Annotated in this window: 33 protein-coding genes; 12 read left to right on the plus strand and 21 right to left on the minus strand. The window is 63.4% G+C overall.

Going from position 1 to position 41,336, the window contains the following annotated elements; all coding sequences use genetic code 11:
* Positions 1 to 84: 84 nt before the first annotated feature.
* Positions 85 to 540 (plus strand): REP-associated tyrosine transposase, encoded by a 456-nt coding sequence (locus AC5PZ0_RS27520; RefSeq protein ID WP_493856160.1) that lies wholly within the window; start codon positions 85 to 87, stop codon positions 538 to 540.
* A gap of 147 nt (positions 541 to 687) precedes the next feature.
* On the opposite strand, the gene rpsA is transcribed toward AC5PZ0_RS27520, so the two are convergent.
* The 7 genes from rpsA to mtnA form a co-directional block, all read right to left on the minus strand.
* Positions 688 to 2,364, minus strand: coding sequence for a 30S ribosomal protein S1 (gene rpsA / locus AC5PZ0_RS27525; protein WP_003252673.1), 1,677 nt, complete (start codon positions 2,362 to 2,364; stop codon positions 688 to 690).
* A 123-nt stretch (positions 2,365 to 2,487) separates the two neighbouring features.
* Positions 2,488 to 3,174 carry a (d)CMP kinase gene (gene cmk / locus AC5PZ0_RS27530; protein WP_027595952.1) on the minus strand — a complete coding sequence of 229 codons (687 nt, stop codon included), beginning with the start codon at positions 3,172 to 3,174 and terminating at the stop codon, positions 2,488 to 2,490.
* The gene (locus tag AC5PZ0_RS27535) at positions 3,171 to 5,411 is read right to left on the minus strand and encodes a bifunctional prephenate dehydrogenase/3-phosphoshikimate 1-carboxyvinyltransferase (RefSeq protein WP_493856152.1); all 2,241 of its coding nucleotides are present in this window, start codon (positions 5,409 to 5,411) and stop codon (positions 3,171 to 3,173) included. Before AC5PZ0_RS27535 ends, cmk begins: the two co-directional genes overlap by 4 nt.
* A 188-nt stretch (positions 5,412 to 5,599) precedes the next feature.
* Entirely contained in the window at positions 5,600 to 6,694 is a 1,095-nt protein-coding gene (gene pheA / locus AC5PZ0_RS27540; protein WP_027595950.1) for a prephenate dehydratase, read from the minus strand.
* Positions 6,694 to 7,779, minus strand: coding sequence for a 3-phosphoserine/phosphohydroxythreonine transaminase (serC, locus tag AC5PZ0_RS27545; RefSeq protein ID WP_493856153.1), 1,086 nt, complete (start codon positions 7,777 to 7,779; stop codon positions 6,694 to 6,696). The genes pheA and serC overlap by 1 nt, the downstream gene beginning before the upstream one ends.
* Before the next feature lie 262 nt (positions 7,780 to 8,041).
* Positions 8,042 to 10,804 (minus strand): DNA gyrase subunit A, encoded by a 2,763-nt coding sequence (gyrA, locus tag AC5PZ0_RS27550; RefSeq protein ID WP_027595948.1) that lies wholly within the window; start codon positions 10,802 to 10,804, stop codon positions 8,042 to 8,044.
* Between the two features lie 356 nt (positions 10,805 to 11,160).
* Positions 11,161 to 12,237 carry an S-methyl-5-thioribose-1-phosphate isomerase gene (gene mtnA, locus AC5PZ0_RS27555; protein WP_493856154.1) on the minus strand — a complete coding sequence of 359 codons (1,077 nt, stop codon included), beginning with the start codon at positions 12,235 to 12,237 and terminating at the stop codon, positions 11,161 to 11,163.
* A 110-nt stretch (positions 12,238 to 12,347) separates the two neighbouring features.
* Between mtnA and ubiG the strand changes: the two genes are divergently transcribed.
* The 3 genes from ubiG (at position 12,348) to AC5PZ0_RS27570 (ending at position 14,609) form a co-directional block, all read left to right on the plus strand.
* Positions 12,348 to 13,046 (plus strand): bifunctional 2-polyprenyl-6-hydroxyphenol methylase/3-demethylubiquinol 3-O-methyltransferase UbiG, encoded by a 699-nt coding sequence (gene ubiG / locus AC5PZ0_RS27560; RefSeq protein WP_027595946.1) that lies wholly within the window; start codon positions 12,348 to 12,350, stop codon positions 13,044 to 13,046.
* 2 nt (positions 13,047 to 13,048) lie between these two features.
* A complete protein-coding gene (mupP, locus tag AC5PZ0_RS27565; protein WP_027595945.1) occupies positions 13,049 to 13,720 on the plus strand; it encodes an N-acetylmuramic acid 6-phosphate phosphatase MupP in 672 nt (223 codons plus the stop codon).
* 148 nt (positions 13,721 to 13,868) lie between these two features.
* Positions 13,869 to 14,609 carry a YciK family oxidoreductase gene (locus AC5PZ0_RS27570; RefSeq protein ID WP_027595944.1) on the plus strand — a complete coding sequence of 247 codons (741 nt, stop codon included), beginning with the start codon at positions 13,869 to 13,871 and terminating at the stop codon, positions 14,607 to 14,609.
* A 125-nt stretch (positions 14,610 to 14,734) separates the two neighbouring features.
* Here AC5PZ0_RS27570 and AC5PZ0_RS27575 read toward each other — a convergent pair whose 3' ends face one another.
* The 7 genes from AC5PZ0_RS27575 to AC5PZ0_RS27605 form a co-directional block, all read right to left on the minus strand.
* Complete coding sequence (locus AC5PZ0_RS27575) at positions 14,735 to 15,520, minus strand: iron-containing redox enzyme family protein (RefSeq protein ID WP_027595943.1); 786 nt, start codon at positions 15,518 to 15,520, stop codon at positions 14,735 to 14,737.
* Between the two features lie 62 nt (positions 15,521 to 15,582).
* Positions 15,583 to 18,039, minus strand: coding sequence for an EAL domain-containing protein (locus AC5PZ0_RS27580; protein WP_252827011.1), 2,457 nt, complete (start codon positions 18,037 to 18,039; stop codon positions 15,583 to 15,585).
* 131 nt (positions 18,040 to 18,170) lie between these two features.
* Entirely contained in the window at positions 18,171 to 20,003 is a 1,833-nt protein-coding gene (locus AC5PZ0_RS27585; RefSeq protein WP_085272799.1) for an ABC transporter ATP-binding protein, read from the minus strand.
* Positions 19,996 to 20,628, minus strand: coding sequence for a DsbA family protein (locus AC5PZ0_RS27590; protein WP_099428551.1), 633 nt, complete (start codon positions 20,626 to 20,628; stop codon positions 19,996 to 19,998). The genes AC5PZ0_RS27585 and AC5PZ0_RS27590 overlap by 8 nt, the downstream gene beginning before the upstream one ends.
* A gap of 3 nt (positions 20,629 to 20,631) precedes the next feature.
* On the minus strand, positions 20,632 to 21,564 hold the full coding sequence (gene trhO / locus AC5PZ0_RS27595) for an oxygen-dependent tRNA uridine(34) hydroxylase TrhO (RefSeq protein ID WP_238215166.1): 933 nt from the start codon (positions 21,562 to 21,564) through the stop codon (positions 20,632 to 20,634).
* 193 nt (positions 21,565 to 21,757) lie between these two features.
* Complete coding sequence (locus AC5PZ0_RS27600; RefSeq protein WP_085272798.1) at positions 21,758 to 22,054, minus strand: BolA family protein; 297 nt, start codon at positions 22,052 to 22,054, stop codon at positions 21,758 to 21,760.
* Positions 22,055 to 22,064: 10 nt separating this feature from the next.
* Positions 22,065 to 22,589 carry a DUF2059 domain-containing protein gene (locus AC5PZ0_RS27605; protein WP_027595937.1) on the minus strand — a complete coding sequence of 175 codons (525 nt, stop codon included), beginning with the start codon at positions 22,587 to 22,589 and terminating at the stop codon, positions 22,065 to 22,067.
* A gap of 154 nt (positions 22,590 to 22,743) precedes the next feature.
* Between AC5PZ0_RS27605 and AC5PZ0_RS27610 the strand changes: the two genes are divergently transcribed.
* Complete coding sequence (locus AC5PZ0_RS27610) at positions 22,744 to 24,138, plus strand: class II fumarate hydratase (protein WP_027595936.1); 1,395 nt, start codon at positions 22,744 to 22,746, stop codon at positions 24,136 to 24,138.
* A 149-nt stretch (positions 24,139 to 24,287) separates the two neighbouring features.
* On the opposite strand, the gene AC5PZ0_RS27615 is transcribed toward AC5PZ0_RS27610, so the two are convergent.
* Both AC5PZ0_RS27615 and pap read right to left on the minus strand, forming a co-directional pair.
* The gene (locus AC5PZ0_RS27615) at positions 24,288 to 25,253 is read right to left on the minus strand and encodes a DMT family transporter (protein WP_493856155.1); all 966 of its coding nucleotides are present in this window, start codon (positions 25,251 to 25,253) and stop codon (positions 24,288 to 24,290) included.
* Between the two features lie 268 nt (positions 25,254 to 25,521).
* Positions 25,522 to 27,015, minus strand: a complete 1,494-nt coding sequence (gene pap, locus AC5PZ0_RS27620) for a polyphosphate:AMP phosphotransferase (protein ID WP_099428548.1) — start codon at positions 27,013 to 27,015, stop codon at positions 25,522 to 25,524.
* Between the two features lie 121 nt (positions 27,016 to 27,136).
* Between pap and mnmC the strand changes: the two genes are divergently transcribed.
* The 5 genes from mnmC to AC5PZ0_RS27645 all read left to right on the plus strand — a co-directional run bounded on the left by mnmC (position 27,137) and on the right by AC5PZ0_RS27645 (position 34,720).
* Positions 27,137 to 29,104: a bifunctional tRNA (5-methylaminomethyl-2-thiouridine)(34)-methyltransferase MnmC2/FAD-dependent 5-carboxymethylaminomethyl-2-thiouridine(34) oxidoreductase MnmC1 gene (gene mnmC / locus AC5PZ0_RS27625; protein ID WP_493856156.1), complete on the plus strand. Its 1,968-nt coding sequence runs from the start codon at positions 27,137 to 27,139 to the stop codon at positions 29,102 to 29,104.
* 367 nt (positions 29,105 to 29,471) lie between these two features.
* The gene (locus AC5PZ0_RS27630) at positions 29,472 to 31,259 is read left to right on the plus strand and encodes an N-acetylglutaminylglutamine amidotransferase (RefSeq protein WP_099453212.1); all 1,788 of its coding nucleotides are present in this window, start codon (positions 29,472 to 29,474) and stop codon (positions 31,257 to 31,259) included.
* A 3-nt stretch (positions 31,260 to 31,262) separates the two neighbouring features.
* A complete protein-coding gene (gene ngg, locus AC5PZ0_RS27635; RefSeq protein WP_493856157.1) occupies positions 31,263 to 33,008 on the plus strand; it encodes an N-acetylglutaminylglutamine synthetase in 1,746 nt (581 codons plus the stop codon).
* 117 nt (positions 33,009 to 33,125) lie between these two features.
* Positions 33,126 to 34,310, plus strand: a complete 1,185-nt coding sequence (locus tag AC5PZ0_RS27640) for an osmoprotectant NAGGN system M42 family peptidase (RefSeq protein ID WP_085272792.1) — start codon at positions 33,126 to 33,128, stop codon at positions 34,308 to 34,310.
* A 182-nt stretch (positions 34,311 to 34,492) separates the two neighbouring features.
* On the plus strand, positions 34,493 to 34,720 hold the full coding sequence (locus tag AC5PZ0_RS27645) for a YheU family protein (RefSeq protein WP_027595929.1): 228 nt from the start codon (positions 34,493 to 34,495) through the stop codon (positions 34,718 to 34,720).
* Between the two features lie 5 nt (positions 34,721 to 34,725).
* On the opposite strand, the gene csrA is transcribed toward AC5PZ0_RS27645, so the two are convergent.
* Together csrA and AC5PZ0_RS27655 are read right to left on the minus strand one after the other, a co-directional pair.
* Positions 34,726 to 34,914: a carbon storage regulator CsrA gene (csrA, locus tag AC5PZ0_RS27650; protein WP_027595928.1), complete on the minus strand. Its 189-nt coding sequence runs from the start codon at positions 34,912 to 34,914 to the stop codon at positions 34,726 to 34,728.
* Positions 34,915 to 35,034: 120 nt separating this feature from the next.
* Complete coding sequence (locus tag AC5PZ0_RS27655; protein WP_493856158.1) at positions 35,035 to 35,844, minus strand: SDR family oxidoreductase; 810 nt, start codon at positions 35,842 to 35,844, stop codon at positions 35,035 to 35,037.
* A gap of 206 nt (positions 35,845 to 36,050) precedes the next feature.
* Between AC5PZ0_RS27655 and AC5PZ0_RS27660 the strand changes: the two genes are divergently transcribed.
* Positions 36,051 to 36,203, plus strand: a complete 153-nt coding sequence (locus AC5PZ0_RS27660; protein ID WP_003252624.1) for a DUF3309 family protein — start codon at positions 36,051 to 36,053, stop codon at positions 36,201 to 36,203.
* A gap of 67 nt (positions 36,204 to 36,270) precedes the next feature.
* Here the strand turns inward: AC5PZ0_RS27660 and AC5PZ0_RS27665 are convergent, their stop codons facing one another.
* From AC5PZ0_RS27665 to AC5PZ0_RS27675, 3 genes are all read right to left on the minus strand, one after another.
* Positions 36,271 to 37,935 (minus strand): cation acetate symporter, encoded by a 1,665-nt coding sequence (locus AC5PZ0_RS27665; protein WP_027595926.1) that lies wholly within the window; start codon positions 37,933 to 37,935, stop codon positions 36,271 to 36,273.
* Entirely contained in the window at positions 37,932 to 38,243 is a 312-nt protein-coding gene (locus tag AC5PZ0_RS27670) for a DUF485 domain-containing protein (protein WP_027595925.1), read from the minus strand. Before AC5PZ0_RS27670 ends, AC5PZ0_RS27665 begins: the two co-directional genes overlap by 4 nt.
* Positions 38,244 to 38,689: 446 nt before the next feature.
* Positions 38,690 to 39,550, minus strand: a complete 861-nt coding sequence (locus AC5PZ0_RS27675) for a glycine betaine ABC transporter substrate-binding protein (protein ID WP_099428543.1) — start codon at positions 39,548 to 39,550, stop codon at positions 38,690 to 38,692.
* Between the two features lie 196 nt (positions 39,551 to 39,746).
* Here AC5PZ0_RS27675 and AC5PZ0_RS27680 point away from each other — a divergent pair, with 196 nt between their 5' ends.
* Positions 39,747 to 41,312 (plus strand): glycoside hydrolase family 17 protein, encoded by a 1,566-nt coding sequence (locus AC5PZ0_RS27680; protein WP_493856159.1) that lies wholly within the window; start codon positions 39,747 to 39,749, stop codon positions 41,310 to 41,312.
* Positions 41,313 to 41,336 lie beyond the last annotated feature (24 nt).

Raw genomic sequence — 41,336 nt, forward strand, 5'->3', positions numbered from 1 at the left:
TACATGCTGACAATCTTCCATCGCCCAGCCCCACAGGTCGGCAACTACGCTGATTGGACACACCATAGTTCACGGAAGAACACGATGCCCAAACCTCATGGCTGCATGCTTCGCCGCGCAAGATACTCTGAGCCAGGCAGGCTTTATATGTTGACCACAGCCACACACCAACGTCGGCCACTGTTTCAGGACTTTCATTTAGCGCGCATGATTATCCAGAACCTTCGCCATGCCGAAGAAAAAAACCACTGCCGGTCATTAGCCTGGGTTGTGATGCCTGACCATGTGCATTGGTTGCTTGAATTAGGGGAAGTGACGCTTAGTGCACTCATGCAACGCGTAAAGTGCCGATCCAGTCATGCACTGCGCAAGGCAGGGATAAAGGTTTCACCGGTCTGGCAGGCGGGTTATCACGACCGGGCTTTGCGGCAAGATGAAGATGCTCTGAGGGCTGCCCGATACATCATAGCCAATCCGGTCAGGGCGGGATTGGTCGCCAGGATTGGCGATTATCCGCACTGGGATGCAGTGTGGGTTTGAGATCGATCACCGCCCGCGCGGCGCATCGCGAGCAACGCTCGCTCCTACGTTTGTTTCGGACCGCTCGATTTAGGCACCACCACAAAAATCACAGATAAAAAAAGGGCGACCCGAGGGTCGCCCTTTTTCTTACCGATCCAACAGAACTTAGTTCTGTTTGGCCATTGCTTCGCGCAGCAGCGCAGCCATGGTGGTGTCGGCAGCAGCTTCCGGAGCGTTTTTCAGGCTCTGGATAGCTTCGCGCTCTTCAGCGTCGTCTTTCGATTTGATCGACAGGCTGATAACGCGGGACTTACGGTCAACGCTGATGATCTTAGCTTCGATCTCTTCGCCTTCCTTCAGAACGTTACGCGCGTCTTCAACGCGGTCACGGCTGATTTCGGAAGCTTTCAGAGTGGCTTCGATGTCGTCGGCCAGGGTGACGATGGCGCCTTTGGCGTCAACTTCTTTCACGATGCCCTTGACGATAGCGCCCTTGTCATTGACAGCAACGAAGTTGGAGAACGGATCGTCTTCCAGCTGCTTGATGCCCAGGGAGATGCGCTCGCGCTCTGGGTCGACCGACAGGATGACGGTTTCCAGCTCGTCGCCCTTCTTGAAACGACGTACGGCTTCTTCGCCGGTTTCGTTCCAGGAGATGTCGGACAGGTGAACCAGGCCGTCGATGCCGCCGTCCAGACCAATGAAGATACCGAAGTCGGTGATCGACTTGATGGTACCGGTGATCTTGTCACCCTTGTTGAACTGGCCGGAGAAGTCTTCCCATGGGTTGGACTTGCACTGCTTGATGCCCAGAGAGATACGACGACGCTCTTCGTCGATGTCCAGAACCATAACTTCCACTTCGTCGCCAACCTGAACGACTTTCGACGGGTGGATGTTCTTGTTGGTCCAGTCCATTTCGGAAACGTGTACCAGACCTTCAACGCCTTCTTCCAGCTCAGCGAAGCAGCCGTAGTCGGTCAGGTTGGTAACGCGAGCTTGTACGCGAGTACCTTCTGGGTAGCGGGCAGTGATAGCAACCCACGGATCTTCGCCCATCTGCTTCAGACCCAGCGAAACGCGGTTGCGCTCACGGTCGAACTTCAGAACGCGAACGTCGACTTCGTCGCCAACGTTAACGATTTCGGAAGGATGCTTGATGCGCTTCCAGGCCATGTCGGTGATGTGCAGCAGGCCGTCGATACCGCCCAGGTCCACGAATGCGCCGTAGTCGGTGAGGTTCTTGACGATACCTTTGACTTGCTGGCCTTCCTGCAGGGTTTCCAGCAGGGCTTCGCGCTCGGCGGAGTTCTCGGCTTCCAGCACGCTGCGACGGGAAACGACAACGTTGTTGCGCTTCTGGTCGAGCTTGATGACCTTGAATTCCAGCTCTTTGCCTTCCAGGTGGGTGGTGTCGCGCACTGGGCGGACATCAACCAGGGAGCCCGGCAGGAACGCACGGATGCCGTTAACGTCGACAGTGAAGCCGCCCTTAACCTTACCGTTGATAACGCCCTTGACCACTTCTTCGGCGGCGAAAGCTGCTTCCAGAACAATCCAGCACTCGGCGCGCTTGGCTTTTTCACGGGACAGTTTGGTTTCGCCAAAGCCGTCTTCGACCGCGTCCAGCGCAACGTGAACTTCGTCACCGACCTTGATGGTCAGCTCGCCAGCTTCGTTGTAGAACTGCTCGAGCGGGATGACGCCCTCGGACTTCAGGCCAGCGTGTACGGTAACCCAGTCGCCGTCGATGTCGACAACGATACCGGTGATGATCGCACCCGGCTGAAGATTGAGGGTTTTCAGGCTTTCTTCAAAGAGTTCTGCAAAGCTTTCGCTCATTTTAATTCCTGTAGATTCGGGCGAAACAGACGCCCATCGCCACATTCCAGACAATGTGGGTTTCGTTATTTAAAGGAAAGCCGACAGGACGTTGACTGGTGCACCTGCCTGCTCTCCTGGCTATCAGTGAAGGTCGCGAAGCGCGATCTCACTCCTGATACGTTGCAACACCTGCTCGATGGACAACTCGGTAGAGTCCAACTGAATGGCATCGGCCGCTGGTTTCAGCGGGGCCACTGCACGTTGTGTGTCACGCTCATCACGTGCACGAATCTCATCCAGCAGACTCGACAGACTAACATCTTCGCCTTTGCCCTTCAACTGCAGGTAACGACGACGTGCCCGTTCCTCCGCGCTGGCGGTCAGGAAAATCTTCAAGGGCGCGTCCGGGAACACCACGGTACCCATGTCGCGACCATCGGCGATCAAGCCCGGAGCCTCGCGGAATGCACGCTGACGCAACAGCAACGCGTCCCGCACGGCAGGCAGCGAGGCTACCATCGAGGCACCTGCGCCGACGGTTTCGGTGCGGATGACACTGCTGACGTCCTCACCCTCGAGGATGATCTGTTGCAGCTTACCGGGCTCGGCCGCGATGAACTGCACATCCAGATGGGCGGCAAGCTGCTTGAGCAGCTCTTCGTTGGTCAGGTCGACGCCGTGATTGTTGGCATTGAACGCCAGCAAACGGTACAGCGCGCCGGAGTCCAGCAGGCGCCAGCCCAGCTCGCGAGCCAGCAGACCGGCGACCGTGCCCTTGCCCGAGCCGCTTGGCCCGTCGATGGTGATGACTGTTGCTTGCGAATTCACGACTTGCCCTCTTCAGCCACGCGGATACCGACTTCGGCACACAGCGCCAGGAAGTTGGGGAACGAGGTGGCGACGTTAGCGCAATCATGGATGCGAATCGGCGCAGTGGCACGCAGCGAGGCAACGCTGAAGGCCATGGCGATACGGTGGTCACCGTGGCCGTGCACTTCGCCGCCGCCGATCGGGCCGCCGTCGATGATGATGCCGTCCGGGGTCGGTTCGCACTTCACGCCCAGGCTGATCAGGCCATCGGCCATGACCTGGATGCGGTCGGATTCCTTGACCCGCAGCTCTTCGGCGCCACGCAGCACGGTGCGCCCTTCTGCACAGGCGGCGGCAACGAACAGCACCGGGAACTCGTCGATGGCCAGCGGCACCAGGTTCTCAGGGATGTCGATACCCTTGAGCTGAGCACCGCGCACACGCAGGTCGGCCACCGGCTCGCCACCCACTTCACGCTGGTTTTCCAGGGTGATGTCGCCGCCCATCAGGCGCAGAATGTCGATCACGCCGGTACGGGTCGGGTTGATGCCGACATGCTCGAGCACCAGCTCCGAGCCTTGAGCGATCGAGGCTGCCACCAGGAAGAACGCCGCCGACGAAATATCGGCAGGCACTTCGATGCGGGTAGCCGTCAGCTTGCCGCCAGACTGCAGCGAAGCCACCGGGCCATTGGACTCGACTGCGTAACCAAAGCCGCGCAGCATGCGCTCGGTGTGGTCACGGGTCGGTGCAGGTTCGGTGACAGTGGTCTTGCCTTCGGCATACAGACCGGCGAGCAGCAGGCACGATTTGACCTGGGCACTGGCCATCGGCAGCGTGTAGGTCAGCGCCTTGAGCTTGCTGCCACCACGGATGGTCAGTGGCGGACGGCCTTCAGGGCCAGTCTCGACCACTGCGCCCATTTCGCGCAGCGGGTTGGCCACACGGTTCATCGGGCGCTTGGACAGCGAGGCATCACCGGTCATGGTCACGTCGAACGGCTGACCGGCCAACAAGCCAGAGAGCAGGCGCATCGAGGTGCCGGAGTTGCCCACGTAGATCGGCCCAGGTGGCGGCTTGAGGCCGTGCAGGCCGACCCCATGGATGGTTACGCGACCCTGGTTCGGGCCTTCGATGACCACCCCCATGTCACGGAAGGCTTGCAAGGTCGCCAGCGCATCCTCACCTTCGAGGAACCCTTCGACCTCGGTCGTGCCTTCGGCCAGCGAGCCGAGCATGATCGAGCGGTGAGAAATCGACTTGTCGCCCGGTACGCGGATTCGCCCGGTCAGGCGGCCACCCGGTTGGGCCAGGAAAATCAGATCGTTGGCGTTCATAGCGTCCACATAGGCCCGGCGGGCCAGGATTTTACTGAAATGCTCGCGGGCAACGCGTGCGCGGGTGAATACACCCAGCAGCTGGTGCCCGTCCCCTGCATCGATCGCGTCGCGCAAGGCGTCGAGATCGCTGCGATATGTATCAAGCGTGCGCAGGACGGCTTCGCGGTTGGCGAGAAAGATGTCGTGCCACATGGTCGGGTCGCTGCCGGCGATTCTCGTGAAATCGCGGAAGCCTCCCGCAGCGTACCGGAAGATCTCGAGGTTTTCATTGCGCTTGGCCAGCGAATCGACCAGGCCGAAGGCCAGCAAGTGCGGCAGATGGCTGGTGGCGGCCAGGACTTCGTCATGGCGCTCGACCGGCATGTGCTCGACATCGGCATCCAATGCGCGCCACAGGCGGTCGACCGTGGCCAGGGCGGCGGGGTCGGTGTCCGGCAGCGGCGTGAGGATGACCTTGTGGCGACGGAACAGGGCGGCGTTGGAGGCCTCTACCCCGCTCTGCTCGGAACCGGCAATCGGGTGGCCGGGGACAAAGCGCGACAGGCGCTCACCCAGGACTTCACGGGCGGCGCGCACCACATTGCCCTTGGCGCTGCCGACATCGGTGATCACGGCATCGCCCAGGTCGAGCTGTGCCAGTCGTGCCAGCAGCTTTTCCATGGCCAGGATCGGCACAGCCAGCTGGATGACATCGGCACCGACACAGGCGGCGGCGAGGTCTTCTTCACAGCGGTCGACCACACCCAGGGCCACGGCCTGCTTGCGCGAGGGGGCATCCAGGTCGACGCCGACCACTTCGCGGCACAGGCCGCTTTCGCGCAAGCCCTTGGCGAAGGAGCCGCCGATCAGGCCCAGGCCTACGACGACAAGGCGACCGATGAGCGGTGCGGGTTTGATTGTTACTGCATTTACCACGAGTGCGAACCCTGTTCAGAAATCAAGACAGTCTGTGAGACCGCAGGGGGCCGCTTCGCGCCCCATCGCAGCGGTTCGGCGCCCCGACAAGCCAGCTCCTACAGGTACAGCGCCGATCCTTGTAGGAGCTGGCTTGTCGGGGCGCTGAACCGCTGCGATGGGCTGCAAAGCGGCCCCGACAAGCTCATTTACAGCACCGCCTTCGGATAAGACCCCAGCACCTTCAGCCCCACAGCCTCTTGGCTGATCGCTTCCAGCACTGCCTTGATCAACGGGTCGCGGTGGTGGCCGACGAAGTCGATGAAGAACACGTACGTCCACTTGCCGCTGCGCGACGGGCGGGTCTCGATGCGGGTCAGGTCGATACCGTTCTCGTGGAACGGCACCAGCAGCTCGTGCAAGGCCCCCGGCTTGTTGCTCATCGAGACGATGATCGAGGTCTTGTCGTCGCCGGTCGGCGGTACTTCCTGGTTACCGATCATCAGGAAGCGCGTCGAGTTGTCTGGACGGTCTTCGATCTTTTCAGCCAGACGGGTCAGGCCGTACAGGTTCGCCGCCATATCACCGGCGATCGCTGCCGAATTCCACTCACCCTTGACCCGCTTGGCCGCTTCGGCGTTGCTCGAAACTGCCACGCGCTCCACGTTCGGGTAGTGCGCGTCCAGCCACTTGCGGCACTGGGCCAGCGACTGGGCGTGGGAGTAGATGCGGGTGATGCTGTCGGTCTTGGTGCTCTCGCCCACCAGCAGGTGGTGGTGGATGCGCAGCTCGACTTCACCGCAAATCACCATGTCGTGCTCAAGGAAGCTGTCCAGGGTGTGGCTGACCGCGCCCTCGGTGGAGTTTTCCACCGGCACCACGCCGAAGTTGACGGCACCGGCCGCCACTTCGCGGAACACTTCGTCGATGGCCGCCATCGGGCGGCTGATCACGGCATGGCCGAAGTGCTTCATCGCCGCTGCCTGGGTGAAGGTACCTTCAGGGCCCAGGTAGGCGATTTTCAGCGGCTCTTCCAGGGCCAGGCAGGACGACATGATTTCGCGGAACAGCCGCGCCATCTCTTCGTTGCCCAGCGGCCCCTTGTTGCGCTCCATGACCCGCTTCAGTACCGCAGCCTCACGCTCGGGGCGGTAGAACACCGGCTTTTCACCTTCGGCGAGCGAGGCGGTCTTGACCCGCGCCACTTCCTGGGCGCAACGGGCGCGCTCGCTGATCAGCTCGAGGATCTTCTCGTCGAGGCTGTCGATGCGCACGCGCAGCGCCTTGAGCTCGTGTTCGGACATCAGCCGTGCTCCTTCTCGAATTCAGCCAGGTAGCCAACCAGCGCTTCAACCGCTTCCAGGCCCAGGGCGTTGTAGATCGAGGCACGCATGCCGCCGACCGAGCGATGGCCCTTGAGGTTGAGCAGGCCACGGGCGTCGGCGCCGGCCAGGAAGGCCTTGTCCAGGCGCTCGTCGGCCAGGCGGAACGGCACGTTCATCCACGAACGGGCGTTGACGCTGATCGGGTTGGTGTAGAAGTCGCTGGCGTCGATGAAGCCGTACAGGCGGTCTTTTTTGGCGCGGTTGCGCTGCTCCATGGCCTCGACGCCACCCTGCTCCTTGAGCCACTCGAACACCAGGCCCGAGAGGTACCAGGAATAGGTGGCCGGGGTGTTGTACATCGAGCCGTTGTCGGCTGACACCTTGTAGTCGAGCATGGTCGGGCAGCTGCTGCGGGCGTGGCCCAGCAGGTCTTCGCGCACGATCACCACCACCAGGCCGCTCGGGCCGATGTTTTTCTGCGCGCCGGCGTAGATCAGGCCGTATTGCGAGACGTCGATCGGGCGAGAGAGGATATCGGACGACATGTCGACCACCAGCGGAACGTCACCGGTCTCTGGCACCCAGTCGAACTGCAGGCCACCGATGGTCTCGTTGGACGCATAGTGGACATAGGCAGCGTTCTTGGTCAGGTTCCAGTCGTTCTGGCCTGGGATGGCGAGGTAGTCGTAAGGCTTGGCGCTGGCGGCGACATTGATGTTGCCGAAACGGCGCCCTTCCTCGATGGCCTTCTTCGACCAGATACCGGTTTCGACGTAGTCGGCAGTACCGTTTTCCGGCAGCAGGTTCAGCGGGATCTCGGCGAACTGCTGGCTGGCACCGCCCTGCAGGAACAGGACCTTGTAGTTCGAGGGGACGGACAGCAGGTCACGCAGGTCCTGCTCGGCCTTCTCGGCGATGGCGACGTAATCGTCGCTGCGATGGCTCATTTCCATCACCGACAAGCCCTTGCCGCGCCAGTCCAGCATTTCGGCCTGGGCGCGCTGCAGGACAGCGTCAGGAAGCGCAGCAGGGCCTGCGCAGAAGTTAAAGGCTCGTTTGCTCACATCCACTCTCGCTCTGCCAAAATAGAACAAATCGTAACTTGCAGGCCCGTACCCCCTACGGGGACAGGCTGGCTGTAATGGGGCTGCTGTGCAGCCCATCGCCGGCAAGCCAGCTCCCACAGGCATGTCGAAAGGCTCACGACATGCGCTTCACTTGTGGGAGCCGGCTTGCCGGCGATGGGCCGCATAGCGGCCCCATTGACTGCCTCTAATCAGTCAAACGGGGCGACCTTGGTCGCCCCGCTCGGGTTGTTGCGCTTGCTTACTCTTGCGGTGCCTCTTCGGCGCCCGCGCTGTCGTCATCGACAGCCTCCGGCGCTTCGCCTTGCGCATCCGCCTCGACCAGTTCGTCGAGCTCTTCTTCGGAAGGCTCCTGAATCCGCTCCAGGCCCACCAGCGTTTCGTCAGCCGCCAGCTTGATCAGCGTCACACCCTGGGTGTTACGGCTCAGGCTGGACACTTCGCCAACCCGTGTGCGCACCAAGGTGCCCTGGTCGGAGATGAGCATGATCTCTTCGCCTTCCTGAACCTGGATAGCGCCGATCAACAGACCGTTGCGCCCCTTGGTACCCATGGCGATCACGCCCTGGCCACCACGGCCGCGACGCGGGAACTTGGACAGCGGCGTACGCTTGCCGTAGCCACGCTCGGACGCGGTGAGGATCTGCGCACCGGACTCAGGGATCAGCATCGAAATGATCTGCTGCCCTTTGCCCAGCTTCATGCCGCGCACACCACGGGCGGTACGGCCCATTTCGCGCACCACGCTCTCAGCGAAGCGGATCACCTTGCCGGCGTCGGAGAACATCATGACTTCCTTGGCACCGTCGGTGATGGCCGCGGCAATCAAGGTGTCGCCTTCTTTCAGCTTCAGGGCGATCAGGCCGCTGGTGCGTGGGCGGGCAAACTGGGCCAGCGGGGTCTTCTTGACGGTACCGGAAGCGGTGGCCATGAAGATATAGGCACCGGTCGGCTCAGCAGACCATTCCGGGGTGTCGCCGTCTTCTTCGTCGACTTCCTCGGCCTCTACCAGCTCACCTTCGAGCACGGTGTCATCGGCCTCGTCCAGCTCTTCGTCCAGGTCGGCGCTTTGCTGCAGGGCCTCGAGGTCGATCTGCAGCATCGCAGTGATGCGCTCACCCTCTTCCAGCGGCAGCAGGTTGACCAGCGGACGGCCACGGGCAGCGCGGGACGCTTCAGGGATCTCGTAGGTCTTCTTCCAGTACACCTTGCCCTTGCTGGAGAACAGCAACAGGGTGGCGTGGCTGTTGGCGACCAACAGGTGCTCGATGTAGTCCTCGTCCTTCACGCCGGTCGCCGACTTGCCCTTGCCGCCACGGCGCTGGGCCTGGTAGGCGGACAGTGGCTGGGTCTTGGCATAGCCACCGTGGGAGATGGTCACCACGCGCTCTTCTTCCGGGATCATGTCGCCGTAGTTGAGGTCGTGGCTGGCGTTGAGAATCTCGGTGCGGCGCGCATCGCCGTATTCGGCGCGGATGGCTTCGAGCTCTTCGCGGATCACTTCCATCAGGCGCTCGGCGCTGCTGAGGATGCGGATCAGTTCGCCGATCTGCTCGAGGATTTCCTGGTACTCGGCCAGCAGCTTCTCGTGCTCCAGGCCGGTCAGGCGGTGCAGACGCAGGTCAAGAATCGCCTGGGCCTGTTCCGGCGACAGGTAGTACTTGCCCTCGCGCAGGCCGAACTGCTCCGGGAGGTCTTCAGGGCGGCAGGAATCGGCGCCGGCGCGCTCGACCATGACCTGCACGGCGCTGGATTCCCAGGCAGTGGAAATCAACGCTTCCTTGGCTTCCGACGGCGTCGGCGAGGCCTTGATCAGGGCGATGACCGGGTCGATGTTGGACAGCGCGACCGCCTGGCCTTCAAGGATGTGGCCACGCTCACGGGCCTTGCGCAGCTCGAACACGGTACGGCGCGTCACCACTTCACGGCGGTGGCGGACGAACGCTTCGAGCAGGTCCTTGAGGTTGAGCAGACGCGGGCGGCCGTCGATCAGGGCCACGACGTTGATGCCGAACACGCTCTGCAGCTGGGTCTGCTGGTAGAGGTTGTTGAGCACCACCTCCGGCACCTCGCCGCGACGCAGCTCGATGACGATGCGCATGCCGTCCTTGTCGGACTCGTCACGCAGCTCGGTAATGCCTTCGATCTTCTTCTCTTTGACCAGCTCGGCGATCTTCTCGATCAGACGCGCCTTGTTCAGCTGGTACGGCAGCTCGGTGACGACGATCTGCTGGCGGCCACCGACCTTGTCGATGTCTTCGACTTCGGAACGGGCACGCATGTAGATGCGGCCACGGCCGGTGCGGTAGGCCTCGATGATGCCCTGGCGGCCATTGATGATGCCGGCAGTCGGGAAGTCTGGGCCAGGGATGAACTGCATCAGCTCATCGATGGTGACATCCGGGTTGTCGATCAGCGCCAGGCAGCCGTCGATGACCTCGCCGAGGTTGTGCGGCGGGATGTTGGTCGCCATGCCCACGGCGATACCGCTGGAACCGTTGACCAGCAGGTTGGGAATACGGGTCGGCATGACTGCCGGGATCTGCTCAGTGCCGTCGTAGTTGGGCACCCAGTCGACGGTTTCTTTGTGCAGGTCGGCCAGCAGCTCGTGCGCCAGCTTGGCCATGCGCACTTCGGTGTATCGCATGGCCGCGGCGTTGTCGCCGTCGACCGAACCGAAGTTGCCCTGGCCGTCGACCAGCAGGTAACGCAGCGAGAACGGCTGGGCCATACGCACGATGGTGTCGTAGACCGCAGTGTCGCCGTGCGGGTGGTACTTACCGATCACGTCACCGACCACACGGGCGGACTTCTTGTACGGTTTGTTCCAGTCGTTGCCCAGTTCGCTCATCGCAAAGAGAACGCGACGATGCACGGGCTTCAAGCCGTCACGCGCATCGGGCAGCGCTCGCCCGACAATCACGCTCATCGCGTAGTCGAGGTAAGACTGTCTCAGTTCGTCTTCGATATTGACCGGGAGGATTTCTTTGGCCAGTTCGCCCATGAGAAGCCTGATTCCTTTTTCTGGTGAAACTTCGCAGCGCCATCAAGGGCCGAACGAAGCTCGCCGTCGCGACGCGCAGTGCTGCGACGACTTACGACAAATCAATGAGTTGTGCCATGGATCTGCGCAAATTTGGCCGCCGTGATGGGCGGTCTTGGAAACTGCCGGATGTTATCACAAAGGCAGTGCGGGTGGGGAGATGTGGCAGGCCCTGACACTACAGGTTGTGCAAGGTCCATGTAGGAGCAGCCTTGCGCTGCGAAGAGGCCGATGCAAGCAGTAGAAATACCCGGCGCCGGTACTGGCCTCTTCGCAGCACAAGGCTGCTCCTACAGAGAAATGTGCAGCCACACCCCTCAGTGCAAACGCTTGCGGCACATCAACTGAGCCAGCTTGGCGGTATCCGGGCGTTCGACGATGCCCTTCTCGGTCACGATCACGTCGATCAGGTCGGCCGGGGTCACGTCGAACACAGGGTTGAACACCTCCACCTGCGGCGCCACGCGGGTGCCGGCGTAATCCAGCAGCTCGTCTGCATCGCGCTCTTCAAGCGGGATGTCCTCGCCGGTGGCCAGGTTCAGGTCGATGCTGGTGCTCGGCGCCACCACCATGAAGCGCACGCCGTGGTGCATGGCACTGACCGCGAGCTGGTAGGTGCCGATCTTGCTCGCCACATCGCCATTGGCCGCGATGCAGTCGGCACCGACCACAACCCAGGTGATGCCCTTGCTCTTCATCAGGTGGGCCAGGGCCGAATCGGCGCACAACGTCACCGGAATGCCCTCGTTGGCCAACTCCCAGGCGGTCAGGCGCGAGCCTTGCAGCCAGGGGCGGGTTTCGCCGGCATACACCCGCTCGACCATGCCCTCCAGGTAACCCGCGCGAATCACCCCCAGCGCGGTGCCAAAACCGCCACTGGCCAGGGCGCCGGCATTGCCGTAGGTGAGCAGGGTCTGGGCGTTGCCCTGATGGCGGCGAATCAGTTCAATGCCGTACTGGGCCATGGTCAGGTTGGCTTCACGGTCGCTTTCATGAATCGCTACCGCCTCAGCATGCAGCGCGGCCAGCACGTCTTCTTCCGGGCGCAAGCGCTGCAGGCGCTCGCGCATGCGGTTCAGCGCCCAGAACAGGTTAGCGGCGGTGGGGCGCGCCTCGGCCAGGCTGAGGAAGTCTTCTTCCAGGTCCTGCTCCCAGTCGCCGCCCTCGGCCAGGCGCTCTTCCAGGGCGAGGACCAGGCCGTAGGCCGCGGCAATGCCGATGGCCGACGCACCGCGCACCGCCATGTCACGGATCGCGTTCACCACCTGCGCGACATTGTCGCAGGCCAGCCAGACCTCCTGCGCGGGCAGCTGGCGCTGGTCGAGCAGATGCAGAACGCCGCCTTCCCAGCGGATCGCGGTCACCTTCTCCGCCGCCAAAAGTCGCTCGCGCATCGCCTCTCCCCGTCGTTCGGATGTCAAAAGCCGGCGATTATAGCGACCCTCGGCCTTGAGCGCTCGGGTATACTCCGGCCCAATTTAGCGAAGTTTCAGAGGACTCTTAAATGAGCAACGTCGACCACGCCGAAATTGCCAAGTTCGAAGCCTTGGCCCACCGCTGGTGGGACCGTGAAAGCGAGTTCAAGCCGCTGCATGAAATCAACCCGTTGCGCGTCAACTGGATCGACGAGCGGGTCGGCCTGGCTGGCAAGAAAGTGCTGGACGTGGGCTGCGGCGGCGGCATTCTCAGCGAATCCATGGCCCTGCGTGGCGCATCGGTAACCGGCATCGACATGGGCGAGGCCCCGCTGGCGGTGGCCCAGTTGCACCAACTGGAGTCCGGCGTCGAGGTTGAATACCGGCAGATCACCGCCGAAGCACTGGCCGAAGAGATGCCTGGGCAGTTCGACGTGGTCACCTGCCTGGAAATGCTCGAGCACGTCCCCGACCCGTCGTCGGTGATTCGCGCCTGCTACCGCATGGTCAAGCCTGGCGGCCAGGTGTTCTTCTCCACCATCAATCGCAACCCCAAGGCCTACCTGCTGGCCATCGTCGGCGCCGAGTACATCCTGAAGATGCTGCCGCGCGGCACCCACGACTTCAAGAAGTTCATCCGCCCGTCCGAGCTGGGCGCCTGGAGCCGTGTTGCCGGCCTTGAAGTCAAGGACATCATCGGCCTGACCTACAACCCGTTGACCAAGCACTACAAGCTTTGCAACGACGTGGACGTCAACTACATGATCCAGACCCTGCGCGAGGAATGAGCATGCGTTTGCGAGCAGTACTCTTCGACATGGACGGCACCCTGCTCGACACGGCGCCGGACTTCATCGCCATCTGCCAGGCCATGCTCGCCGAGCGCGGCTTGCCGGCCGTGGACGACAACCTGATTCGCGGGGTGATTTCCGGCGGTGCCCGTGCCATGGTCGCCACCACCTTCGCCATGGACCCGGAAGCTGAAGGCTTCGAGGCCCTGCGCCTGGAGTTTCTCGAGCGCTACCAGCGCGACTGTGCGGTGCACAGCAAGCTGTTCGACGGCATGGCCGAGCTGCTGGCCGACATCGAGAAAGGCAACCTGCTGTGGGGCGTGGTCACCAACAAGCCGGTACGTTTTGCCGAGCCGATCATGCAACGCCTGGGCCTGGCCGAGCGCTCGGCGCTGCTGATCTGCCCGGACCACGTGAAAAACAGCAAGCCCGACCCCGAGCCGCTGATCCTGGCCTGCAAAACCTTGAACCTGGACCCGGCCAGCGTGCTGTTCGTCGGCGACGACCTGCGCGACATCGAGTCTGGCCGCGATGCCGGCACCCGCACCGCGGCGGTGCGCTACGGCTATATTCATCCAGAGGACAACCCGAACAACTGGGGTGCCGACGTGGTGGTGGACCACCCGCTGGAACTGCGCAAGGTGATCGACAGCGCGCTGTGCGGCTGCTGATCAAGACCTGAAGTCAGCAGGGCCTGTGGGAGCGGGCTTGCCCCGCGAACGCGGGCGAAGCCCGTGCCATCCTCCGTGCCGCCTGCTTCGCGGGGCAAGCCCGCTCCCACAGTGATCGGCGCTGCCCAATGAACAAGGGAAAAATCTGATGTTCGACTACACCGCCCGCCCCGACCTGCTGCAAGGCCGGGTCATCCTGGTCACCGGAGCCGGCCGCGGCATCGGTGCCGCCGCCGCCAAGGCCTACGCCGCGCTCGGTGCCACCGTGCTGCTGCTGGGCAAGACCGAGGCCAACCTCAACGAGGTCTACGACCAGATCGAGGCCGCCGGGCACCCACAACCGGTGGTGATCCCGTTCAACCTGGAAACCGCCCTGCCCCACCAGTACGACGAGCTGGCGGTCATGATCGAAGACCAGTTCGGGCGCCTGGATGGCCTGCTCAACAACGCCTCGATCATCGGCCCGCGCACGCCACTGGAGCAGTTGTCGGGTGACAACTTCATGCGCGTGATGCACATCAACGTCGATGCCACCTTCATGCTCACCAGCACCCTGCTGCCGCTGCTCAAGCTGTCGGAGGACGCCTCGGTGGTGTTCACCTCCAGCAGCGTCGGGCGCAAAGGCCGGGCCTACTGGGGCGCCTACGGGGTGTCGAAGTTCGCCACCGAAGGCCTGATGCAGACCTTGGCCGACGAACTGGAAGGCGTTGCGCCGGTGCGTTCCAACAGCATCAACCCGGGCGCCACGCGCACGGCGATGCGGGCCCAGGCTTACCCGAGCGAGAACCCGCAGAACAACCCGCTGCCTGAAGAGATCATGCCGGTGTACCTGTACCTGATGGGGCCAGACAGCACTGGGGTGAATGGGCAGGCGTTCAACGCCCAGTGATTTTGGGTGGCCTCTACTGGCCCTATCGCCGGCAAGCCGGCTCCCACAGGGGTTTCATTGCCTTCTGGCTTGGTGAAATTCTGTGGGAGCCGGCTTGCCGGCGATAGGGCCAGTACAGGGGGCCATCAACCCGCCGCCAACGCCGGCCGCACCCGCCCCTGCTGACGCCCTTCCAGCTGCATGCAGCGCTCCAGGAACAGGTACATGCAGTCGTAACTCTTGCAGATCGCCCGGCGCAATTCGGTACGCAACCCCAGCGTCGGGTTCTCCCCCGCCAAGGTACAGATGATTTCCAGCGCCTCCCACGGGTGCGCATCGTCGTACTGCGCATGCATCTTCAGCCACTTCATGGCGCGCTTGCGCTGCTCCTCCGGGAAGCCTTGGGCGTAGGTGTCATTGGCGCACACCACCGCCGACCATTCCCCCGTCGCGCCTTCGATGGCGTAGTTGGTCGCCGCCATGGAAATCGCCAGGTTTTCAGTAGCACACACCCGCCAGCACCAGTCATTGAGCCCATTCAACTCGGGCGGCACCTCCTGTGCCTGCAGGTCATGCAGGTGAACGCCATGGGCATGGCACCAGTGCACCCAGTAGTCGGCATGGTTGAGCTCGACGCGGATGTTGCGCATCAACCAGCGCCGCGCCATGTCTTCGCCGGGGTGGCGGCCATAGCGGGTCTTGGTCAGGTTATGGGCCATGTACAGGGAGAACTGCTCGACCACTGGCCAGCCGCCGATCAGGTACTGGCGGATGGTCGAAGGCTTCAGCTGGCCATCACGCAGGCGCTGGTAAAACTCATGCTCGACCACCCGGCGCTTGCTTTCGCGGCACTCTTCAATCAGTTGCTGGGCCCATTGAGGGTAACTGGCGGGGTCCATCAATGGCCCGATACGAACGAATGCATCAATCACTTTCAGCTCCTTGTTCCTTGTGATTTTTCGGACGTGTTGTGTCAGCGAAAGCCGCTGTCTAGCTAACGAAACGTGCCAGGTGCCCGCTGCAACAGAGGCCGTGCGGCGATCCGTTGGCGCTGCAGGCTGTCACAGGTGAACACCTGGGGCCGTTCGATCAGGTAGCCCTGGGCGTAATCCACGCCAATTTCCTGCAGGGCCTGTTCGATCAAGGGGGTTTCGACAAACTCGGCGATGGTCCGCTTACCCATGACATGGCCGATGTGGTTGATGACCTCGACCATGGCCCGATTGACCGGGTCGTCGAGCATATCCTTGACGAAACTGCCGTCGATCTTGAGGAAATCCACAGGCAGATGCTTCAAATAGGCGAACGACGACATGCCGGCACAGAAGTCGTCGAGCGAGAACCGGCACCCCAGCCCTTTCAGTTCGTTGATGAAACGAATGGCACTGCCGAGGTTGGCAATGGCGCTGGTTTCGGTGATCTCGAAGCAGATCATGCGTGGCGGGATGGCGTACTCGACGAACAAGCGCTGCAAGTACTCGAGGAAGTTGTCGTCGCCAATGCTCGACCCCGACAGGTTGATCGCGCACATGGACAGCGGCCCTTCGCGCCCTTCGTCCAGGCACTGGCGAATCACCTGGAACACATTGCGCACCACCCAGCGGTCAAGGGCGGTCATCAGGCCATAGCGCTCGGCGGCGGGGATGAAGCTGCTGGGCAAGATGGTGCGGCCGCTCTCGTCGTGCAGGCGCAGCAGAATCTCGATATGGCCAGGGCCTTCGATGGTCTTCAGCGCGGCGATTTCCTGGGCATACAGGCAGAAACGGTTTTCTTCCAGGGCCACATGCAAACGCTGGATCCAGGCCATCTCGCCAAAGCGCATGGACAGCTCGCTGTCGTCGGCGTGGTACACCTGCACCCGGTTGCGGCCCTTTTCCTTGGCCATGTAGCAGGCCATGTCGGCGGCGCGCAGCGAGGCCTCCAGGGTACCGGGGGCCTGCGCCATGTTCACCAGGCCAATGCTCACGGTGGTGACGAACGGGCGCCCCTTCCACACAAAGTGCAGGCTCTGGACCATCTGGCGCAGTTGCTCGGCAATACGCTCGGCCTGGTCCGGCGGGCAGTTTTCCAGCAGCACGCCAAACTCATCGCCACCCAGCCTGGCCAGGGTGTCACCTTCGCGCAGCCCCGACTGCAACACGGCGCAAATATGGCGCAGCAACTCGTCGCCCGCCGCATGGCCACAGGTGTCGTTGACCAGCTTGAACTGGTCGAGGTCGAGGAACATCAGTGAATGCCGCCCAGCCTGGCGTGCCAGGCCGTTGAGCGCCTGCTCCAGGCGGTATTCGAACTCGCGGCGGTTGGCCAGGCCGGTCAAGGCGTCATGGGTTGCCTGCCAGGACAGGTTGGCGATGTACTGGCGCTCCTGGGTCATGTCGTGCAGCACCAGCACGATGCCGCTGACCTGCCCATCATTGACGATGGGCGAGCCCACCAGGTTGATCGACACGGTGCTGCCGTCCAGGCGCTGGATCAGCCGGGCATGCTCGGCGCCGCCCTTCAGGCTGCCACTGAGCACCTGCTCGACCAGGCTGCGGCCGTCCTCTTCGGCCTGCTCGTCCACCAGGCTGAACAGCGCCGAAAGTGGCAGCCCCTGGGCTTGGCCGGCCTGCCAGTGGGTGAGTTGCTCGGCCGCCGGGTTCATGTAGCCGATATAGCCATCGACGTCGGTGGTGATGACCGCATCGCCAATCGCCTGCAGGGTGATCTGCGCCCGCTCCTTTTCGGCCTGCAGGGCACTGGCAAACGCCTGGCGCTGGGCCAGCAACTTGCTGGAGCGGCGCCAGGCAATGGTAATGAGGAACAAGGCAGTCAGCAGGTTGGTGATCAGCAGCACCTGCAGCAGCATGCGCGAACCCTCGCCCAGCGCATCGCTGAAGGCCCTGGCGGCCGGCGTCACACCTTCGTTGATGGCGACGATGCGGGCCTTCCAGTCGCTGATCGTGCCGGCATCGACCTGGCCACCGGCAAAGCCTGTGCGCATCTCGCCCGCCAGCACATCCAGCTGGCCCAAGTAGCGGTCGCCGATGTCCCAGTAGTCGATGGCCGTCTGCATGTAGCTGATGCTGCGGAAGTTGCGATAGAACCAGATGATGCGTTCGACGTCGTTGGGGTGGTTGCCACCCTGCAACACGGCATCGCGCGCGGCGTTCAAGTCCGGATTGGGCTGGTCGAGCACTTCACGCAACTGGTGATCGCCGTGGGGCACGGTGATGGCCTGGCGGTAGCGCTGGTAAGTGCCTTCGTCGCGGTTATCGGCGTACAGGTTGAGGTAGTAGATGGCGTCTTTCTGAGCCTTGGACCACAAGCTCTCGCCCGCGACATAGGCGCGTACCGCCGATAGCGTATAGAGGCTGAGACCGGCCAATGCCGCCTGGAAGATCACGACGGCAATGAAGGGCCAGATGATACCCAGCAGCTTCGGCGCTTCTAGAGTGCGATGTCCCTTCATGGAGTCCCTGTCACAGAGCAGATAAGGCTCGAATCAACCCAGACAAGCACAGCGTAGGCCATTTGCCATCTGCGTGGAGGGGTTTTTTATGACAAGGAATCGGGCGATTCGCACCGCCCGTAACAAGAGGCTCAGGTCTGCTGCAGATGCCCGTACAGCTTGGCGTACAAACCACCCTCGGCAATCAGCTGCTGATGGTCGCCATCTTCGGCCACATGCCCGCCATCGAACACCAACACCCGGTCCGCTTGTTTCACGGCCGACAGGCGGTGGGCGATGATCAGCGTGGTACGGCCACTGAGGAAGCGTGCCAGGGCCTGGTGCAGGTTGTACTCGGTGGCGGCATCCAGCGCCGACGTGGCTTCATCGAGAATCACCACCTTAGGTTCGGCCAAGACCATGCGGGCAATCGCCAGCCGTTGCCGCTGCCCCCCGGACAGGCGCACGCCGGAGCGCCCCACCACGCTGTCCAGGCCTTGCGGCAAGGCGGCGATGGTGGCGTCCAGCTGGGCAATGCGCAGCGCCTGCCAGCAGGCTTCGTCGCTGCACTCGCGGCCCATGGTCAGGTTGGCGCGCACGCTGTCGTTGAACAACGAAGGGTGCTGCAGTACCACCGCGACGTTTTCACGAAGGGTTTCAAGGCCGATTTCCTGCAGGCTTGCACCGCCAAAGCGGATGGTCCCCGCCTGGGCGCTGTACAGGCCAAGCAGCAGCTGCACCAAGGTGCTCTTGCCGCCACCGCTGGCCCCCACGATAGCCACCTTCTCGCCCGGGGCGATGGACAGGTCGAGGTGCTCGAGCACCGGCTCGTCGGCATAGGCAAAGCGCAGGTCGCGCACCTCGATGCCCACTGTTTCGCGGCCCACGAACGGGTCACTGGCCGCGGGGTACTGCGGCTCGTCGGCACGCGCCAGCAGCTCGTTGAGCCGGCTCAGGGCGCCACCGGCAGCGTAGTAGGCGTACTGCAGGTTGAGCAGTTGCTCCACCGGGCCGATCATGAACCACAGGTAGCTGAACACCGCCAGCATCTGGCCGATCGACAGGTCGGAAAACAGCACAGTGAGCATCGCCGCGGCGCGGAAGATGTCGATGCCGAACTGGAACAACAAACCACTGGCGCGGCCGCTGGCATCGCTCTTCCATTGCGAGTCCACGGCGTAGTCACGCACTTCCCGGGCGCGCACGCCCAGGCGCCCCAGGAAATAGCCCTGGCGGTTGCCGGCGCGGATCTCCTGGATGGCGTCGAGGGTTTCCGACAGCGCCTGGGTAAAGCGCGCGGTGCTGTCGTTTTCGAGCTTTTTCAGGTGTTTGACACGCTTGCCCAACTGCACGGTGAAGTAGATCACCAGCGGGTTGAACAGCAAAATCAGCAACGCCAGTTGCCAGTGCATCCAGATCAGGATGGCCGCCGTGCCGGTCAGGGTCAGCATGGCGACCAGGAAACGGCTGAGGGTCTCGCCGACGAATTTGTCGAGGGTGTCCAGGTCGGTGACCAGGTGAGTGGTCACCGTGCCGCTGCCCAGGCTTTCGTATTCCTTGAGGGAAATCCGCTTGAGCCGTTCGATCAGCCGAATACGCAGGCGGTAGACGATGTCCTTGGCCAGCCCGGCAAACAGCTTGGCCTGCACCACGTTGAAGGCCAGGGCGGCCAGGCGCAGGCACAACGTCAGCGCCAACATCAGGCCGATATAGCCGGCCGCGACCTGCCAGTTGGCCGGCAGCAGCTGGTTCATCCACTTCAGGGCGGCGTCGCCGTGGCCCAGCAGCACTTCGTCCACCAGCAGCGGCAGCAGCAAGGGGATCGGCACGCTGCAGCACGCCGCGAGCACGGCAATCAGGTTGGCAGACCAAAGGTTTTTCTTGTGGTGCAGGGCCAGGCGGCGGATTTCCGCCCAGCTCAGTCGATCGGCCGCACTGTGGGGTTTCCCTGGCACAGGGTCGGGCGACCCGGGCACATCAAGCACAGGCAGCCTGCTGCAGCCAGCGGCCGAGCAAGGGTTGCAGGCGCTCCAGCGGCTGGTAGCCGTTGGTCAGCAGCGCCAGCTGGCCGTTACGCTCGGCCAGCAGGGTGGGGAAACCGGCGATGCCCAAGTCTTGCGCCCACGCAATATCGGCTGCGGTGGCCACGCGCGTGTCGGCGCGGGCAAAGGCCTCGGCAAACACCGCACGGTCGAAGCCCGCCTGTTCGGCCAGCTCAACCAGGTGCGGCGCGGTAGTCACGTCGACACCGGCCTCGTAGAACGCGCGCTGGATCAACGCCAGCAGTGGCCAGACGCGCTCGGCGTCCAGCTCACGGGCAGTGACCAGGGCGCGGCAGGCAGGTTCGGTGTCGTAGACAAAACCGTCAGGCATGGCGCCCTCGAAACGAAACGGCTGGCCAGTGGCGTCGGCCACCGCCTGCCAATGCTCGAGGATGTACTTGCGGGTCGACGCATCCAGGGCGCTGCCGCCGGTGCGCAGGCCGCCTGGCACCAGGTGGGTCGGCACGCCGGCTTCACGCGCCTGGGCGATCAGGGCCGCGGCCACCGGCGCAAAACCCCAGCACCAGGAACACATAGGGTCCATCACATACAGCAGGCGTGCAGACATGCATCAGGCCTCGGCTTTGTAGTTGTAACCGATCGGGTGCGGCAGGTTGCGGGCCTTGGCCAGCTCGATCTGCTTCTGCCGGTCGATGGCGCTGCGGCGAGTTTTCTCGCTCAGGCTGTCCCAGCAGTGCGGGCAGCTGACACCTGGCGAATAGTGCTCGGACGCACGCTCCTCTGCGTTGATCGGGTGGCGGCAGGCATGGCACTGGTCGTACTCGCCTTCGCTCAGGTCATGGCGCACCGTGACGCGGTTGTCGAAGACGAAGCAGTCGCCGTCCCACAGGCTTTCTTCCTGAGGCACTTCTTCGAAGTACTTCAGGACGCCACCTTTAAGATGATAGACCGCCTCGAAGCCTTCACCGAGCATGTAGCTGGAGGCTTTTTCGCAACGGATACCGCCGGTGCAGAACATCGCCACTTTCTTGTGCTTGCTCGGGTCGAAGTTGGCCTTGATGTACTCGGGGAACTCGCGGAAGGTCTCCGTCTTGGGGTCGACGGCGCCCTTGAACGTGCCGATGGCCACTTCGTAGTCGTTGCGGGTATCGATCAGCAGCACTTCAGGGTCGCTGATCAGGGCGTTCCAGTCCTTGGGCTCGACGTAGGTGCCCACCTGCTGGTTGGGGTCCACGCCCGGCACACCGAGGGTGACGATCTCTTTCTTCAGCTTGACCTTGGTGCGGTAGAACGGCTGTTCGTCGCAGTAGGATTCCTTGTGGTCGACATCCACCAGGCGCGGGTCGTTGCGCAGCCAGGCCAGCAGGCCGTCGATGCCTTCGCGGGTGGCCGACACGGTGCCGTTGATGCCTTCGTTGGCCAGCAGCAGGGTGCCTTTGACGTCATTGTCGAGCATGGCCTTGAGCAGCGGCTCGCGCAGCTCGACGTAGTCTTGCAGGGTGACGAATTTGTACAGCGCCGCGACGACGATCGGTTGTGACATGAACGTGAATCTCCAGGTGGTTGCCCTCGTAAGGGGCGGACCGGGGTAACAAAAACAGGGGGCTGCTTCGCAACCCATCGCAGGCAAGCCAGCGCCCACAGGTACAGGGTGTGGGCGCTGGCTTGCCTGCGATGGGCCGCAAAGCGGCCCCCTTTGGGATTGTTGCGGATTCTACCAGAACGCTAGAAAGGATTCAGTGCCCGCCGCCCGCACACACCGGCGAGGCCGGTGCGACCCCGACCTTGGCCCACTCTTCAGCGGTGTAGGTGTGGATCGCGAGGGCGTGGATCTGGCCCATCAGCTCGCCCATGGTGGCGTAGACCTTCTGGTGACGCTTGACGCTGTTCAGCCCGGCAAACTGCTCGCTGACGATCACTGCCTTGTAGTGGGTCTCCTGACCACGACTGTGCATGTGACTTTCATTGAGCACTTCCAGGTGTTGCGGCGCCAGCGCGGCCAGTTGTTGCTCGATGCGGTGCTGCATGCTCATCACGCGTTACTCACTTCTTGGCGGGGGCGGCGGCCTTGCCAGCGTTCGGGTCAAGCTCTTTGGTCATGTCTTCGAGCAGCTTGTTGACCACCGGTACCGCAGGCTCCAGGCTCTGCTGGGTCAGCTGGGCCGACTGCTGGGTAACCTTGGGCATCTCGCGCAGGACTTTCTTGCCCAGCGGCGACTCGTAGAACTTGACCAGGTCCTTGAGCTCGGCCTCGGTGAAGGTGGCGGTGTACAGGTCGACCATTTTCGGCTTCAGCTTGTTCCAGCCGATGGCGCTGTCCAGGGCGGCGTTGGCCTTGGCCTGGTAGCTTTGCAGCACTGGCTGCTTGGACGCAGGCGCCTTGGTTTGGGCGAAGCGCTGGGCGAACATTTGTTGGACCTGCATATAGACCGGGGTGCCCAGCTTGTCGGCGTTGGCCAGGGTCAGGAACTTCTCGGCGGCAGCGTTGTGACTGGCGGTGGCAGCGAGTACCTGGCCGCTGGCACAGGCCAGGGCGACGGCGGCACAAAGGACACGGAGACGGGTCATTGCATTTCCTTCAAGAGAGGGAGGCGGGTACCTCAGAGTAGAGCATTCTGCGCTGTGGTGGCGATGTGCTCAAGTGGGCACGACGAGCGATGGAACCGCTCTGTCGAATCAGGGCCTAAACTGCGATTTCGAACCACAAAGGAGTGAGCGCAGAATGAGCCGTATCGAGACAGACAGCCTGGGCCCGGTCGAAGTTCCTGAGGGCGCCTACTGGGGTGCGCAGACCCAGCGGTCGCTGATCAACTTCGCCATAGGCAAGGAACGCATGCCGCTCGCGGTGCTGCACGCCCTGGCGCTGATCAAGAAAGCCGCGGCACGGGTCAACAACCGCAACGGCGACCTGCCGGCCGATATCGCCCGGCTGATCGAGCAGGCCGCCGACGAAGTGCTCGACGGCCAGCATGACGATCAGTTCCCGCTGGTGGTCTGGCAAACCGGCAGCGGCACCCAGAGCAACATGAACGTCAACGAAGTCATCGCCGGGCGCGCCAACGAACTAGCCGGCAAGGGCCGTGGCGGCAAGACGCCCGTGCACCCCAACGACCACGTCAATCGCTCGCAGAGTTCCAACGACTGCTTCCCCACCGCCATGCACATTGCCGCGGCCCAGGCGGTGCATGAAAAACTGCTGCCGGCGATCGCCGAGTTGTCCTCGGGGCTGGCCGAACTGTCGGCGCGCCACCTCAAACTGGTCAAGACCGGCCGCACGCACATGATGGACGCCACGCCGATCACCTTCGGCCAGGAGGTCTCGGCCTTCGTCGCCCAGCTCGATTACGCCCAGCGCGCCATTCGCGCCACCCTGCCCCCAGTCTGCGAGCTGGCCCAGGGCGGCACGGCCGTCGGTACCGGCCTGAACGCGCCACACGGCTTTGCCGAAGCCATCGCGGCCGAGCTGGCGGCCCTTTCCGGCTTGCCATTCGTCACCGCGCCCAACAAGTTCGCCGCCCTTGCCGGCCATGAACCGCTGACCAGCCTGGCGGGGGCGCTGAAGACCCTGGCCGTGGCCTTGATGAAAATTGCCAATGACCTGCGCCTGCTTGGCTCCGGCCCCCGCACGGGGCTGGCGGAAGTGCGCCTGCCGGCCAACGAGCCGGGCAGTTCGATCATGCCCGGCAAGGTCAACCCGACCCAGTGCGAGGCACTGTCCATGCTGGCCTGCCAGGTGCTGGGCAACGACGCGGCGATCGGTTTTGCCGCCAGCCAAGGCCACTTGCAGTTGAACGTGTTCAAACCGGTGATCATCCACAACTTGCTGCAGTCGGTCGAACTGCTGGCTGATGGCTGCCGCAACTTCCAGCAGCACTGCGTGGCCGGGATCGAGCCGGATGCCGAGCAGATGGCGGCGCACCTGGAGCAGGGGTTGATGCTGGTAACGGCATTGAACCCGCATATTGGCTATGACAAGGCGGCGGAGATTGCCAAGAAGGCGTATGCCGAAGGCACGACCCTGCGCGAGGCGGCGTTGGCGTTGAAGTACCTGACCAATGAACAGTTCGATCAGTGGGTCAGGCCGGAGAACATGCTGGCGCCGGGCGGTAAAGGCTGACCCGATCCCCCCTGTAGGAGCAGCCTTGTGCTGCGAAGAGGCCGGTGCAAACACAGTGATTTTCGCTATTTTCACTGGCCTCTTCGCAGCACAAGGCTGCTCCTACACCAGCGCAAGGCTGCTCCTACAAGGACAGTGATTAGCGCATGCTATTGATGGACCTGCGCCAACCGTGCCTTTCTGGCGCGCCAACCGGCAACCAACGAAGGCCCCAGCGCCACCAGCGCCGACCCCAGAACCACCGTCACCGCCCCCAGATACCCCAGTGCATTGATGTCCTCGGCATGCACATAGCCGGGCCACACCCAGGCCGCCAGCGCCACCGCCACAAAGGTCACCAACGGCGTCAACGCCAGCGTCGCGCTCACCCTTGAGGCCTCCCAGTGCGCCAGTGCCTCGGCAAAGGCGCCATACGCCACCAGGGTATTCAGGCAGCAGGCCAACAGCAGCCAGCCTTGCAGCGGCGTCAGTTGCAACGCTTCCAATGGGTGCACCCAAGGCGTGAGCAGCGCGGCGCAGCTTAGGTAGATCACCATCATCACCTGCTGCGAATGCCATGCCGTCAGCAACTGCTTCTGGCTCAAGGCGTAGAACACCCAGATGCTGGTCGCCAGCAAAATGGTCAGCACGCCAGTGGTGTAGGTGCCGAGTGAGGTCAGCAACTCTTCCAAGCGCTGGTTGAAGAACAGCCCGAAACCGCCGATCAGCACCACCAGGCCCAGCCCCTGCCCCAGGCTGAAGCGCTCCTTGAACACGAACACACTGGCCACCAGCAACAGCACCGGGCCTACCTGCACCACCAGTTGCGCGGTACCAGGGCTAAGCAGCTTGAGGCCGATCAGGTAGAGCACGTAGTTGCCCATGAGGCCAAGCACGGCCACAGCCACCAACCCCTTGCCCTTGGGCCCGAGCTTGCCGAACGAGGGCAACTGGCGCTTGGCCCCCAGCCAGGCGAACAACAGCCCGCCAGACACCAACAGGCGGTACCAGGTGACGGTGACCGGGTCCATCACCTGCAGCACCTGCTTGAGCTTGATCGGCAGGATGCCCCACAGCAGCGCGGTCAGAAGTGCCAACAGCAGGCCATAGACCCAGCGTCCGGAAGTGGTGTGCATAAAGCCCTCGATCAAGCCCGTGGTGGGGGTGCTTGGATTCTACGGGCTTGGCGGCTGGCGCGGGGCTAAGTGCCGGGAAAAGAATTCATCAGGTCATTCCACCGCGGCATGGCTGGACGGGCAGTCCGAAAAGGCCGCTGCGCGCCCCATCGCCGGCAAGCCGGCTCCCACAGATACACCGCCTCCTGAGATCCACGCCCCACCTGTGGGAGCCGGCTTGCCGGCGATGGGCTGCACAGCAGCCCCAATGACCAACGGGCACAGGTGGCTATTTCTTGTCCTTGGCAAACGCTGATTCCAGCGCCTCGTTGATGGTGCGCAATACCTTCACCCGGGCCCAGCGCTTGTCATTGGCCTCGACCAGTGTCCAGGGCGCGATCTCGCTGCTGGTGCGGTCGACCATGTCGCCCACGGCCTCGGTATACAGGTCCCACTTTTCGCGGTTGCGCCAGTCGTCCTCGGTGATTTTGTAGCGTTTGAAGGGGATCTGCTCACGCTCTTCGAAACGCTCCAGCTGGGTCTGCTGGTCGATCGCCAGCCAGAACTTGACCACCACCACACCGGCATTCACCAACTGCTCTTCAAAATCGTTGATCTCGCTGTAGGCACGCATCCAGTCGGCCGGGCTGCAGAACCCCTCGACCCGCTCCACCAGCACCCGCCCATACCAGGAGCGGTCGAAGATAGTGAACTTGCCCCGCGCCGGAATGTGCCGCCAGAAACGCCACAGGTACGGTTGCGCGCGTTCGTCTTCGCTGGGCGCAGCAATCGGCACGATGCGGTACTGGCGTGGGTCCAGCGCCGCCGCCACGCGGCGGATCGCGCCGCCCTTGCCGGCCGCGTCGTTGCCTTCGAACACCGCCACCAGGGCATGCCGGCGCATGTGCTTGTGGCGCAGCAGGCCGGCCAGGCGTGCCTGCTCGGTAACCAGTTGTTCCTGGTAATCCTGCTTGTCCAGGCGCAGGGTCATGTCCAGGGCACCGATCAAGCTGCGCTGGTCAATGCTGCGACCCAACGGCGCCACGTTGCCCTGGTGCTTGCCCTTGGGGTTGTTGGCGAGGGCGGCTTGCAGGCCGTCCAGCAGAATGCGCCCCACCGCCAGGCTGCGGTAGTAAGGGTCGACCCCCTCGACCACGTGCCAGGGCGCGTAGTCACGGCTGGTGCGGCGCAGCACCCGCTCGCCAAAGCGCACGAAACGGTCGTAGGTCTCGGACTGCTGCCAGTCCAGCGGGCTGATGCGCCAACTGTGCAGCGGGTCGTCCTTGAGCGCCTTTAGGCGGGCTTTCATCTGTTTCTTGGACAGGTGGAACCAGAACTTGATGATCAGCGCGCCTTCGTCGCACAGCATCTGCTCCAGGCGTTCGGCACCGGTGATGGCTTGGTCGAGCACCGCGTCCTTGAACACCCCATGCACACGGCCCTGCAGCATCTGGCTGTACCAGTTGCCAAAAAACACGCCCATCCGCCCTTTCGGCGGCAAGGCCCGCCAATAGCGCCAGGCCGGTGGCCGGGCGAGTTCTTCGTCGGTCTGCTGGTCGAAGGTGAGCACATCGATCATGCGCGGGTCCATCCACTCATTGAGCAGCTTGACCGTCTCGCCCTTGCCGGCGCCTTCGATGCCATTGATCAGCACGATCACCGGGAAGCGCGCCTGCTGCTTGAGCTCGTACTGGGCTTCGAGCAGCGCCTCGCGCAGGGCGGGCACTTCGGCGTCGTAGGTCTCCTTGTCGATGCTGTGACCGATTTCAGCGGATTCGAACATGCAGTGGCTCCTTCATTGGATAACCAAGACTAGCGGATTTGTGCTGGGGCTGTGTTCGTGCAACCAGCGTAAAAACCGCAGATGGCATAAAATCCCGCCATCCGCTGCAACCGAGCCCACCATGTCCACCCTCCTCCAACATGCCCAGATCGACTGGGACGACCAGGGCCGCCCCCATTCGCGGCAGTACGACGACGTGTACTTCGCCGTCAACGAAGGCATCGAAGAAACCAAACACGTCTTCCTCGGCCAGACCCGCCTGGCCGAGCGTTTCGCCGACCTAACGCCGCACACCTGCCTGGTGATCGGCGAAACCGGTTTCGGCACCGGCATGAATTTTTTCTGCGCCTGGCAGTTATTCGACCAGCACGCCCACGCCGACGCCCGTCTGCATTTCGTCAGTGTCGAAAAATACCCGCTCGGCCACGACGACATGGCCCGGGCAGTGCGCCTGTGGCCAGAGCTGGCGGCCTATACCGAGCCACTGCTTGAGCAGTACGTGGCTGTGCACCCAGGGTTTCAGCAGTTCACCTTCGCCAACGGCCGGGTGACCCTGACCCTGCTGATTGGCGATGTGCTCGAGCAGTTGCCGCAGCTTGATGCACGCATCGACGTGTGGTTCCTCGACGGCTTCGCCCCGGCCAAGAACCCCGACATGTGGACCCCAGAGCTGTTCGCGCAACTGGCGCAGCTGTCACACCCAGGCACCGTACTGGGCACGTTCACCACCACCGGCTGGGTGCGGCGCAGCCTGGTCGAGGCCGGCTTCGCCATGAAGAAGGTGCCGGGCATTGGCAAAAAGTGGGAGGTGATGAGCGGTGCCTACACCGGGCCGACCGCCCTGCGTAAACAGCTGCCCTGGTATGGCCGCCCGCGCCGTGCTGCGGGGCCACGCGAGGCGCTGGTGATCGGCGCCGGGCTGGCGGGCAGTGCCAGTGCCGCAAGCCTGGCCAGGCGTGGCTGGCAGGTCACGGTACTGGAGCGCCATGCGGCGCCTGCTCAGGAAGCCTCCGGCAACCCACAAGGGGTGCTGTACCTCAAGCTGTCTGCCCATGGTACGGCCCTTTCACAGATGATCCTGGCCGGCTTCGGCTACACCCGGCGCCAGCTAGCGCACTTGCAGCGCGGCCGCGACTGGGATGCTTGCGGTGTGCTGCAGTTGGCGTTCGACAGCAAGGAGGCCGAACGCCAGGGCAAACTGGCCGAGGCGTTCGACCACGACCTGCTGCACGCACTTGACCGTGACCAGGCCGAAGCCATCGCCGGGGTGGCATTGCCTGCAGGTGGCCTGTTCTATCCGGAAGGCGGCTGGGTACACCCGCCGGCCTTGTGCCAGGCGCAGTTGCAACACCCCAGGATCCAGCTTCGGGTGCACCATGAGGTGATCGAACTGCGCAAGGTCGATCACCTGTGGCAGGCCTGGGACGGCGAACGCTTGCTGGCCAGCGCGCCGCTGGTGGTGTTGGCGGGTGCTGCCGACGTGCGGCATTTCGCGCCCTGCGCACAACTGCCGCTCAAGCGCATCCGCGGGCAGATCACCCGCCTGCCGGCCACCGACAGCAGCCGCGCCCTGCGTACGGTGGTGTGTGCGGACGGCTATGTGGCGCCGCCGCGCGAGGGCGAACACACCCTGGGCGCCAGCTTCGACTTCCACAGTGACGACCTGGCGCCGACCGTTGCCGAGCACAAGGGTAACCTGGCGCTGCTGGACGATATTTCTGTGGACCTGGCCCAGCGCCTGGACACCGCTGCACTCGACCCTGAGCAGTTGCAGGGCCGGGCGGCGTTTCGCTGCACCAGCCCGGATTACCTGCCAATCGTCGGGCCCATGGCCGACCCGCAGGCGTTTGCCGGAGCCTTCGCCGTACTGGGCAAGGACGCGCGCCAGGTGCCGGAGGTGGAGTGCCCTTGGCTCGATGGGCTGTATGTGAACAGCGGGCATGGGTCGCGGGGGTTGATCACGGCCCCGCTGTCGGGCGAATTGATTGCGGCCTGGGTGTGCGGGGAGCCGTTGCCAGTGCCACGGGCAGTGGCTGAGGCGTGCCATCCGAACCGGTTTGCCTTGCGCAGGTTGGTTCGGGGTAAGTGATAGGGCTGGGGTGCATGGCTGGGGATAGGTTGCGCCGGTGAGATCGAGCGCCGCTTGCGCGACGCTTCGCAGCACAAGGCTGCTGCTACCTCTTTTTCGGGCCAGTCACGCCTGTGAAGGCGGCGCGCGACCGCCTTGTTTGTCCGGCTCGATATCGCGCCATACACCTGTAGGAGCAGCCTTGTGCTGCGAAGCGTCGCGAGGGCGGCGCTCGATCTCACCGGCGCAACAAATGCCAAACCAACCCCCCATCAACCCGACCTATATAACAGATCGTTCTAAAACTCCTGCAAACCTCACCGGTCAGTTCCTTACGGCGCCCTGATTCTGGGCACCGCCTCCCCAACGGAAAAACCGGTAAGGACTTATGTGCGGATTAGCAGGAGAGTTACGTTTCACCCCCCTCGACCAAGCCCCTCGCCCGGCCGACCTGGCCGCGGTGGAGCGCATCACCCACCATCTGGCGCCTCGCGGCCCGGACGCTTGGGGCTTCCATAGCCAGGGCCCGATCGCCCTCGGCCACCGCCGGCTGAAAATCATGGACTTGTCCGACGGTTCGGCTCAGCCGATGGTCGACAACACCCTCGGCCTGTCGCTGGCCTTCAACGGCGCCATCTACAACTTCCCCGAATTGCGCCAGGAGCTGCAAGACCTGGGCTACACGTTCTGGTCCGATGGCGACACCGAAGTGCTGCTCAAGGGCTACCACGCCTGGGGCGCGGCCTTGCTGCCCAAGCTCAATGGCATGTTCGCCCTGGCCATCTGGGAGCGCGACAACCAGCGCCTGTTCCTGGCCCGCGACCGCCTTGGCGTCAAACCGCTGTACCTGTCGCGCAACGGCGAGCGCCTGCGCTTTGCCTCGACCCTGCCTGCCCTGCTCAAGGGCGGCGACATCGACCCGATGATCGACCCGGTAGCGCTCAACCACTACCTGAACTTCCACGCCGTGGTACCCGCGCCGCGCACGCTGCTGGCCAATGTGCAAAAGCTTGAGCCGGGCACCTGGATGCGCGTCGACCGCCACGGCGAAATCGAACGCCAAACCTGGTGGCAGCTGCAGTACGGCGCCCACCCCGACGAGCGTGAACTGGACCTCGAAGGCTGGACCACCCGCGTGCTCGACGCCACCCGTGATGCCGTGGCGATCCGCCAGCGTGCTGCGGTGGACGTTGGCGTGCTGTTGTCTGGCGGGGTCGATTCCAGCTTGCTGGTCGGCCTGCTGCGTGAAGCCGGTGTGGACGACCTGTCGACCTTCTCCATCGGCTTCGAAGATGCCGGCGGCGAACGCGGCAACGAGTTCGAGTACTCCGACCTGATCGCCCGCCACTACGGCACCCGCCACCACCAGTTGCGCATCGCCGAACATGAAATCATCGACCAGCTGCCGGCCGCCTTCCGCGCCATGAGCGAACCGATGGTCAGCCATGACTGCATTGCCTTCTACCTGCTGTCCCGGGAAGTGGCCAAGCACTGCAAAGGCGTGCAAAGCGGCCAAGGCGCTGACGAACTGTTCGCTGGCTACCACTGGTACCCACAGGTGGATGGCGCCGAGGATGCCTTTGGCGCCTACCGCGACGCGTTCTTCGACCGCAGCCACGCCGAGTACCGTGACACCGTGCAAGCCCCTTGGCTGCTGGAAAGCGATGCCGCCGGCGACTTTGTCCGCGAACACTTCGCCCGCCCTGGCGCCAGCGACCCGGTCGACAAGGCCCTGCGCCTGGACAGCACGGTGATGCTGGTCGACGACCCGGTCAAGCGGGTCGACAACATGACCATGGCCTGGGGGCTGGAAGCGCGTACGCCGTTCCTCGATTACCGCCTGGTGGAACTGTCGGCACGCATCCCAGCACGCTTCAAGCTGCCCGATGGCGGCAAACAGGTGCTCAAGCAGGCCGCCCGACGGGTCATCCCGCATGAGGTGATCGACCGCAAGAAGGGCTACTTCCCGGTCCCAGGCCTGAAGCACCTGGAAGGCGCGACGCTGGGCTGGGTGCGCGAACTGCTGACCGACCCCAGCCAAGACCGAGGGCTGTTCAACCCGGCCATGCTCGACCGCTTGCTGAGCAACCCGCACGGCCAGTTGACGCCGCTGCGAGGCTCCAAGCTGTGGCAGCTGGCGGCGCTCAACCTGTGGCTGAGCGAACAAGGAATCTGACCGATGAAAGCCCACGAAATCGCCTACGGCCAGCGCCTGCTGCGCGGCCAGGCACCGTCCTACGAGCGTTTGCAGGCGCGCCTGGCCGGCGATGGCAGCGAGCCCCACGACCAGCCCCGTGCCGTGCACTGCGGTTGGGGCCGGCTGCTGATCGGCCATACCTACCCAGACCCCGTCTCACTCGCCGAGGAGCTGCTGGACGAGCGCCCCGGCGAGCGCGACATTGCCCTGTACGTGGCCGCGCCGCAGCAGGTACTGGCGCAGGCGCCGCAGCAGTTGTTTCTCGACCCCTCCGACACCCTGCGCCTGTGGTTCACCGACTACCGCCCGGCGCAGCGGGTGTTTCGCGGTTTTCGCGTGCGGCGGGCGCAAAACCTGGGGGACTGGCAGGCGATCAATACCCTTTACCAAGCGCGCGGCATGTTGCCGGTCGACCCTGACCGGCTCACGCCACGTCACCTCGGCGGCCCGGTTTACTGGCTGGCCGAGGATGAAGACAGCGGCGCGGTGATCGGTAGCGTCATGGGCCTTAACCATGCCAAGGCGTTCGATGACCCCGAGCACGGCAGCAGCCTGTGGTGCCTGGCCGTAGACCCGCACTGCACCCGCCCTGGCGTGGGTGAAGTGCTGGTGCGCCACCTGATCGAGCACTTCATGAGCCGCGGCCTGGCCTACCTGGACCTGTCGGTGCTGCATGACAACCGCCAGGCCAAGCGCCTGTACGAGAAACTCGGGTTTCGCAACCTGCCGACCTTCGCCGTTAAGCGCAAGAACGGCATCAACGAACGTCTGTTCCTCGGCCCCGGCCCTGAAGCAGGGCTTAACCCTTATGCACGGATCATTGTCGACGAGGCGCTGCGCCGTGGTATCGAAGTGCAGGTCGAAGACGCCGCAGGCGGGCTGTTCACCTTGAGCCTGGGCGGGCGTCGCATTCGCTGCCGTGAGTCACTAAGCGACCTGACCAGCGCCGTGACCATGACCCTGTGCCAAGACAAGTGCCTGACCCAGCGAGCACTGAGCAACGCCGGGCTGCGTGTACCAGCGCAGCAACTGGCGGGCAACGCCGACGACAACCTGGCGTTTCTCGACGAGCATGGCGCAGTGGTGGTCAAGCCGGTGGATGGCGAACAAGGCCAAGGGGTGGCGGTGAACCTCACCACCCTCGAAGAGCTCACCCACGCAGTGGCCCACGCCAAGCAGTTCGACAGCCGTGTGCTGCTGGAGAGCTTCCATGCCGGCCTTGACCTGCGCATCGTGGTGATCGGCTTTGAAGTGGTGGCAGCTGCCATACGCCACCCGGCCCAGGTAGTGGGTGATGGCAAGCACGACATCCGCGCGCTGATCGAAGCCCAGAGCCGCAGGCGCCAGGCCGCGACCGGCGGTGAAAGCCGCATTCCGCTTGACGATGAAACCGAGCGCACCCTGCGCGCGGCGGGGCTGGGCTATGACGACGTGCTTCCTGCCGGCCAACGCCTGGCGGTGCGGCGTACTGCCAACCTGCACACCGGCGGCACCCTTGAGGACGTGACCGAGCGCCTGCACCCCGTGCTGGCCGATGCGGCGGTGCGCGCGGCACGGACGCTGGAAATTCCGGTGGTGGGGTTGGACTTCATGGTGCGTGATGCCGAGCAGGCGGAGTACGTGATCATCGAGGCCAACGAACGCGCCGGCCTGGCCAATCATGAACCGCAGCCGACGGCTGAGCGGTTCATCGACTTGTTGTTCCCGCATAGCCGGGGATTAGCGTGAAACCATGACGGCCTCTTCGCGGGCAAGCCCGCTCCCACAGGCTGGCCGCTTAACCTGAAAGCAGCGGTAAACCTGTAGGAGCGGGCTTGCCCGCGAAGAGGCCAGTGAGGAGTACACATGTCCGAAAAATACCCCGAACCCGATCTCGACTACCTCAAACGCGTCCTGCTGGAGATGCTCGCCATCCCCAGCCCCACCGGCTTCACCGACACCATCGTGCGCTACGTGGCCGAACGCCTCGATGAGTTGGGCATCCCCTTCGAGCTCACCCGCCGTGGCACCATCCGCGCCACCCTCAAAGGCCGGCAAAGCTCACCCGACCGCGCTGTTTCCGCGCACCTGGACACCATCGGCGCCAGCGTGCGTCAGTTGCAGGACAACGGCCGCCTGGCGCTGGCGCCGGTGGGCTGCTGGTCGAGCCGCTTTGCCGAGGGCAGCCGGGTCAGTGTGTTCACCGACACCGGCGTGTTCCGCGGCAGCGTGTTGCCGCTGATGGCCAGCGGGCATGCGTTCAACACCGCCATCGACCAGATGCCTATCAGTTGGGACCACGTCGAAGTGCGCCTGGATGCCTACTGCGCGACCCGCGCCGATTGCGAAGCCCTGGGGGTCTCGATCGGCGATTTCGTCGCCTTCGACCCGTTGCCAGAGTTCACTGAAAGCGGCCACATCAGCGGCCGCCACCTGGACGACAAAGCGGGCGTAGCCGCATTGCTGGCGGCGCTCAAGGCAGTGGTGGAAAGTGGCCGACAGCCGCTGATCGACTGCCACCCGCTGTTCACCATCACCGAAGAAACCGGCTCCGGCGCGGCAGGTGCCCTGCCCTGGGACGTCAGCGAATTCGTCGGCATCGACATTGCCCCGGTAGCGCCAGGCCAGGCCTCCAGCGAGCATGCGGTGAGTGTGGCCATGCAGGACTCTTCGGGGCCTTACGATTACCACCTGTCGCGTCACCTGCTGAAGCTGGCCGGCGACCACGATTTGCCGGTCAGGCGCGACCTGTTCCGTTACTACTTCAGCGATGCCCACTCGGCGGTGACGGCGGGGCATGACATCCGGACCGCGCTGGTGGCGTTTGGCTGCGATGCCACGCACGGTTACGAGCGCACGCATATCGACAGCCTGGCGGCGCTGAGCCGGTTGCTGTCAGCGTATTTGTTGAGCCCACCGGTGTTTGCCAGTGATTCGCAGCCGGCCAATGCCTCGCTCGAGCGCTTCAGCCATCAGTTGGAGCACGATGCACAGATGGAGAGCGATACACGGGTGCCGGCGGTGGATAGCTTGGTTGGGAATAAGGGCTGATAGTTTGGGGCTGCTGCGCAGCCCATCGCGACGCAAGGCCGCTCCCACAGGGGCAATGGCAACCTCTGACACTGCGCTGTACCTGTGGGAGCGGCCTTGCGTCGCGATGGGCCGCACAGCGGCCCCAAATGCGCGAACGTTTCGCGTAGCATGCCCACACTCAACCCCCAGAATCGCCCGCCATGCTAATCCCCTACGACCAACTGCAAGCCGACACCCTGACCCTGCTGATCGAGGACTTCGTCACCCGCGACGGTACCGACAACGGCGACGACACCCCCCTCGAAACCCGCGTATTGCGGGTGCGCCAGGCATTGGCCAAGGGCCAGGCGTTCATCCTGTTCGACCCGGAAAGCCAGCAATGCCAGCTCCTGGCCAAACATGATGTGCCACGCGAGCTGCTCGACTGACGCCCTCAAGCGCCACGCCCCTTGCGCACCTCCCCCTCCTTGATGCGCTTGTACACCTCGGCGCGGTGCACCGGCACCTCGCGGGGCGCACTCACCCCAAAACGCACCATCCCGTCCCGCGTCTCGACCACCATGATGCGGATGTCATCGCCAATGGTGATGACTTCGCCTACTTCGCGCCCTATTACCAGCATGATCCGATCCTCCAGCGTAAGGGAAAACCGGAGACTGCCTCGGGTACTTAAGGCTACTCAATAGTTCCAGGGCAATTCAGAAGCAACCTACATCCATGGGTAATTTCCCCTACAGACAGATCATCGCGCAGGCGCCTTGGCACGCATTTTCACCGCCATGTCGGCCATCTCGTCATACAGCCGCTCAGGTGCCTCGCGCTTGAGCTGCCACGCCTGGCGCCCGGCCTCGTGGGGCAAGATCAGAAACTCGCCGGCAGCCACTCGCCGGTGGATGTACTCGGCGATATCGACCGCGCTGATCGGCGAGCCCTCCAGCAGCTTGCCGACCTGGGCCTTCATGGCCGGGTTCGGGCCACGGAACGAATCCAGCAGGTTGGTCTGGAAGAACGACGGGCACACCACGTGCACCGCCACCTGCACTTGGCGCAATTCCACCAGCAGGCTTTCCGACAGGGCCAGCACACCGGCCTTGGCGACGTTGTAGTTGCTCATGCCCGGGCCCTGCATCAGCGCGGCCATCGAGGCGATGTTGATGATCCGCCCTTGGCTGCGCTCCAGCAGCGGGAGGAAGGCCTTGCAGCCCTTGACCACGCCCATGAGGTTGACCGCGATTTGCCAGTCCCAGTCCTCAAGCGACAACTCGGCGAAAAAGCCGCCCGAGGCGACACCGGCGTTGTTGACGATTACATCGATGCCGCCAAAGCGCTCTTCGCAGGCCTGGGCCAGCGCCGTGAGCTGGCTGTAGTCGCGCACATCACAGCGCTGGATAAACCCGTCGCCACCGGCTTGCCGGGCCAGTTCCAGCGTTTCGCGCAGGCCGGCCTCGTTGACATCGGCCAACGCCAGGCGCCAGCCCTCGCGTGCCCAGCGCAGGGCGATCTCGCGGCCGAGGCCGGACCCGGCGCCGGTGATCATGATGCGGTTTTGCATGGTGGCAGGCCTTGTGCTGATGGGTTGTCAGGCGAGTCTAATCAAGGCATTGCCGAGAGGGAGGGTTCATCAGGGTAGTGAATGAAAGGGCATGACCAAGCGGTCAGTACCGAACAAATGGAATCTTTAGCCAAGCGCACCGGTCCGATTTAACAAGAGGCCAGCAGTCCGAGGCCCTTGACCCCTAACCACGCAAGGACTCCGCCATGACCACGATCCTCATCATCATCCTGATCCTGCTGCTGATTGGTGGCTTACCCGTCTTCCCACACTCGCGCAGCTGGGGCTATGGCCCTTCCGGCATTATCGGCGTGGTGTTGGTGATTCTGCTGGTGCTGTTGCTGCTAGGCATGATCTAGCCGGCCAAGCATAAAAAAACCGCGATACGGGCATCACCCGTATCGCGGTTTTTTTTGGCCTCAGCGGTCAGTGCGAAACCGCACCGGAAGCGCCCAGGCCGGTTTGCGAACGTACAAACTGCGGGAAGAACAGTGCACGTTCGTTCTCAGCCGCCTTGGACTTGTCGGTGACCGAGAAGAACCAGATACCGACGAAGGCAATCAGCATCGAGAACAGCGCCGGGTACTCGTACGGGTAGATCGCCTTCTCGTGGCCGAGGATCTGTACCCAGATGGTTGGGCCAAGGATCATCAGGCCCACTGCACTCACCAGGCCCAGCCAGCCGCCGATCATGGCGCCGCGGGTGGTCAGTTTCTTCCAGTACATCGAAAGCAGCAGTACCGGGAAGTTGCAGCTGGCAGCAATCGAGAACGCCAGGCCCACCATGAAGGCGATGTTCTGCTTCTCGAACAGGATGCCCAGGCCGATCGCCAGCACGCCGAGGGCGATGGTGGTGATCTTCGACACGCGGATCTCGTCCTTGTCGTTGGCCTTGCCCTTGCGCCATACGCTGGCGTACAGGTCGTGGGACACCGCCGAGGCACCGGCCAGGGTCAGGCCAGCAACCACCGCCAGGATGGTGGCGAAGGCCACCGCCGAGATGAAGCCCAGGAACACGCTGCCACCCACGGCATTGGCCAGGTGCACCGCGGCCATGTTGTTACCGCCCAGCAAGGCGCCTGCGGCGTCCTTGAAGTCCGGGTTGGTGCTGACCAGCAGGATCGCGCCAAAGCCGATGATGAAGGTGAGGATGTAGAAGTAGCCGATGAAGCCGGTGGCGTAGAGCACGCTCTTGCGCGCTTCCTTGGCGTCACTGACGGTGAAGAAGCGCATCAGGATATGCGGCAGGCCAGCGGTACCGAACATCAGCGCCAGGCCCAGGGAGAACGCCGAGATCGGGTCCTTGACCAGGCCGCCAGGGCTCATGATCGCCTCGCCTTTGGCGTGCACCTTGATGGCTTCGGAGAACAGGGTGTTGAAGTCGAAGTTGACGTGTTTCATCACCATCAGTGCCATGAAGCTGGCACCGGACAGCAGCAGCACGGCTTTGATGATCTGTACCCAGGTGGTGGCCAACATGCCGCCGAACAGTACGTACAGGCACATCAGGATACCGACCAGGATCACCGCCACGTGGTAGTCGAGGCCAAACAGCAGCTCGATCAACTTACCGGCGCCGACCATCTGCGCGATCAGGTAGAACGCCACCACCACCAGCGAACCGGAGGCCGACAGGGTACGGATTTCTTTCTGCCCGAGGCGGTACGAGGCCACGTCGGCGAAGGTGTACTTGCCCAGGTTGCGCAGGCGTTCGGCGATCAGGAAGAGGATGATCGGCCAGCCGACCAAAAAGCCGATGGAGTAGATCAGGCCGTCGTAACCCGAGGTGAACACCAGGGCAGAAATCCCCAGGAACGAGGCCGCCGACATGTAGTCACCGGCAATTGCCAGGCCGTTCTGGAAGCCCGTGATCTTGCCGCCGGCTGCGTAGTAGTCCGCCGCCGATTTGTTGCGTTTGGAGGCCCAGTAGGTAATCCCGAGGGTGAAGGCGACGAAGGCCACGAACATGGCGATCGCCGACACGTTCAGCGGCTGTTTCTGCACCTCGCCGGTCAGGGCATCGGCGGCCCACACGGCGGGTGCGAAAACGCCGCAGGCCAGAACGGCCAGGGCTTTGGCGTGGCGAATCATTGTTGCGCCTCCTTCAGGATGGCCTTGTTCAGCTCATCGAACTCACCGTTGGCACGGCGCACGTAGATGGCGGTCAGGACAAATGCCGAAACGATCAGGCCGACGCCCAGGGGGATGCCCCAGGTAATCGACGACTCTGGGCTGAGCTTGGCGCCCAGTACATGAGGACCGTAGGCGATCAGGAGGATGAAGGCGCAGTAGAGACCGAGCATGATCGCCGAGAGAATCCAGGCGAACCGTTCGCGTTTTGTAACCAGCTCCTTGAAGCGCGGGCTGTTTTGTATCGAGAGGTAAATGCTGTCGTTCATTGTTTTTGTCCTAGCAGCACAGATAGGGGATGAAACCCACACCCTCACTTTATGCTGCCGTTGGACGCCAACCAGACGACCTTAGTCTTAGATGCAACAGTGTTTTACAGAATTGGTAAGAAATCACTGATTGGGTCAGGGCTATAAGGTGCTTGCCTTGAACTTTGCAGAGGGGCGTCAATCGAGCGCCGCCCGCGCGGCGCATCGCGAGCAACGCTCGCTCCTACGTTTGTTTCGGGCCAAGTATGCCTGGGGTAAATGTGCGCGACCGCCTTGGCGCACGGCGCGATATCGCGTCGAACAAACAAGGCGGTCGCGCGCGCCTGTCACAGGCGTTATTGGCCAAAAACAAACGTAGGAGCGAGCGTTGCTCGCGATGCGCCGCGCGGGCGGCGCTCGATCTCACCGGCAATGAACAAATAACGGCAAACGCCCAGTATCAGCGGTTACTTACCGGTCCACTCTTTGACCCGGTCCGGGTGTTTGGCCACCCAGTCCTTGGCCGCCGCTTCAGGCTTGGCGCCTTCCTGGATCGCCAGCATCACTTCGCCGATCTCGTCCTTGGACTGCCAGCTGAACTTCTTGAGGAACTCCGCCACTTCCGGCGCCTTGGTCGCCAGTTCCTTGCTGCCGATGCTGTTGACGGTTTCGGCAGCGCCATACACGCCTTTCGGGTCTTCGAGGAACTTGAGCTTCCACTTGGCGAACATCCAGTGCGGCACCCAACCGGTCACGGCAATCGACTGCTGCTTGGCATAGGCACGGCCCAGTTCGGCGGTCATCGCAGCGCCGGAACTGGCCTGCAGCTTGTAACCTGTCAGGTCGTAGTCTTTGATGGCCTGGTCGGTCTTGAGCATTACGCCGGAGCCGGCGTCGATGCCGACGATCTTCTGCTTGAAGCTGCTGTCGGTCTTGAGGTCGGCGATGCTTACCGCCTTCACGTATTCAGGGACGATCAGGCCGATCTTGGCATCCTTGAAGTTGGCACCGTAGTCGACCACGTTGTCTTTGTTCTTGGTCCAGTACTCACCGTGGGTCACGGGTAACCAGGCCGACAACATCGCATCGAGCTTGCCGGTCGCCACGCCCTGCCACATGATGCCCGTGGCCACGGCCTGCAACTTCACGTCGTAGCCGAGCTTCTGCTTGATCACTTCGGCGGCCACGTTGGTGGTCGCCACGCTGTCGGCCCAACCATCCACGTAACCAATGCTTACTTCTTTGGCCATTGCCTGTGCAGCGCTCATGGCCATTACCAGGGCGGTGCCCACACCCAGGAAACGTCGCATCTTGTTCAAAGTTGCCATCAAAGCATCCCCTCGTCAGGTCTCGGAGATTGCATCATCTTCCTGCAACAACTTGTGACCTGCTCCCTGTACGACATGTAACCAACCATAGGCGACAGCACTGTGCCATTAGCGCCATGGGCTCACGCCAGTCTGCGCGATCCTTGCATGCCAAAGGATTGGCGCCGGGCTACTATCTACCCTTTTGCGCCTGACGATGGACCGCCCGATGCCCAGCCCCACCCGCCTGCACCTGCCGTTGTACCTGCTAGCCTGCCTGCTTGCCCTGATCGGGCTGGCAACGCTCTGGTACGGGCTCGGCAAGCCGGTGCACCTGCCCGATGCGGCCAGCCCCACGCACAAACTGCAGTGTGCTTCTTACACCCCCTTCGACAAGGACCAGTCGCCGTTCGACCAGCCGTTTCGCCTGCGCCCGGCGCGCATGGATGCCGACCTGGCCTTGCTGGCGGAGCGTTTTCAGTGCATCCGCACCTATTCGATGACCGGCCTTGAGGCGATACCGCAGCTGGCACGCAAACATGGCCTGAAGGTGATGCTCGGTGCCTGGGTCAACGCCAACCCGGTGGACACCGAGAAGGAAGTGGACCTGCTGATCGCCGCCGCCAACGCCAACCCCGATGTCGTCAGCGCGGTGATCGTCGGCAACGAGGCGCTGCTGCGCAAGGAAGTCACCGGCACGCGCCTTGCTGAGCTGATCGCCAAGGTCAAGCGCCAGGTCAAGGTACCGGTGACCTATGCCGACGTCTGGGAATTCTGGCTGCAACACCCCCAGGTGGCCCCTGAGGTGGACTTTTTGACTATCCACTTGCTGCCTTACTGGGAGGATGACCCACGCGGCATCGACGATGCCTTGGCCCATGTCGCCGATGTGCGCCGTGAGTTCGGGACGCGCTTTGCGCCCAAGGACATCCTGATCGGCGAGACCGGCTGGCCCAGCGAAGGCCGCCAACGGGAAACTGCCGTGCCCAGCCGGGCCAACGAGGCGCGCTTTATCCGTGGCTTTGTGGCGATGGCCGAAAGCAATGGCTGGCGGTACAACCTGATCGAGGCCTTCGACCAGCCGTGGAAGCGCGCCAGCGAAGGCGCCGTGGGCGGCTACTGGGGGCTTTACGATGCCGACCGGCAGGACAAAGGCGTGCTCGAAGGGCCCGTCAGCAACCTGCACTACTGGCCACAGTGGCTGCTGGCCAGCGCGGTGTTGATGCTGGTCATGCTGTGGGTGGCTGGGCAGCCCGCCACCCCCATGGCGGCCCTGCTGTTGCCGTTGCTGGCCGCGTTTGGCGCGGGTTGCCTGGGGCTGTGGGGCGAGCTGATGCGCAGCCACGCACGCTTTGCTGGGGAGTGGCTGTGGGCCGGGCTGCTGGCGGCGCTCAACCTGCTGGTGCTGGCCCACGCCGCCCTGGCCTTGGCCCGCCGCGGAGGCTGGCGTGAGCGCGCTTTTGCCTGGCTTGAGGCCCGTGCTGGCTGGCTGTTGCTTGCAGCGGGCTTTGCGGCGGCGGTGAGCATGCTGGCGCTGGTATTCGACCCGCGTTACCGCAGTTTCCCTACAGCTGCACTGGCGTTGCCGGCAGTGGTTTACCTGGTGCGGCCAGTGCTGGCGCGGCGGGCCGAGGTGGCATTGCTGGCGTTTATCGTGGGGGCGGGGGTGGCGCCACAGTTGTTTCTGGAAGGGCTGGAGAATCAGCAGGCCTGGGGGTGGGCGGTGGTGAGCGTTTTGATGGCCGTGGCGTTGTGGCGGAGCCTAAGGCTGCGTGCAGGTTGATAGGGTCCGCTGTGCGGCCCATCG

The organism is Pseudomonas sp. 5.2, assembly GCF_059025405.1.

Coding starts and splice junctions, on each gene's coding strand:
- AC5PZ0_RS27520 (WP_493856160.1), top strand. CDS start 85: ATGCCCAAACCTCATGGCTGCATGCTTCGCCGCGCAAGATACTCTGAG.
- rpsA (WP_003252673.1), bottom strand. CDS start 2,364: ATGAGCGAAAGCTTTGCAGAACTCTTTGAAGAAAGCCTGAAAACCCTC.
- pheA (WP_027595950.1), bottom strand. CDS start 6,694: ATGTCCGAACACGAGCTCAAGGCGCTGCGCGTGCGCATCGACAGCCTC.
- gyrA (WP_027595948.1), bottom strand. CDS start 10,804: ATGGGCGAACTGGCCAAAGAAATCCTCCCGGTCAATATCGAAGACGAA.
- mtnA (WP_493856154.1), bottom strand. CDS start 12,237: ATGCGCGAGCGACTTTTGGCGGCGGAGAAGGTGACCGCGATCCGCTGG.
- ubiG (WP_027595946.1), top strand. CDS start 12,348: ATGAGCAACGTCGACCACGCCGAAATTGCCAAGTTCGAAGCCTTGGCC.
- mupP (WP_027595945.1), top strand. CDS start 13,049: ATGCGTTTGCGAGCAGTACTCTTCGACATGGACGGCACCCTGCTCGAC.
- AC5PZ0_RS27570 (WP_027595944.1), top strand. CDS start 13,869: ATGTTCGACTACACCGCCCGCCCCGACCTGCTGCAAGGCCGGGTCATC.
- AC5PZ0_RS27580 (WP_252827011.1), bottom strand. CDS start 18,039: ATGAAGGGACATCGCACTCTAGAAGCGCCGAAGCTGCTGGGTATCATC.
- AC5PZ0_RS27590 (WP_099428551.1), bottom strand. CDS start 20,628: ATGTCTGCACGCCTGCTGTATGTGATGGACCCTATGTGTTCCTGGTGC.
- trhO (WP_238215166.1), bottom strand. CDS start 21,564: ATGTCACAACCGATCGTCGTCGCGGCGCTGTACAAATTCGTCACCCTG.
- AC5PZ0_RS27600 (WP_085272798.1), bottom strand. CDS start 22,054: ATGAGCATGCAGCACCGCATCGAGCAACAACTGGCCGCGCTGGCGCCG.
- AC5PZ0_RS27605 (WP_027595937.1), bottom strand. CDS start 22,589: ATGACCCGTCTCCGTGTCCTTTGTGCCGCCGTCGCCCTGGCCTGTGCC.
- AC5PZ0_RS27610 (WP_027595936.1), top strand. CDS start 22,744: ATGAGCCGTATCGAGACAGACAGCCTGGGCCCGGTCGAAGTTCCTGAG.
- AC5PZ0_RS27615 (WP_493856155.1), bottom strand. CDS start 25,253: ATGCACACCACTTCCGGACGCTGGGTCTATGGCCTGCTGTTGGCACTT.
- pap (WP_099428548.1), bottom strand. CDS start 27,015: ATGTTCGAATCCGCTGAAATCGGTCACAGCATCGACAAGGAGACCTAC.
- mnmC (WP_493856156.1), top strand. CDS start 27,137: ATGTCCACCCTCCTCCAACATGCCCAGATCGACTGGGACGACCAGGGC.
- AC5PZ0_RS27630 (WP_099453212.1), top strand. CDS start 29,472: ATGTGCGGATTAGCAGGAGAGTTACGTTTCACCCCCCTCGACCAAGCC.
- ngg (WP_493856157.1), top strand. CDS start 31,263: ATGAAAGCCCACGAAATCGCCTACGGCCAGCGCCTGCTGCGCGGCCAG.
- AC5PZ0_RS27640 (WP_085272792.1), top strand. CDS start 33,126: ATGTCCGAAAAATACCCCGAACCCGATCTCGACTACCTCAAACGCGTC.
- AC5PZ0_RS27645 (WP_027595929.1), top strand. CDS start 34,493: ATGCTAATCCCCTACGACCAACTGCAAGCCGACACCCTGACCCTGCTG.
- csrA (WP_027595928.1), bottom strand. CDS start 34,914: ATGCTGGTAATAGGGCGCGAAGTAGGCGAAGTCATCACCATTGGCGAT.
- AC5PZ0_RS27655 (WP_493856158.1), bottom strand. CDS start 35,844: ATGCAAAACCGCATCATGATCACCGGCGCCGGGTCCGGCCTCGGCCGC.
- AC5PZ0_RS27660 (WP_003252624.1), top strand. CDS start 36,051: ATGACCACGATCCTCATCATCATCCTGATCCTGCTGCTGATTGGTGGC.
- AC5PZ0_RS27665 (WP_027595926.1), bottom strand. CDS start 37,935: ATGATTCGCCACGCCAAAGCCCTGGCCGTTCTGGCCTGCGGCGTTTTC.
- AC5PZ0_RS27670 (WP_027595925.1), bottom strand. CDS start 38,243: ATGAACGACAGCATTTACCTCTCGATACAAAACAGCCCGCGCTTCAAG.
- AC5PZ0_RS27675 (WP_099428543.1), bottom strand. CDS start 39,550: ATGGCAACTTTGAACAAGATGCGACGTTTCCTGGGTGTGGGCACCGCC.
- AC5PZ0_RS27680 (WP_493856159.1), top strand. CDS start 39,747: ATGGACCGCCCGATGCCCAGCCCCACCCGCCTGCACCTGCCGTTGTAC.